The organism is Desulfosporosinus cupriresistens (genome assembly GCF_001707885.1).
Lineage (GTDB): Bacteria > Bacillota > Desulfitobacteriia > Desulfitobacteriales > Desulfitobacteriaceae > Desulfosporosinus.
On the sequence record NZ_MASS01000006.1, the window covers coordinates 57,672 to 115,342 of the forward strand.

Sequence of the window (57,671 nt, forward strand, 5' to 3'; positions counted from 1 at the left end):
GAAATCTATGCTCTTATCTTTGATAAGGCTTTCTAAGATATTAATCCCAGCCAGGAAGGTCAACTCGTATCTCAGGTGAATCTTATGATTAATCATAGAACGAGTCCTTTTAAGCCGATTAATACTATTGATGACTCCTACAACCATGTCTTTATTGCGAACTCCCCATTCATCACTTAGGCTAAGAGAATGGTACATAGTTGTAATACCGCATACAGCAAGCTTTTTTTCCAACTCATAGAAAGCCATATCTATAGGAAATAAGGTATTAGGCCTTGGTTGGATCTCCTTTTCGATAGCGTCACTATGTAGATCGATCATTCCCGGCATAACATAACAACCTTCGGCATCAATCACCGTGAGATCAGGATTGCCTTTAACTTTAGGAAAAATGCTTTCTGCTACCTCTGAAATTCTTTGTCCATCAATCATAATATGACCCTTAACAATTTTTTCAGGCAAAATGATCTGGGCGTTGTGAATGCATACCTTTTTTGTTTTCATTTGTGATTACTCCTTACTTTGAGAATGATCTAACTCATTATCATCTCATCTATTCAGTATCGAAGATTACGTACTTTTTTGAAGTTTCTGCTTGATATTCATTGAAGCCACTTCAAGAACAATCGCAATGGCTATAATAAGATATGTGATAACGCCCACTTCTCGTAGATCGAAATAAAAATTCCCAGCCATAAACAGATCAAATCCGATACCGCCTGCACCGGCTGCAGCACCCATCGCCACGGCGTTAGCAAAATTGATTTCAAACCTCAAAAAAGTCCAGGAAAGCAAATAGGAAACCGAGGAAGGTATAACCGCCTGAAAAATTATCTGCCACCAGTTGGCGCCGCTAGCCATTAAGGCTTCAATGACACTTCTATCCAGGTCTTCAAAAGACTCAGAAAAGGCCTTAGTTAAATAGCTGATTGAATGAAAACTCAAACCGATAATTGCGGCAGCACTGCCAAGTCCAGCGGCTACAGCAAAAATCAAAACCCATAAAATCGTTGGCACAGCTCGAATAAAAGCGACAAAGCCCTTAATGAAATTGGTAACGTGTTTCGGAGCCAAATTTTGAGCAGCCAGCAGTCCCAAAAACAAAGCAATAATACCACCTATCAACGTTGCCAAAAAGGCCAACCCTAAAGTTACCACAACATTTACGAAAGCTTCTCCTAAAGTAAAACGATGGGCATGAGGGTGGAGAAAAATCGTCTTAAAGTTATCGAATGTATCAGCAAATCCCTGAAGAACGTTAATACCTAGATAATCAAGAGAAAAGAAAAAATAAATCGTTAAAGCTAATAATGTCAACAATATAGCCCGCATAGCGAATGACGCTTTATTTAGGGGAAGGTTGATCGATTTCGCGCTAATATTATCCTTTACGGAATCACCTAATTGGGCCCACCCTTTGATTGATTCTTCAAATAGCATCACAAAATCACCCTTCTGATATTATTTGATACAAATTCAATGAGCATAACTGTGATTACGATAAAAATCACAACCAGGCTAGCTGCATGGTAATCAAACCTTTTGTAATACAAATCAAAGGAGAACCCGATACCCGTTCCGGTAAGCACTCCAACCAGGGTAGCGTCACGAATGTTAGTTTCAATCATATACAATAACCAACTGATCATCTGGGGCATGCTGGCTGGTAATACTGCCTGAAAAATGATGTGGAAATAACCAGCCCCCGTCGCTTGCAAGGCCTCAATTGAGTTATTGCCTACTTCATCGATCGTTTCCATAAAGGCACGTGTCAGAAATCCAAGAGAAGCAAAAAACAGGGCGAAGTAACCGGTCAATGGGCTTTGGCTGAAGGCTAACATCAAAACCATGGCCCAAGCCACAAGTGGTATGTTACGAAAGAGAGAGGCAATACCCCTACTGATAACACTAAAGATCCTGTTTATCCTTGTCGTTCTGGACCCAGCCAAGGACAAGAATAGGGCAAAAACCGCAGCTACGGTCGTTGCAGCGATGGACATTAAGACTGTTTCCTGCAACTTGGGCAAGATCTCGGGTAGTATTCTCAATGACTCTGCATCAGGATAAAAATTGCTCCCGCCCCATATTAATGCCTTGCTGATGCTGCTAAAACCTTTCATTACATCATACTTAGTGATGATAATCGAGCCGATAGTAAGAACGATTAGTAACGCAAAAAATCCCAGATTGTCATTCCGACGCTTGGTGAAAATATCATCCAGCATGTCTTTGTCCCAAATCGAAAATCAAATTTTCGGATTCCGAACCATAAATTGCCTGAATCTGCCCAGCTGTTAAATCGCAGGGAGATCCGTCAAAAACAACTTTTCCCTTATTAACGCCGATAATTCTGTCCGAATACTTCAAAGCTATCTCAACCTGATGCAAATTTACTATAACAGTTATTCCCATCACTGTAGAAATGTCTCTTAGATGATCCATGATAATTTTCGATGCATTAGGATCCAACGAGGCGATCGGCTCGTCACATAAAATTATTTTAGGATTTTGAATCAATGCCCTCGCTATGCCCACCCGCTGTTTTTGGCCGCCACTTAACTGATCACACCGCTTATAAACTTGCTCCTCAAGGCCCAAAATCCTGATAATTCGCAAAGCCTGCTTTTTTTCCTCTTGGCTGTATCTACCTAAGACTCCTGCCAGCGTTGATTTATAGCCGAGCCTACCGTGGAGCACATTTTCGATAACTGTCAGACGATCAACCAGATTATAATGCTGAAAGATCATCCCAATCTTTGTCCTTAGCGTTCGCAACTTTTTCTTGGTCAAACTAGAGGAGATTACACCGTCAACGGAGATCTCCCCGCTATTCGCTTCAACCATCCGGTTAATACAGCGCAGAAGGGTCGACTTTCCCGCTCCAGAAGGACCGATGATGGAAACAAACTCTCCTTCATCGACTGAGAAACTAACGTTGTCTAAAGCCGGTATTGCTTGATTATAATATTTTGTGACATTTTTCAACTCTAATAATGCCATAATCTACTTCCTTCCTCTGATTAAATTGAGAGAGGTATTGAAATAACCTTGCCCATTATTTCTCATGGTTATGGTTCATTTCAACACCCCTTCATTTAAGTAATACTATCTACTACTTTCTTTTCCATCTAACCAACTTTACCTAAATATGTTATTTGCTCAGATCGCGGATGGGTTGATACCAAGCATCATCTGTGGTCAAAAAATGCTGTGGTGCGTTAAAAAAGCCTTTAGCTTTAGAATCCTTAGGTATGAAAATCTTTTCGTTCTTGGCAACCTCATCGGAGGTAAGCGCTTTAATCATCGCATCCATAGTCTTCTTACTTAACGCGCCAGAATTTACTGCGATGGGACCGTTCATAACCGGGATGGATTTGATGATTACATATTGCGCGCCGGCCAATTTGCTGAATGGATCAGCAGCGTCCTTTTTAACAGTGTATACTGCTCCCGGTTTGTTAAGTTCTCCTGAAGTAAGATCTACATAACTTACCACGTCAACATCATCGACCGCTGAGATATCAGATTTATCCGTCAACACATTCACTAAAGATAACTGGTGAGAACCTCCGAAAAGCACTTGGCTGAAAAACTTCCCGTTGCCACCTTGCAGCAGATCTTCTGCCTTCAGATTCTTCCATTTGTCTTGCTTGGAGAATTCGGAGACGATAGCTGAAGATGGCACTTTAAATCCGGATGTCGAACTTGTAGAAACAAAAGAGAACTTTTTCCCGGCTATGTTAGCAATGGAGTAATTTGAACCAGATTTGTATTGATCTTCATTGCCTTTTTTAACCAGCATCCGGCTATAATACAAGGCATCTTCCAAGGTACCGGATGCTCCGCTGTTGACCACGAGAGGAACAACCTTAGGATTCTTTTTGTGAGACTCAACATAAGATTCTCCGCCTAAGAAGGCTAGTTGGGCATTACCACTGGCTATGGCTTCAACAGTAATTCCGTAATCCGTGGTTAACTTGTCTTCCACTTTTAAACCAGTGGCCTTTTCTATAACCTGGTCGATCTCAGCTCGGGTATCCTTAAAATCCTCTGCAGCGTTATTAGGCAACCAAGCAATAGTTATGGTACCAGGGTCTTTAACGTCTGAATCTGAGCCTGAAGACGAAGATGAAGTTGTAGATCCGCAACCTGCTAAAAGAGATGACACAAGAATAATGACCAGTGCAAATAAAGGGGCTTTCTTCACGTTTATTCTCCTCTCAAGTTTGAAATATTTACCCTCCCCATTGAAACCTAGTTACACTAAGAACAATGTGGATAACCTTCCATTATTTTATCTGAAATTTATTAAGTCCCCATTAACCTATTGTAATATTTGGGTTAAATTTAATTATCTACCAATTTTCCATCACGCATGATATATTCCCGGCTGCAGAGGTTTTCCATAAATTCAAGGTCATGAAAGATTCCCATCATCGTAGTCCCGTCTCTTTTCAATTGCTCAATAAGTTCTCTCACTTTCAATTTGGAGGTCTGGTCTAAACTTGCTGTCGGTTCATCTAGCAGCAATAGCCTTGGTCGCTTTACCATAGCCCTGGCAATATTCAGACGCAGCTTTTCACCTCCGGAAAAGGTGCCTGGGTAACAATCCCATAGGTCTCTGTCTAAATCAAAATGCTCCAGCATACTATTTGCTTCTCGTTCCGCGTAATCTTCTCCATACCCCATCTCTAAAATTGCATGTTTTACCAGTTCCTGGGCAGTTGTCCTGGGCATGGTACTTAAAAACTGGGACACGTAGCCAATCTCATGTTTCCTAAGATAAATCATCTGTCGTTCCGATAGTTCCGCTAAGTTTACCAAGCCAAACTTTTTAGAGTTATACCATATGCTACCTTTCTGTGGTGCATAAGTTCGATAAATACACTTAAATACGGTTGATTTTCCACTACCACTTTTCCCTGTGATCCCGGCAAATTCGCCTTCTTTCAAGTCGATACAAATATCGTGCAATGCTTGAATGTGCTTGTCTAAATTATGGATGATAAAAGATTTTGATAAATGCTCTATCGCCAGTATCTCTTCCATTTACTCACCTGCTTTATAATACTTGTCTGTGAACTCGTTAATAGAAAGGTAAAAGTCATTAAGCCTTTCTTTAATGATTTCATAAGACCAGTTCCACCACTTGATCTCCTCTAATTTTCTGACGATATCTTCAGAAAACCGTTTCTTAATTGGTTTAGATGGTACTCCGACTACAATGGTGTAGGGATCCACATCTTTCGTCACAATCGCTCCGCTGCCCACTACCGCCCCATTGCCGATCTTTACACCAGGCATAATAATTGCGCCATGTCCTATCCAGGTATCATGACCTATATTAACTATTTGCGCCGTCCGCCATTGGAAGAACAATTCATCGTCCGATTCAGCAAAGCCATATTTCAGGCGACGGTAAGTAAAATGGTGCAAGGTTGGCCTGTCCATCGGGTGATCAGTAGGCCCAATTCTTACCATAGCCGCGACATTGGAAAACTTGCCTATTTCAGAATTTTGCAGTATACAAAACTGTCCTGTATAAGAAAAATCATCAAGTCTTACATTTTCGAAAACATTGCTAATCCCTATCTCCGTATACTGACCCAACTCAACATTATGCAATTGGCAATTCTCATGGATACACGGTTCTTTGCCGAGCTCTTTGAGCATTTTCGCCTTCATCCTACCTTTCAAGCCCCTAACTAAAAACCTAAAACTTACTTAAACTTATATCAACGATTGGACTAACTTCTGGGTGTAGCCATGCTGCGGATCTTCAAGAATCTGATCGGTCAAACCATGTTCAATAATTTTTCCATCCAGCATCACAATTGTTCGATCCGCCAGCATTCTGATAACGCCTAAATCATGGGAGACAATGACCACAGTAATCTTCAACGCTCTCTGTATAGTCTTAATTAAATCAAGGACACTGGCTTGAACGGACAAATCCAGCCCAGTGGTTACTTCATCGAGCAAGAGCAGTGGTGGATTGTTCGATAAAGCCTTGGCAATTTGAACTCTTTGCTGCATTCCACCTGAAAAATTCTTGGGAGCTTCTTTCATCCGATAAACGGGTATGTTTACATGCTCCAGTAGTTCTTCCCCTCGGGCTTCCATCATTGCGACATTCCTGTTTCCAGCTGAAATCAGCTTTTCAGCGATATTGCCAAGCGATGAGAAATTCATCTTTAAACTCAAAAGTGGATTTTGGTAGACTTTTCCCATCATATGATTCCTGATGTATCGTTTTTGTTGGGACGACTCTGCAAACACATTTGTTTTCCCGCCCTTGTAGGAATTGATGTAGGCCTCTCCGCTGCTTACTTCCTGATCAAAATACAGACACTCCATCATGGTCGACTTGCCACTACCGCTTTCCCCGACGACTCCTAATATTTCTCCAGCGTACACTTCGAACGTAATATCCCTGCAGGCATATACCGTCCCACAAATAGGACAATAATTTTTTAGCAAGCCCTCTCTCTCTGACCCTCGGCAGTGTACACACCCATTGCCATATTGCTTATTGATCTTATTGACGGACAAGACAGGTTGTTCAAAATCTTCCATTTTTCAATCCCTCATCCTATTGATTTTCCATTCAAGTTCTGCAGACAATAGCCGGAATCGTTGCATTGATAAAAGGGTTCACCTGTTACATCATCTATTATTTCATCCATAAATACGCCTTGGGCCCCGCACAATCTGCAGCACTTATCCTGAAACGATTCAACTCCGAAAGGGTAGTCTTCAAAATCAAGGGACGCAACCCTAGTAAATGGAGGCACCGCATAGACTTTCTTTTCACGACCTGCCCCTAGAAGAATCAACGCCCGCGAATAATTCAGCTTGGGATTGTCAAATCTCGGGATAGGGCTGGGGGCCATAACATACCTACCATGAACCATAACTGGATGGTCTGCGCCCGTTGACATTGTTCCGTAGTTCATGATCTGCTCAAAGAGCATCAGCCAGGCACCACTGTATTCTTGCTCTGCATGGAGCTTTTTAGTTTCATATTCGCTCGGCTCATAATATCTCAACGGTTCCGGTAAAGGGACCTGAAGAACCAAAATCTGACCTTCTTGGAGAGGAATTTCTGGGATTCTGTGCCTCGATTGAATGATGGTTGCTTCCGCCGTTTCGTCGGATACGGTTACACCCGTTGTTATAGCGATGAGCTTTTTAATATTTACGGCATTTACCGATTCATCTGAGCCTTGGTCAATAACTTTCAGAATATCTGGCTTACCAACCAAGGAAAGTGTCAATTGTAGCCCTCCCGTACCCCAGCCTCTGGCGATCGGCATTTCCCGTGAAGCAAAAGGTACCTGATAGCCAGGAATGGCTATTGCCTTGAGAGTTGCTCTTCTAATCTCTCGTTTAGATCCTTCATCAAAAAATGCAAAATTATACTCAATTCTCATGGATTTAACTCCTCATTATTTTCCGTGTTTTGGCCAACCTGACCTTTTTTCGACTTACGCACACTGTCCAGCTTGGACTGAAATGTCACATAGTGAGGTAATTTGAGATGTGAAATAAACCCTGTGGATTCAACAGAGTCAATATGCAAAAGAACAAACTCTTCATTATGCGTCGGATACTCAGGATTGCCCGTTTCTAGGCAATGGTCTAAGATACTCATGGCAATTGCTTTGGTTTCATTTTGGCCATAACAGATTCCATAGCCAAGGCTGAACTCTATCTCTTTTTGACCCTTGAATTTTTGAATATCTTCTGGAAACAGAGTCTCTACTTCAGTGACTTTAATTTCTCCAATATAATAAGCATCCTCGTCCTCATTTTGTTCGTTGAACGGGTTATCCACATGGAGCGGCAGGTTGCCAATCCGCAATTCTCCCACCGTTGGATGCAACGCCCCATAACTGCGCAGCGCTATATAGCCTAATGATGTAACCGCACCAGTCTGCCCTCTAGTTAAAATCTGCAGCCGTTCACTGCGACTCGTTGGAAACTGAAGGCTCTCTTTGGTAACATCGTCTGGCTCGCGATTATCTCTTTCACAAGATGGCAGCAGACCTGCCTCCCGCAGATAATTCAGAACCTTGGGCAGATTAGCTAAATCTGTCTTGTCTTGATCAACTCCGTTTTCCAGAGCATATTCGCGCACCCAATTAACGACCTCTTCGTCTGTTTCTTCATTGAGGTTAAAGTCAATTAATCGATGAGTGTAATCATTAGCAGCCCCTAAGATCTGTCCACCGGGAATGTCTTTAAAACTGGCCGATATTCGTCGTTCCACCAACATATCCTCGGACTCGACCGTCCGCGAATAGTGTTTGCGCGGCAACGTTGAACGATAAGCTCTCAGTAAAAAAACTGCTTCTTCAGGACTCCCTTCACCCTGCTTGATTGCCATCGCTGCCAAAGTCTCATTATAGAGGCTGCTTTCGGACATAACTTGGTCAATCAGGCAGCGCATTCCGCCTTCAATTCTGTGACAATCCAAAACTACACGCTTTTTCAAGCGTTCATATTTCAGGCGTTTGATTGATTCTTCGATGGCAAGAGTACCGCCTTTTACTGCAACATACCCCATCTATTTAATCACCCGTTTCGCTATCTGAGTTGTCCTTGGCAGACATAAAATGTTGTCATGCCAATCTGTAAAGATAAGATCTATTCCTAAGGGATATTCAGTGTTTTTTTCAGCTCGAAGCTCAACCCAGTGATCATTTGTTTTCACATCTATATAGCATTCCTTTTCAATTCCAGGACCTGTCAGAGTTAAAGTCTGGTCAATGCTCACATAGTCTGTTTCAATGATGATGGTTGCTGCTTTATGTGGGTCCAGCAAATCACCTGGATAGGCCTTTCTAAAGACCTCCTCCAAATCTTCCGGTTTAGCGTCCTTCAGAACAAGAATATAATCCGCGCTCTCGACTTCCGTCTCTTTGGCATATGTTAGCTGGTTAATAAGTTTGGCGGTTTCCGCTTCATGTTCGGAGCATACCTTGAATTTTACTTCTGTATCAAAGAGCATCAACACTAATACTAAGGTTGAGCCAAAACAACTAATCTCCATATTCAGCTTGTCTGCCTGATTGCTGATATTGCTGATCAAGCCTGGTCTTGACATTGAATCAAGCGTTAGTCGATAGGCAGCTTGAATATCATGAACCAAATCAAGTTTCATCTACTTTTTACCCCTTTTATCTAAACATCCATAGTCGCAAAGTTTACTTTTGTCTTTAAGATCTTGTTGTTTAAAGCTTCACATGTTTCCTTGATCTTGACTTCCTCTGACAATAATAGGCTCGCCCATTCTTTTGTCTCCGGCAAATTCGCATTGTAAGCAGCATCGATAATTGCCAGATTGTAAGCCAACACAGGTTCATGGCCCTTGATCAAACCGATTCCTAAAATCCCCTTGATCATAACCTTACATTCTGTAATCAAGACCTCACCCAGATAGAATAAACTTCGTTTGGCGCTTTCCCGTACCTTGACCATCACTAAACTATTATTGGGTTCCTCTATGGTCGTCACATCATGAACCGTTAGTATCTCTTGGGCTAATTTTACGGAAACCTCTGGTGAACCTTTGATTAAGATTTCAGTTCTTTTTTTTCTGATCATCACTTAGCCTTCCTTTGTGTAAGAGTAAAGTCTCCAACTTCATAAACGTAGTACTCTATGTCCACGTGATTATCATAACTTGTTGCCAAGTTGACCGATGTTAAAGCTTTGTAATTACTCCGTTAAATCTTTGTAAAGCCTATTGTTTTCTAATTTCGTGAACAGAGCCTAAATAACGTTCAAAGAGCCTTCCACCACTTTATGGGTGAAAGGCTCTTTTCTAAGGAGAGGACCTAATCTTAAAAATCCTATATTTTGCTTATGTCCACTATCCTAGAACTGTTCAGGTACTATGGTCTATGGGATAACGTAGGAAAAACAATCACTTCTATAAAGAATCTTTATGTGCTCCAATACTGTGCCCGTTTTTTTGTCCATACAACCTGATTCCAAGACTAGAAGAGGAATTAAATATGGGCAATTTAACAATTTCCGTTGGGACTTCGTGGGAAAAGAAACGCTTAAAATGCTGGGTTTTGAGCAGAATTCCGTGTAACCCTTAACATTGTAATATTTGAACATGGATGTAATATCCATTCCCACGCTATCGATATCATTGAACACAGATTTGGCAACATAGGAGATATGCAGGGCGATGGGTTGTTGATCAATATACCTCAGTCTCCCTACCTTAAAAATCCTGTCTTGCTCATCGGTTTCTAAATTGTTAAAAATTTTTTTATTATATTTGATCTCCTGGCAAAATATAGTTTTAGTTTGAAAATCGTAGCCTTTGTCAATCATTTTCTGGCTGAAACTAACATCACCCGACAGAACAAGCTCAATCTGTTTATATCTGTCTTTGACATAGCTGCCTTTACCCTGCTTTTTATAGATATACCCCAACTCTTCAAGTCTTTCGTAAGCTTTCCGGGCAGTAATTCTCGGCACCTTGTATTGTTCTGCAATTTCATTTTCCGAGGGCAGTTTATTATGGGCATGGTATTTTCCTGAGACGATTTGAGACATCAACTTGTCCACGATTTCCATTTCATTTGACATTGCCTTCCACCCACTTCCACTTCCACTTCGACTTCCCTTTATTATACAAAATTACTCACAGTTATAAGTTAAGTCAATGTAAAACCTTGATCAGATAGTGAAGGTGGTATTCCCCGGTCAATAAATTTAACCACGGTATATTACCACAATTATTCAGGCAAACTGCTAAAAACAAGTAAAGATGAGGTCGATCAAAATGAAAAATAAAAAGTCGGGAAATAAAAAGGTTATTATATGGTCGATCATTGGGTTATTAGTCGTGGCCTTAGGTATTGCCGTATATGCTCTACCTAAAAAAACAAGCTATACAGAAGTCAAACCTACAATGGGCAATTTAGTCACCAATTACAGCTTTTCTGGTAGTGTTGAAGCTAAAAACAAACAGACAGTTTTTGCTGATAAGACTATGCAGATTAAAGAATTTAAGGTTCAAGAGGGGGATAAAGTTTCAAAAGATACTGTTTTGATGACAACCGTAATGGGTGAAGACATAAAATCCGAGATTGCCGGAGAAGTTTCCAGTATTTATGCGGATGAAAATGCCCAGCTTATGCCTGGTGCAAAGTTGATTGATATTGTTGATTATTCCGATTTGCAACTGAAAGTACAGGTTGATGAATACGATCTGTCGGCTGTTTCAACGGGCAAGGACGCAACCGTTACCATTCATGCCTTGAATAAAGATGTTAGCGGAAAAATTACGGATGTGTCTAAAGAAGGGGAATATACGAACGGGGTTACCAATTTTACAGCTACAATTTCGCTCCCCAAGGACAGTAACCTGCGCGTAGGGATGTCGGCAGAAGCGAAAGTAATAAATCAGAGTGTTTCTGACGTGGTACTCCTGCCCATGTCAGCAATACAGTTTGACGCTGACAACAACCCGTATGTATTGCTAAAAGACAGTAATAATTCGCCAAAAACTGTTAAGCTAACACTTGGCCTCAATGATGGTGTGCACGCAGAGATTAAAAGTGGTGTGACAGCTAATGACACCGTATTAGTCCCGCCGACAGTTCAGGAGGCCACTGGTTTTGGTTCGAGCGCACAGATGAAGCAAGGTACCAATGAAACTTCCCAAGGAAGTTCTGGGGGTGTTAAGGCACAATGACTGAAATCCTCAATATGCAAGACATAGTCAAGTGCTACTCTTTAGATGCTGAAGAGCTTGTGGTGCTTAATAATATCAATCTAAAAATTAACGAGGGAGAGTTTGTCTCAATTTTAGGGCCCTCGGGTTCTGGCAAGTCAACCCTTATGAATATTCTTGGCTGTCTTGATGTTCCTACTAGCGGAAAATATATTTTAGCCAATAATGATGTTGAAGACTTGGACGAAAGGGAATTAGCACGGATACGTAATAAAGAAATCGGCTTTGTATTTCAGAGTTTTCAGCTCCTCCAAAGATTGAACGCCCTGGAAAACGTAGAATTGCCGATGATATATGCTAGAGTATCTCCCGAAAATCGCCGCAAGAAAGCAATGGCAATCCTCGAACGGGTAGGTCTTGCCGAAAAAATGAATAACTATCCGAACCAGCTTTCAGGCGGACAACAACAACGTGTCGCTATTGCCCGATCTGTTGTGACTGAACCAACGATCCTGCTTGCTGACGAGCCGACAGGTGCACTTGACCAAAAGACCGGACAACAGATTATGCAGCTCTTTAAAGACCTTAATGCCGAAGGAAGAACTATTATCATGATTACACACGATACGAATATCGCACGATATTCTAAAAGAATCGTCAATATCCTTGATGGACGTTTAAGTGAGGGGGCTGGGTCTAATGCTGAAAGAGTGTATGAAAATGGCATGGAGCAATATCATTCATAATAAAATGCGTTCATTTTTAACAGTCCTTGGTGTGCTGATAGGGGTCTCCTCCATCATCGCCCTGATTACCATTGTACAAGGTGCAACGGGAAGCATTACTAGCCAGATATCATCGCTGGGTGCTGATAAAATTACCATTCAGGCAATGGGCACACGCCTAAAACAGGGGCTGAGTGAAAAAGATCTGGAGCAGCTTTCTAGGGTTAATAATGTAAGTGGAGTTTCGCCGACTGTTTCTGGTAAAACCTCCCTCGTTTATAAGCGTAATGTGAAAACAGACGTTTCCGTGCAAGGCAAAAATAATGTTTACTTCAATAAAGAGCTGAATAGTTTGGCCAGAGGCAGAGGGGTAAATATTCTTGATGTTAACAACAAAAATCAAGTTGCAATCCTCGGCAGCGATCTGGCAAAAGAGCTTTTTTGGGGAGATGAGCCTATTGGTCAGCACCTATTGATTAATGGCAACACCGTTACAATTGTTGGCGTTTTAAAGGAAAGCAGCGGCTCAATCATGGGATCGACAAACGATATTGTAATTATGCCCTACACCGCGGCTATGAAAACACTGGGAGTGAGGAACATTACAAATGTTGATGTCTATATGAGCGATGCCAACAAATCCGAAAGTATTATCAATGACGTGACCACCATTTTAAATTCCGCATTTAACTACCGTGAAAATACATTTACTGTGCTTAATATGCAAAATATCATTGATGTTATCGGTAATATAACTGGTATGTTGACGCTTTTGCTCGCCGGTATTGCCTCAATATCTTTGCTGGTAGGTGGAATTGGAATTATGAATATGATGCTTGTATCCGTTACAGAACGCACTACAGAAATAGGACTCAGGAAGGCGTTAGGTGCAGAGCCTGCCCAAATTCAATTACAGTTTCTAATTGAGTCCATCTTTATTTCTCTATTTGGTGGTCTATTAGGATTGATCATAGGGTTATTAATCGCCATAGTCGCATCTATCTTAATGAAATTTTCGTTTACGATTACCGCTTGGACAATAATTCTCGCAGTGGGCTTTTCGGCAGCCGTAGGAATTATCTTTGGCTTAGCTCCTGCAAGGAAAGCGAGCAGATTGAATCCTATAGACGCGCTCAGACATGTTTAGGTCATCGTAAAAGTTGATTATTCAAGCCCTGCAGGAGCTCAACAATACCTCCGACTTAATTTAAGTTCAGCCAACTTGAAATCATAACCTAGAATATCCATACAGAAGTTATTAATTGCTATGGATCAGTCTAAGTTTTTTCTTGTATCTCATAAAACACTTCAACGATCGTTATAAGAATTTCAGATCAAATAAAGGTAAATTATGTATTCATGGCGAACAGTTTTAAATTAAATTTCTTTTTCAATTAAAAGTGCAATTATTATAACTTTACTTATTGTATAACAATAAACAACATCTTATGAGGCATGACGCTTCCTATAGTTCTGAGGACCGTGTTTGAGAAATCAAGCTTACGAAATGAGGTCTGTTCATGTATGATTTCCTATTACTTGTTATTATTCCCAACCTCATAGTGGTTCCCGTTGCGTATTTTGCAGGGTACCAGCTTAGAGATTCCGTACCACTAAAACAAAGGCTTTTTGTTGGATTTGAAGTTGTACTAATAATTTTAACATTTTCATTTGTTTTATCGCGCGAATTCAAAGTTACGCCATTTTCAAGGCTAAATCACTCAGTAACAACTGCAATTGCTACCGGGTTTCCGCTTGGAATAGCGGGTCCTCCATTCAATGATCCCAAAAGAAAGAACATGAGGAAGTAATATTCTAATCTCAAATTTCTGATGGTAGACGCTCTTCACTAATGAATTGCTTTCTTGGTAAATCTTCCCCCCATTACTTCGTGCACACTACTTATTGTAACAAAAGCATTCTTATCTATCTCATTGAGAATAGATTTTAATTTAGCAATTTCTATACGTGTCACAACACAATATAATACAGCCTTGGGATCTCCTGAAAATCCCCCTTTTCCTTGAATTCCTTGGAGCAGAGTAACCCCTCTGCCAAGTCTAGCCATTAGTATTAAAGAAATTTCTTCGTATTTGTCAGATATAATCATTACTTCTTTAGACTCGTCTAAGCCTTCTATCGTAAGATCAATTACTTTAAATGCTATAAAATAGGCAACGAGTGAATACATAGCTCTGTCCCATCCGAAAACCATTCCGGCACTACTTAAGATAAAAAGGTTAAAGAACATAACTATTTCCCCAACAGAAAATACAGTTTTCTTATCTAGAACAATGGCAATAATTTCTGTTCCATCTAAAGAGCCACCATAACGAATGATTAACCCAACCCCAATTCCTAATACAATTCCTCCAAAAACAGTAGCTAAAAATACGTCATGAGTAATTCCAGGTACTGGATGTAAAACACTGACCCACATCGATAACATTGCGACTGAAAATATGGTAGAAAACGTAAACGATTTTCCAATTTGTAAATATCCGAAGATAAAAAACGGAATGTTGAGTACGAATATGAATAAGCCAACTGGCCAACTCGTAAGATACCCTGCCATTATGGATATACCTACTATGCCACCATCGATTACGTTGTTGGGAATTAAAAAAATCTCTAACCCTACCCCTGCTAAGGCTGAACCTAAAATTAGAAATAGAACATTTTTAATTGTTTTCTGAATACTGTTTCTCTTATTGAGCAAATTTCACCTACTCCTCTCACTTACTAGCGCACGCAGAAATGTGCGTAACACCTATCTAAATCTAATCTAACCTGTTCTGTTGCAAATTTTTTCCAAAACCTTAAAAACTTAAACTTCTAATGCAATGTAATTATTCTTTCTTTATTTATAAAAGCTTCTTATTATGTCTTTACGAGCTTTGCATTTTCTTACATATTGCACCATTACTAGATAGTTTATCAAATTGTCATTTATAAATCAAAAGACCCATTCCAAAAATGATTGGAATGGGTCTTTCTGTGAATTTAAGGAATTATTTAAAGTACCTATCAAGAAGTCCTTTAAAGGCTGATCCGTGCCTTGCTTCATCCTTACACATCTCATGAACGGTGTCATGAATGGCATCATAATTTAGCTGCTTGGCTTTGGTGGCCAAGTCCTTTTTACCCTGACAGGCACCAAATTCTGCTTCAACCCTCAACTCCAAATTCTTTTTCGTATCAGCATTGACCACTTCACCCAACAGCTCCGCAAACTTGGCTGCATGATCTGCTTCTTCAAACGCAATCCTTTTATAAGCCTCTGCTATTTCAGGATACCCTTCTCGATCTGCTTGACGGCTCATTGCCAAATACATTCCAACCTCAGTACATTCGCCCATAAAGTTAGCTCTTAATCCTTCAACTATTTCAGGATCAACCCCTTCGGCTACTCCGATTTTATGCTCATCGGCCCACTGCATTACTTCATTTGTTATCTCCAAGAATTTTTCCTTAGGAGAATTACAATGAGGACATTGTTCCGGTGCTTCCTTTCCCTCAAACACATATCCACATACTGAACAAATAAATTTTTTCATAAAATTACTCCTCCTAAAATGTAATGACTTATCTATAGGTTATTTTATAATAATTTTAATATGATGTCAATTACTAATCTAAAATATTTATAAACTTATTTGAGGGGTATTTGCTCTACACTTTACCTGTCCGTGGTGCGGCAACTCAAAAAGCGCTACTTAACAGCATCCATTAAGTAGCGCTATCCAATGTTTGTTTTCAATGGTCCTAGATAATTTGAGGCGTGTTACCTTAATTAAACGTTTTCAGCAATGTAATAAATTAGCTTTTCTGTGTCATCCCATCCAAGACAGGCATCCGTTATTGATTTTCCATAAATATTTTCACCGATACCTTGTCTACCTTCTACAAGATAGCTTTCAATCATCAGACCTTTTATCATCTTCTTAAGCAAAGTATCATATTTTCTACTCATCAACACTTCTCTTGCAATTCTTGGTTGTTCAGAATAGCATTTCATAGAATTTGCATGATTTGTATCAACAATGATTGTGGCGTTGGAAAGTTGCAGTTTTTCATAGTCTTTAGCAATGCGAATTAAATCTTCAAAATGATAATTAGGAATGTTTCTGCCATTAGAATCCACGGCACCTCTTAAAATGGCATGAGTAAGTAGGTTGCCTGTGGTTTCTACCTCCCACCCGGCATATGTAAAAGTATGGCCCTGTTGTGACGCGATGATAGAATTCAGCATTACGGATAGGTCACCACTTGTCGGATTTTTCATTCCTACAGGTGTATCGACTCCACTTACAGCTAGTCTGTGTTGCTGGTTTTCTACTGAACGGGCACCAATTGCAATGTAACCCAAGACGTCTGCGAGATATGTGTAATTTTCCGGATAGAGCATTTCATCCGCTGCAGGCATGTGATATTCACATAGTGCTCTTAAATGCATTTTTCTAATCGCTTTAATACCCTCAAATAAATCTGGTTTCTTACTTGGATCAGGTTGATGGGCCATGCCTTTATAACCTTCGCCGGTAGTCCTAGGCTTATTAGTATAGATTCTTGGCACAATTAGAATTGAATCCTTTACCTGTTCCTGAACCCGGGCAAGCTTCTCTATATATTCGCAAACAGAGTCTTCATTATCAGCAGAACATGGGCCTATTATAAGGATAAATCTATTATCCTTATTTTCAAAAATATTTCTTAGATCATTATCCCTGGTTTCTTTTATATCTCTAATTTGATTAGGTAACGGTATCTGTTCTATTATCTCACCAGCGGTAGGTATTCTTTTGACGAAGTTCATACTCATAGCATTATTCTCCTTTGTTTGTGACTTTGACACTACTTTGTTCAGTATAATTTTTTTCGCGAAGACTAGCAATGTATTTAGCAAAGTATATTGTATTTATTACCAGAAAACAATTATAGGACTTTTTTACTAGATCCTTAGGACTTTAAGTCCATACTTTTTAATTCAAGGCAATGATAAAATTGAAATGAGATTGCTAAACTATGGAGGGATATTTTTGCTTTGGCACAAAATAAACACAAGAAAACAAAATCTTATTATTATAGGTGGAACAATCGTTTTATCGATACTTATTGTAGGTGTTACGAATGTTATTGTACACATAGGCTAAACATTTAAATTTTGAAATTCAAGTCAGCCCCTAAAGTAGATACGGCTATAAAGAGCCTTATTAACTTTAGGGGCTGTTGATTGCTTAAATCGCAGTACCCTGTTATAACTGGTATATAATTTTTACAGATTGTTTTCGTTATCTAAATATCATCCATAAATTGGCGTAATATGACAATTTATGGATTGAAAGACTATTCTTAGGAAGATGGCGCGGAGGTGGAACTATGTGAAGAAGGCTATAGCAGTCCATTTGGGAGACAGCCGTTTATTTGAGCCTAAGAATTTGACGTTGGAGATCGATGAACCACAAAGTTTGTTTCCTTCCTAAAACTAAATCTTCATAAGCTTTTATTAACGTACATAATTGTTAACAAGAAACAGACCCTTGCGTTCTTATGAATAGATCACCTACAAGAGTAAAAGTAATAGATTCACGCCGTTTAGTTGAGCATCCCTTACTTTTATACTTTGCTTTATAAATTTGTTTTGGCTAATTCTATAATACTTTCCATCAAAGCCCCCAGCAGACGGTGAAACCCGAGAGGGTTTTGCGCTGGAACTCTATATTGCTTGTATTTTTTCATTCTTTTTATAGCCCGTAATACTTAATTGTGCAATGTGATCCTTGTTCTCATTAAACACATCAACCGTATAATTAGAAATTTTTTGAGATGTTGCTACTTCCTTTGCTTCAGCTATTAATGTCTTTCCTTTAGACGCTTGAAAATAAGCTATACTAGCATTAATGCCCACGGTTACTTGTCCACAAGCATTCGATGCGGCAGCAAAGGCGAAGTCTGCAAGTGTAAAAATTGCTCCCCCTTGAATGATATTGACGCCATTTAAGTGTTTCTCAGAAATATCCATCTTAGTGACAGCGTAACCTGGCTGTACTTTAACAAGTTCTATACCAACAAAAGCAGCAAATCTATCATTTTCAAGAAGTTTTATTAGTTTATCATTCCTGTGCAATTCTCATTACCCTACTTTCTGCTTTATCTGATTTCTCCTATTTAATATGTACTAACTTTGTACATAGTCTACCAGTCTGATGTTCTGTTACTACCCCGAAAATAATTATTTTACAATCACCATAAGGCAATGTGCCCATCCGCTCTGGGCTCGGTTCCTCCAGCTAATATCCCATCTGAAGTTTTCCAGATTATTTGACCACGTCCAAAGCCACTAGAATCTAAAGCCCATCGAATGTCATGCCCCCTTCGGACCAGAGCTTGGGCAATATGCTCAGGAAAGGAATGCTCAATCTCGATGGTTTTTCCATTGATCCATTGCCATCGGGGCGCATCCAGTGTCGCTTGAGGGTTCAAGCCGAAATCCATCGCGTTCATTACAACTTGGAGATGTCCTTGAGGTTGCATAAAACCGCCCATTACTCCGAAAGGGCCAACAGGACAACTATCCTTGGTTAAGAAACCTGGAATTATGGTATGATAAGGTCGTTTACCGGGCTCCAGACAATTGACATGATTTCGGTTCAAAGAAAAGTTGTTTCCGCGATTATGTAAGCTAATGCCTGTTTCTGGGACAACTAAACCTGAGCCAAAGCCCATATAGTTACTTTGAATATAAGAAACCATGTTTCCCTCTCCATCAGCTGTTGCCAGATAAACGGTTCCCCCTTTAGGTGGATTTCCAGGTTCAGGCATTAGGGCTCTTTCTCCGATCTCTTTCCTCCGTTCTGTAGCGTAGGCATCAGATAGCAGATCTTGAATCCTAAATTGCATCTTGGATTGATCGGCAATGTATTTCTGACCGTCTACAAAAGCTAGTTTTAGGGCTTCGATTTGCCTATGATACGAATCGAGGCTCTCTTTTATTTCGAAATCGAAGCCTTTTAAAATGTTTAAGGCCATAAGCACAACGAGACCGTGTCCATTGGGAGGAATTTCCCAAACGTCATACCCTCGATAATTAATGTTTATGGGGGTTACCCATTCTGGTGTGTAAGCCACTAGATCATCTTTTCTTAGATAGCCTCCATACTTTTTAGAAAACTCATCGATTTTGTCCGCTATGACTCCACAGTAAAAAGAGCGGGCTTTTGTCTCTGCGATAGCTTGTAAAGTACGAGCGTGATCAAGAGATTGCCAAAGTTCACCAATTTTTGGAGCCCGCCCTTGAGGGGCAAAGGTACTAAACCAATACTTGAATTGTTCCTCTTTTAGCTCTAGCGAGTACCTGTTGAAAGCATTCTCCCAACTCCTTCCAACCGTTGGAGAAAGGGGAAAACCCTGTTCGGCATAAGTAATCGCAGGTGCCATCACTTCACTTAGAGAAAGCCTACCGAAGCGAGCGGACAATTCTGCCCAAGCAGCAGGTGCACCAGGAACAGTGACGGGAACCCAGCCGTATATGGGCATTTCCTTATATCCAGCCTTCTCCAAAGCTTGCAGAGTCAGAAGTTGAGGTGCCGGACCGCTGGCATTCAGTCCATAAAGTTGCCCCTTTGTCCAGACTAGCACAAAGGCATCTCCGCCTATTCCATTAGAGGTCGGCTCTACAACTGTCAAACACACAGCTGTTGCTATAGCTGCATCGATTGCATTTCCACCTTTTCTCAGAATAGACAACCCTGCTTCAGCAGCAAGAGGCTGAGCAGAGGCGACCATTCCATTTTTGGCATACACCGTCATTCTACGCGAAACATAGGGATTAAAGAGCGAATCAAAGTTAAGCATTCGGCTTATTCCCCCTTATAATATGTATAGCTTCCTTCAAACTAATAACCGCTTTGTTTGCCCTAACCCTTTTAAATATCTATTTCTTTAGGGTCATCATCAGATAAGATTACTCGCCATTCTTGCTCTTCTTTATTAAAATCCGCTATTTTCTCGATTGGCATCTTAAGATATTTGCCATGAGCACTCACTGCAACTTCCCCATTTCCGAGTATTATCTCCCCTGTACCTTCAAACAACCTACTTGAGTCTTTCGTAATTCTAGCAATAACTCTCAGTTCTTCATTTAACGGAATAGGTTTTTTATATTTTAAGCTTAGCTCAACGGTAACTCCCCATATAGTCTCATCAATGATCATAATTGCTCTGCCAATAGTTTCATCTAATATAGATCCTGCTATCCCGCCATGTAACCTGCCGGGATAGCTCTGGTGTTCTTCGAGCGGCTTAAAAAAAGCAATGATCTCGCCATTTTCTAATTCGTAGAAAGAGGCTCTTAAGCCTAATTCATTTTCCATACCACAAACAATACATTTTTTACTATTGTGCTGTTTTTTCAAGACTCTCTGTTTCATACAATTTTCTCCCTATCATATTTTTTACCGATACCTCAATTATACATTATTTTACTTTCTCCTTCCTTGTTTTCCTAATAATATTGCGATCCCTCTCACATCCCACATAAGTGGCTAACCTAAGTGCTGATAAGGGGCTTAGCTTAACCTCGGTATTATTTTTCTGTTTTCCTAATTTTCGCCGGCTAGTGCAAATATCTGGAACCAAAAATGGTAACCATTTAAGTAAGGAGGATTATAATTATGGATGATAAATTTGTTTCAAGTCTTCAATCGTTTTATAAATTAGAAACATTTCAAGTTGCTTTTTATAAAGCACAAATTTCAACCTCAACGGATGAGTACTATAGGAAAGCATTTGAGAAAATGGTGCAGATTGAAAGTGGTCACGCTGATTTTTTTGCCCAAGTCCTAGACAAAGCACAGCTTGAAATCCCTACCTTTGCTGGTTCCCTATTTCAATTAGCCGGTGGATTTGTTGGAGAAATGGTAGAATCAACTGGTCCTGTTAATACTTGCAAATTAGGTGTAGCTCTTGAAAACAAAGCAATTGAGGCGTATCGCGCTTTTATTACGGAAAGTAAGAATAAGAATTATTCAGTAATCCGAGATACCCTCATGGAATATCTTCTTGATGAAGAATTTCATACCTTATGGCTTAGGGAATATATGAACAACAATCCCCATCATTAACACTCAAAAAGTCTACCTCAAAATGACACACTTCTTAACAAAAATCAACACTGTGGTACGGTTCGTTCTTTAGGAACCTTGCTCCACAGCGTTTAATAAATTACTTCATTCAATTGAAACAACCAACATTTTTTTTACAATGTTTGGTTGGAAATTAGTAAAATAGGTTTACTTTGTTTTGGTACCGGTAATCCCGAGTTTACTGTAACGATAGCTTTTATTGAAAGAAGCCTTTAAAGCTGGTGAGGGCCTAGCGGCAGAAGACTAAACTCCAGTGTTCTCTAAGTTGCTTTCCTCCTCAAAACTTTAAGGAAACCCTCTTAGCTGTAAAATATCCAATCACTAACCCGCTGGGAACCAGCCCTAAAGCCCCTATCCAAGAATGAGTTTGAAGAACCACTACCAAACCCAGTAGCAGTTGGCCCGGCAAAGCCATTAGGAAGATGGCTTTCCTCGCCGCTGCTAGCTTTGTCCCCGGAAGCCAAGGAAAAAGACAGACAAAAGGGGAGTTAATTACTTCAAGCCAAGAGATCCCTACGACATTCGTTAGCATAATTGAAAACACAATCCAGAGAAGCCATTTGAGATCTCCTGGAAAGACCAAGATCATGACAAGATAGACCCCAACAAGTTTAAGGTAGAAACCAACGTCACTTTCATTACGTAACACTGCTTTAAGACACATCTCCACTAATCCATTGACTGGGTTCCGCTTCTTAAACAGTAACCTCGAAGTTCGAAATAATAAGGGGCGTTTCCTAGAGAACCTGGGCTTTTTCACATATGTTCCCACTTGCTGGAGCATAAACTTAGCTAGTCTCAGTCTCGCCTGTCGTTCCCGCAACACATCTTCGAAGAAGCTTCCTGTCACCTTTTCCCTTTGGTATAAGAGAATACCAAGTATTATCAAGAGGATTAACCCCAAAAGACAAAACAAGCCAGTCCGACTCCTCAACAGAACTACACTCGTCCTCACGTATCCGCCAATTATCAAAAACATTACCCACTTCACCATGCGTTGAGGCCAACCCTTAAAGCGAAGCTCAACTAGTTGTTTGGCTAGACCCAGGCAGTTTTTGAGTACAAAGATAAAAAAGACTATCAAAATAATTTCCGCAAGGGAAAAGCTGTAATAACGCCACAAAAACGGCGCTAGAATACTCATCATCAGCGAGGTTGCAAAAAGGTTATAGATCACGGAATAACCTAAGCTGTACCTAATAATCTGACTTATCCAAGCTTTGCGCTGTAATAAGAAGAGCTGATCCGCTTCCTCTAAGAAGATGCGAATCGTTCCTGACCAAGCAAAGACGAGAATAATGCCTAAGAAGGCAGTCAACGGTATATAGTCAAGCCACCCAGGCGCTTTCCTCCACCAGGAAACGTAATAATTTAGGAAAATGGCAAAAAAAGGGATAAGAATATAAAGAGCTACAATCCAATCGACTGCCGTTTTCCATACCTGATACTGATATTTCCATTCAGCAACAAGCCTTTGAAAAAAGAGTTTCGTTACTGTCATCATTGGTTGTTCTCCAGGATTTTGTCAAAACAATCAAATAAGGAGCCTTCAAATAACTGACATTGGGCCCTTACCTCGCTCAGGTTGCCTTGAGCTACGATCGTCCCTGCATTCATCAAAACAAATGTATCACAGATTTTTTCCGCAGTATCCAATACATGCGTCGACATCAATACCCCTGCTCCTTTAGACCGGGCTTGGTTTACAAGAGCCATAAAATCCCGTGTACCTCTTGGGTCCAGACCTATAAAAGGCTCGTCTACCACATAGATTGCTGGTTCGAGTAAAAATCCTAAGATAAGCATGACCTTTTGCTGCATTCCCTTGGAGAAGGTATTAGGCATCTGGTGCTTGACTTCCATTAGGCGGAAAAGCCTCAGAAGATCCTCCGCTCTTGAAACAAATACTTCCCGCTCGATTTCATAGGCGGCTGCAGCGAGTTCTAAATGTTCCCAGAGAGTTAACCCTTCATAAAGTACGGGTTGTTCCGGGATATAGGCATATGATCTGCCTTTCCCTGGGAATTCAACCTTACCGTTCGTCTCTGGCAGCAATCCCATAATCGCTTTCAGTGTTGTGCTTTTTCCTGCTCCGTTAGGACCAATTAGGCCTAATAGTTCGCCTGCTTTTACAGAAAAAGCCACATTTTTGATGACCTCAGCATTATTACCTAAATAGCCTGCGTGCTTAATATTTACGCTAAGTAATTGCATATAATCCTTCGCCTCATTTTTAAAAAGTAAAGAAGGATGTTCAAAATGCTTACACTTTTATCTTGAACATCCTTCTTTTAGTATTAGCCTTTTTCGACATATAACCTATTCATTAGTCAACTCTAGCACACGTTGATTTATATTATTTCTATAGACTCCACCATGATAGCAAATAACTGTTTCAATGTCATACTGAGTTAACTTTTTAAGGGATTTCTTAGCTAAATCAATATCACTGGAAAATTCGGGTTTAGGCCCTTCTAATTGACCATCTACTACGTTAAGAGCGTCTCCAGTAATAAGCGTTTTGCTCTGATTAAGATATAAGCAAATATGTCCCGGTGTATGTCCAGGTGTGAAAATCACTGTAATTCCGCCACAGTAGGGCAATACCTCTCCATCCTCCACTGTTTTATCAACATTAGCTTTTAATCTTTGTGATGCTTCGAAAACCTTTTCCATTTGTTTACGTTGTTCTTCGGGCAGAGATGCCAACCTTTGAGCCATTTTTTCGGGATTGAATTTAATTAATGGTTTATCACCTTGGATATAGGGTTTTTCCTCTTCGTGGGCCAACACTTCAACTTTATGATCAGAAACTCTTAAGATTTCTGGCAAACCACCAATATGATCGAGATCTTGATGAGTGAGAATCACTTTGTTCAGCCTGCTAAATGGGGCACCAACCTGATCCATAACTTTCTGAATTTCTGGTAGTTGAGAAGTCCCCGCATCGACTAAGATAACCGTCGCTTCATCCCAGATGAGTGTTGGATGAATTATACTTGAATTACCCATAGCGTTCATTGCTAATTCTAACATTTCTACACCGTTAGCTATGTTCATTTTATTCCCAAGCTCAAGATAAGCTTTGGTTCACCTCCTTCTAACAAATGGCTACTCATTTCGACCTAATTTATTTAATTATACCGTTGTTTCCTGAAAAGTGTAACCTTCAGTACTCATATCAATGCCTACCTCGCATAATATTCCTTCTATTTCGTTGAAAATTTTCTCTACTTTATAAACTTTTTAATATTTCTTACGAATCCGCCCCATTCCTGCAAGCGATCCTGTTTAATATCTTTAGGACTGTGGCATCTAGATCAGACGTTTGTTTGTTAAGCCGTGTAGAGGGTATCCAAAAACTCATGATCCTTTTCCTATTCTTTTTCAAATATGAGTAAATGATTTGGGCTTCATCAATATCATGCTGTGTTAATCTACAAATATTACTTTTTTCTGTCACAAACTTTTCTGTGATAATCCGTTTTAGATACTCCCTAAATTCCGGACTATCTGCAGCCATTACATAATTAAAAGCTTTTCTATAAAGAAGCTTATTTCCTTTAATTAGAAATAACTTAGCAAGCGTATCGTCAATAAATTCAACCGCTAAGATATTCCTATTTTTACTTGAGGAGTGAACTAAGCGCTGCTTTCCGATTACATGTCGAAGTCCTAAACTATACTCCTTATACTTGGCAGCCTTCTCAAACTGTAGATTCTCAATAGCCGTATCCACCCTTTTATGAAGTTCTTGAACAGCTGCCATATCATTCCCGTTCAAAAGCTGCTGGATTTTTTTTATGTAAACTCCGTATTCTTCAGGGCTTACCTGCCCAGTACAAACTCCCAAACAGGTGTCTAATTGTTGAAACAGACAACCATTAGCCCTCTTTACTAGTCCCGGGCTAGTACATTTTCGGATTGGATAGAAATCCTTCAAAAATTCTATTGTAGTCTCTACTCGATGGGGACTAGTAAAAGGGCCAAAATATAAGGCCCCATCGTCAGCTTTTTCATTCACTTTAGTAACCTTGGGGTATAGTTCAGGCGGTATTTTAATATAAAAATAATTTCTATCATTCTTCATTTGCTTGTTATACCTAGGCTTTATCTCCTTAATAAGGCGACATTCTTCAATAAATGCATCTAATTCTGTGTCTGTAACTAGATAATTGAAGGTATAAATATTGTGGATCATTTCATGGACCTTAGGAGCTCTATTATTTGGGTTTTGAAAATATTGGGACACCCTGTTTTTTAAGTTTTTGGCCTTTCCGACATAGATAATATTCTCTGATGAATCGCGCATCATATAGACACCCGGGCTTTGGGGTAGTTGCTTAAGTAATTCACTAAAATCCATAGCATTCTCCATAATATTAGTTCTTTTGTACTAATATTATAGCATAGGCTATTTCATAACTTCGACAAATTGTAATTAAACATGTTCATCAAGTTCCCAAGAAGAATTCATCTTGAAAAATCAACAAGTAGGGTATAAACGTTTTGACCATTCTAAACTAAGCCCTATAAAAAAGATGTTCAAAGAACCTTCGAGTATATCTTTGGACATCTTTTTTATCATTTTTTTCAGATCTTTGCAATGATTCGTTACTTAGTTAATGAAGGATTTGGGGTACATTGATAGGAATCTGGTGAATGGAATTGTTCCCGTACCCTTTTGCATTCCAAGGAGCAACTTTAGGTTGCACGTTACCGTTGCTATCTTGAGCTCGAACCTGTAAGAAGTAATGGCCCGGTGCCGTAATATTCAACGAGTATTCCCAGAATGTCCATGTGTAAGGTTCATGTTCAGGACTGGTCAACCGAGCGGCATTCCAGGTCATACCACTGTCTATACTCACTTCCACTCCACTTATTGTACCTTTTCCGGTCCATGCCAGACCACGAATTGTATGTGAACCCAGGTGGAGTTTTTCCTCTTGGGATGGCCAAGTGATAATTGAATTAACTTTCATTTCAGTAACTGGTGCAGCGTTAAGAGAATCTCCGTCATTGGTTATATAGAGATAGTCAATTGCCTGGAACGGACCTTTAAAGGGGGTAGCGGTTGCTGTAATTTGCGAGACCCATTTTACATGAGCCATACCGTACCAACCCGGAACTATTAAGCGTAAAGGAAACCCGTGTTTATGGGGAATCGGTTCGTCATTCATTTTTAGTGCTAAAATGCATTCTGCCATTAAAGTTTTATCTAGAGGTAAACTTCGCTCAAAGTTCACAACAGTATCCATATCAGGACGAATACCTGAATCGACTCCTGTAAAGATTAGTTCTTTAGCTGTTTCCTTAACTTTAGTCTGGTCAAGAATATAGGCTAAAGGGACTCCTGTCCATTTCGCGTTACCCACTGCTCCAATCTGCCATTGTTCCCCAGGTGTTGAAGGTTCCATCAAAGCTCGTTTATTACCTGAGCATTCAATCGTTACAAATCTATCCACCTGAGGCATTTGCTTCAGTTGATCATAAGTAAGGTTTATGGGGTTGTCTACTTCTCCGCCTAAGAACAAGGCCCAGGATTCAAGCTGTATAGTAGGATAGACCAGATGGTTTCGAGTATAAAATAGTTCATTCGGAGTAATCCACGATAGCAGAGTGTTAATGGGCGATTCCATATTCTCGGGCATCAATTGGAGAGGAATTAGCCCTGGCATGTCATGAATGCTTTTCGGTAAGTCATGATTTGTCATTTGTTACTCCTTTTCTTTTTTCACTAGTTAACATGTAACTAAACCTACAAATTCGACTTGAGGGCTTCAGGTGTGCTACGGCTTCAAAACAACTTTAATACAATTATCAAGTTTCTGGTCGAATAGTTCATAAGCCTTCTTTCCGTCAGCAAGTGACATTCTATGCGTGATAATGTCCGTAGCATCAAACTTATTCTCTTTTAATAAATTTAGAATACGGTCTATATACGTATGGGCTGGACACTGGCCCATTTTCAAAGTAATGTTTCTAGAAAAAAAGTCCCCGAACGGGAAATTGTTATATCTCGAGCCATAAACACCCACTACGGATACTGTTCCACCTTTACGTACCGCCTGCGAGGCAATCTCAATCGCAGACTTAGAGCCCCCCTGCAACTTTAATGCAGTCTCAACTTTTTCCATTGCTGACATTTCACCATCCATCCCAACACAATCGATGACAACATCTGCCCCACCCTGAGTTATCTCTTTAATATATTCTCCGGTATTATCATAATCCTTGAAATTTAACGCTTCCACTTTATTGAACGTCTGGGCATGTGCAATCCTGTAATCAATATTATCTACTGCGATGATTCTACTTGCGCCCATATAGGCTGCCCATTTTTGCGCCAGTAGCCCAACTGGACCACAACCTAATACCACCACAGTGTCACCGCTCTTTACACCACCATTTTCTACTCCCCAATAAGAGGTTGGAAGGATATCGGTTAAAAAAAGCGCCTGTTCGTCTGTAAGCTCTTCAGGAATTATTCTAGGTCCTATATTAGCGTACGGTACCCTCAGGTATTCGGCCTGACCACCATCATATCCACCAAAAAGTTCACTATATCCAAAAACTCCACCTACTTCACCATGCTCATTTGAATTGTCACATTGACTCCATAAATCATGATTACAATACCAACAGTGACCACAAGCTATTGGAAAAGGGACAACCACTCGATCGCCTTTCTTAACCTTATTAACTTCTTTGCCAATTTCCTCGACAATCCCCATAGCCTCATGTCCAATAATAAACCCCTTAGGCATTTTAGGCATTCTTCCGCGTATTAGGTGTAAATCCGAACCGCAAATGGTAGTGGAAGTTACTTTAACTATTATGTCATCATCTTTTACAATTTTAGGATCTTCTACATTTTTAACCTCAACATTTTTAACACCTTGGAATGTTATAGCTTTCATTCGACAACTTCCTTTCTGTGAATGTGAACGTCCATATCTATTTTGTCAGTTATATGAAATTTTCATGCTCCAGTATTATAATTGTCCCTCTTTAGTCGCTTTTGAAACAAGCATCCACTTGCCAACTTACATAAAGAAAACTTGGCTGGCGCCCGGAGACTCTGTCTTCACAGGTATTAGCTTTCTTGCAGCCTTAGCGAAGGCGACCACCCTAGTTGCATTTATACCTTCTAAGCAGAAGTACAAAAATGAAAGCCTTCTATTAATTATCTAATCAATAGAAAGCTTTTTTCTCTTTAGGGGGTAGAACATGAATGATCTGGGTGCGTCACCTACTTTTTATTAATATATTAAAAGATAACGCCTAGTGCAATTAAAATAAGGATAGCAATAGCAATAATGCCAACCCCTAAGCATGGGGCAACAGGTGGGCAAGCCGGTACAAGCGGTGGACAACACTTTACGATAGGTCCAATGTGTGGCGGAGCACCAACCGGCGAAATGTTTGGAAAATGACCTACTCCTTGTCCGTACATAATATTTCCTCCTATTCTTATTTTGAGATAATTTCAAAGCAGAAGCTATATTCTGTTTCTTACTACCAATTAGTGACTAAGAGCACGGTTAAAACATCTAATCTAACTATGACAGATGGTGAAATATTACTTCCTGAGGTGAAATCTGATATCTTAAAGTAAAAAACTCTTTAGAACACAATACCCATTGCAATTAACAGAAGAATAATCACAACGACGACCGCAATACCCGACAAAAAATTTGGTCCACATCCAACACCGTCAACAACTCCTGCGCCAAATGCCATAAAGCACTCCTCCTTCCACGAAAGTAATTCATTGTACAATATAAGATATTCAGTGATTAGGCAAATTGCTATTAATTTCCATATACTTATTTATCTTATTTCATTTTCTGATCGCTTTAGCCCAGAGTGCGCGAGCACAACGCTTTTCCAAAAAGCACTTAATATCTAACCAATAATACATAACCAAATAGACAGCGAAACCCCACTCCAAAAAGAGTGGGGTTTTGTTAGAAATAAATCTAATTTTCAGGGAATTACGGAAATTGAGAATTCATGAACTCCCTAGTAGTTGACCACACATTTAGCTATGAGCACTAGGGACTAAATATTAAGTTCATAGCCATTGTCTGATTGTTAATCCCTCTTAGCCTGATTTTTTATTGAGCGAATGGCGGAACGATAGGCAGTGTCATTTAGCATATTTTGGGGAGCTGTGATAGGCTCTTCTCTTTGACTTGCCTGAAATTGTCGCAAGGCTCGTCTGTATTGCTCATCTGACATTTGGGGTACCCTCTTGTTACTTTCGTTAGTGCTATTCGAAAGTTGTTTGTTCTCTAACTCTTCTGCTTCTGGAACAGAGGGATTGTTTAGTACAGACATTTCACTGGGCTTGTTTATTGGAAGCGCTACTTTTTCAGCCTTAGACATTATCTTAACATTAAAACTGAGGAGAAACACGATTACAATCAAGGCAATAATGCCAAATACAATTAAAGAAACCATTAAATTGTCTCCTCCAAATTTCTAGTAGGGATTTCTTAAAGATTCAGTGCAATTTTTGAATAGTTTCTGCCACCCGTTTACCTAATGCCTTGCCTAGGGCCAGGTCAGACTCGGTAGGCATATTGGGTGGATCATCCGGTGAGCTCTCTATTGGACAGGTTATTCCTACTCCGTAGAAAGAACCATAAGGTGCGTTCTCTGGAATATTTCCTGGTAAACCAACTATGATCATCCCTTGGTGTAACATGGGAGTCATTAGGTTAAGTAGCGTTAACTCAACTCCTCCATGTACTGTCGCAGTAGTACAGAAAACAGCTCCGACTTTATTAATCAATTTACCCTCAGCCCATAGGACGCCTAAATCGTCTATCCATTTTTTGAGGTTAGCACTAATGGTTCCGAAATATCCCGGACATCCCCAGATAATCGCGTCCATATTTACCAAATCATTGGGATTGCTATCCCGGATATGGTTAAGCTGCACTTGTGTTTGTTCGATATTACGAGCTCCCTCGGCAATTGCTTTAGCCAAGAGTTCTGTATGACCATTTTCACTATCATAGGCTACATAAATTTTCTTCAATTATTATTAACACCTCCACCTTAACACAGATAGAACGCTAGTTATAAATTACCTATTTAATTAAAAGATTATACCAAACAAACAGTGTAATCATTACCACATGACTTCTGTATAGTTTTTCCGATGTAGCAAAAGCTAATTATGATTCTGTAGATAGAAATAAAAAGATTAATGTCGAGGAGGTCTAAGTCTTTGAATAATAGTCGGTTAATTTTAATCAATGCTGTTGTTTTGCTTCTTCTCATCGGTGGTGGTTTTGCCGCTTATTATTACTATAATCAATCGTATCACTATATCACAACGGATAATGCCAGGATTGACGGTCAACTTATTACCATCAATGCCCTCGGAACTGGTAAGATTTCAGATTGGAATGCAAATGTTGGCAGTAAATTAAGCGCTGGACAAAGTTTAGGTACGATTCAATTAGTAGGCACCGGAACAACAACAACGACTTCACCTTCAACGACACCTTCAACAACTATGACCATGAACATTACAACTCCCGCCAATGGAACGATTGTCCAGCAAAACGTTATTCCAAACAGTTTTGTAGCTACCGGAACAACTTTGGCCCGAGCTTATGACATGGATAATTTATGGGTCAGTGCCAATATTAATGAAACGGATATGAGTAATATTAAACAAAACGAAACAGTCGATGTGTCCATCGATACCTATCCAGGTACAACGTTAACAGGGAAAATAACACAAATCGGATTGACAACGGCTGCTCAGTTTTCTCTCTTACCACAGCAAAATACAAACGCTAATTTTACAAAAGTAATTCAAGTCGTTCCAATAGTCATTACACTTGATGGATATAAAGGGTTGAATTTAATTCCTGGTATGAGTGTTACAGCCCAAATCCATATAAGGGAGTAGCGTAAATGAATATGCTTTCGTTCGGATACATTCTACTTAGTTTTGCTATACTTATTTTTGTTAATCTATCGCTGATAAAAAAGAGAGATCCTGACAAAAGTACAAAGACTAACAAGAAACAACCTGTATTGAATGAACCAGTTCTTCTCGATTCGTCTTTAACAACACCCTCTAGCAGTGTTGTTCCAACAAAGCCAACTACCACTGAGGAATTTAACAAATTTAGAATTCTCACTGTTCTCATGCTGGGGGCTTTTGTTTCAATTCTCAATCAAACACTAGATAACGTTGCTATTCCCCACATGATGTTAGATTTTAATGTCTCTGCCAATACTATTCAGTGGATAGTAACTGGCTACATGCTCGTCAATGGAGTTTTTATTCCGATCACAGCTTTTCTGATGGAAACGTTCGGAAGCCGCAAACTCGTATTAGTAGCCATGAGTTCCTTTACAATTGGTTCTTTGATCTGCTCCATCGCCCCTTCTTTTGCTGTTTTCATGATTGGAAGGATCATACAAGGGTTAGGGGCAGGCATTTTAATGCCACTCTTAACCAATGTTTTTCTCAGTATTTTCCCCCCGTATCAAAGAGGCAAAGCTATGGGGACTATGGGCATTGTCATGGTATTCGCACCCGCTATTGGTCCGACGCTAGGTGGGTGGGTTGTACAAACTTATTCCTGGCGACTCCTTTTCTCGAGTCTTGTACCTATAGGAATACTAGATCTAATTTTAGCGGTGGCATGGATGAAAGATGTGCTGGAACTAACCTTTCCTAAATTCGATTTATGGGGAGCAATATTTTCCACTATCGGATTAAGCAGCCTGCTTTACGGAGTAAGTGAGGCCGGTAACATTGGCTGGGGAAGTACAGAAGTTATCATCTTTTTGGCTGTCGGGATACTGTCAATTCTTCTCTTTGTGCGTAGAGAACTAACAGTAGACATGCCGCTGTTGGAGCTAAAAGTCTACAAATATAAGATTTATTCATTAACGATAATCATTAATGCCGTTGTCACAACGGTTATGTACGCCGCTATGATGTTGCTTCCTATCTATTTGCAGAGCATTCGCGGCTTCACCCCTTTGCAGTCCGGCTTTCTTCTACTGCCCGGAGCACTACTTATGGGGATCATGGGCCCCATAGCCGGTGCCATTTTTGATCGCATTGGATTAAGGGTATTAGCCGTTGTTGGGCTAATGATTACTGCTGCAGCCTCCTGGGAATTTACTAAGCTGACAGCGGATACTATGTATAGCGATATCCTGATGATGTATACCATTCGTTCGTTAGGCGTATCTTTAATTATGATGCCCCTCATGACAGCAGGGCTCAATCAACTGCCTAGAAAATTAAACAGTCATGGAACGGCAATGTTTAATACCATGCGTCAAGTGGCTGGTTCATTGGGAACTGCTATGTTGGTCACCATCATGTCGACAAGAACGAACGTACATCTAGCAACTTATACCAGTGTCATAACAGCGTCGAATCCGACGATGTTAGACCAGTTTGGCGCTTTGGTTCAAGGTTTGGCTCTCCCTGCTCAAACAGGCCAGGTTGTTGCCTTACAAGAAGTTTACGGACTTGCTTCTCAACAGGCTTTTATAAACGGCATCAATGATTCTTTCATCGTTGCAACAGGCTTAGCCATTCTAGGCCTGATCCCCGCCCTGTTCATTAGGCGAGTTATTCCACCTAAATCAAATTCAGTGCCTTAAAAAAGCGATTAACTGCTTCAACTTGTTCTTATAATAAAAAGCCACCTCGTTCAAAGATCATCGAACGAGGTGGCCTTGTTTTTATACCCTACTCTATTTGATGCTTATGATTCATAACATACAGACACTCCAGTCTCCAACACACTTGCAATGTATGAGACTAGGCGTGATCAAATGCTTCCTCCAAAAGATGGAGTTTTAATACCATAAAAGCAACTTCGCACCCGTTGACTAACAAGACAACCCGGTGCTCACCCGGATAATGGCGGCGGGTTGTCTTGTTTGACCAGCTGTGTGTTCGTCTGCCAGCAAGTCGTGTACCGCCGGTTACTATTTTATCAGACAGCAGGAATAATTTACGAGATGTGTGACCTCCTCTGGCCTTCACGAAGTCAATCCCGTATTCGATGCGGATGCGCACCGACTCTCCTTCACGAATACAAAGTTCATATTGCAGTTCGCAACTCTCGCCAATCGCTAACCTGGACGGCAGCACTGACAATGAGGCAAACGTCGTAAGCGACACCACATCCTCAGGGTTCGCATAGCCGAATAATTCCATAGTTCCAGGATCGGCTTTGCGGATCAACGTTCGACAACCCTGCCGTACGATCCAATCCGTGTGTGGACACACATCTTTCCAGCGACGGGCTGTTTCGAGCACTAGCAAAGGATGATCCTTAGCAATGTCGTTTAAATTATTGGCAACACTTTTGCGCACATAAAGGGATGAGTCCGCCTTCAACTGTTCCAGCACAGAAAGCACCAGAGTTGGGTCTCTCTTGAATATCGGTAAGCCTACTCCCCAAGGTAAGCGGGGACGACAGCCCTCACTCGCCAGCCGTCGGACATGCTCACTTTGATGCTTTGACCAGAGCATCATCTGTCCGATCACCCGCCCCGGATCACGTAGCAAAAATGGTCTTATAGCAAACTCCGCGGATGATCTTTGAGTGAATCGTTCTAGTGCTTTCATAGACAGCTCCCAGTGTTCCTCTTCTTGGCCGTACATCGCCACGAAATCCGGAAAGAACAAGTATGGAAACCCTATACAAGTTTCATCTATTGCAAATAACACGTCCAACGCTTCTTCATACCGGATCGGCAGATGTGTCCTTAGCGTCTCTGTGATTCGGCGCATCCGAGCTTTCAGCTCAAGCCCTGCCCATGCTTCATCTATTGTAGCTGAGACGAAGCTCTCAATATCGAAAGTGCTGTACACGGCGTGCAGGTTCTCACCAAAGCGGCAGAGAAACTCTTTATTATACATAGCTTTCAAAGCTTCTGCCATGTCCTCACCTCCTTCAGCTTAAGAGATAGATAAATAACTTCGGAAAAATACATCATACCACACTCACCAAAGGATTTCGAGTTTGCTGTTCTATAACATTTGATTTTATGAAATATGGCCCCTTTCAAAAGCCATTCTATAGCTGTTGAAAGGGGCCATTTACCTAAAGCAACTTATAGTTTAAACCTTGTTACACTGCTCTGAAAGTCTGTTGCTATTTGAGCCAGAGACTTCTACGTATTCTTCATTTTAATACTACATTTTTTCCTTGTAACCACTATACAGTAGCATTAATAATTCATATTAGACCGAACAATGACAGATGTTCGCTTAGAATTTCAATCGGTGAGTAGTCATATCTAATAATTTACGAATACATATACCTACGAGTCATAGGCCACGAGTTATTAACTCCCTTGGTGAACAAGAACTGATGGAGATCAATGTTACCGGTATGGAAAGAGGCAGCGCAGGAATTAAGATAGAGACGCCACATCCGGATAAAAGTTTCATCTTTCATTTTCTGGATTAACGGGAGAGCTTGCTCGAAGTTCTGGGCCCAGTCCTCTAAGGTTCTAGTATAATGTTCACGCAGGCTTTCCAGGTCGATTAAATGGAACGAGTTTACAGCCATTTGTGTAACTAATTCCTGAACCATAGGAATATACCCTCCTGGGAAAATGTACTTATTAATCCAGCTATTTGTCCCTCCCTCTTCATATCCAGTAATACAATGTAAAAGGGATACTCCACCTTCATTTAAAAGAGATTTAACTGTAGAGAAGTATTCGTTCAAATGTTCCTTTCCGACGTGCTCAAGCATTCCAACGCTTACCACTCGATCAAAAGTTCTGCCCTTTAATTCCCTGTAGTCAACGATCTGGACTTCAACCAGATCCTGCAATCCTTCGTTACGAATCCGCTCGAGGACCTGGATATATTGCTCTGAACTTAGTGTGATCCCAAGAGCTTTAACTTGATGAGTTTTCGCCGCGGTAAGAATAAGTTCTCCCCATCCACACCCAATATCGAGTAAGGTTTGCCCGGGCTTTAAGTTGATTTTACTCAGGATATGATCAACTTTGTTATATTGGGCTTGAGTCAAGCTATCTTCAGGCGATTTAAAATAAGCACACGAATAGGTCATAGTTTCATCTAACCATAAACGGTAAAAATCATTTCCGATATCATAGTGATATTGAACATTCTCTTTGCTCTTACGAACATTGTTACCGGAGAGGATTTTGGCAAATTTTGCGTAAGAATTTTTAGCTAGAAGAGGGCTATCTTGTTTGTTGAAGAGTGATTCAACGACTTTTTGAACACTTCCTTCGATGTCAATTTTCTTTTGCATATACCCTTCACCAAAGGCCAAGGAAAGGTCATTTATAATTTCTCTTTTGGCAATTGGTTCGTTGAAATCAATTCGAAACTGCGCCTCTCCTCCTCCATAATTCACTACCTCCCCATCCCAAAACTTAACTTCACAAGGATCGGCAAAAAGATTTCTCATGAAGTTCTGGTAAAATACTTTGTCGAGATTCATTGCTATGCCTCCAAAAAAATTGATACCCATAAAATGCACAAAAATTACATTTTTAATTCTCTTTTTCTTTAGGAGTCCTTCGATTATCTTAACTATGTTTTTACTTATTCTTTCCTGCTTGACTCAAAAACAAATTCTGCCGAGGCATTATGGGGAAGGAAGGAATTATTAATTATGGTTTTAGTTTTAATTGCAGATCATGCTTAAATATTGTGTCCGTGTATCCCAGATAATCCTGATAGATCTTAGCGATAGATGGGCGCCAGGGGACAGATTGTCCAGAATTAAGGTCATAGGCTTTTTGATTGATTACATTATAAAGGCAATTCCAAGAAACGAGAACCCCATTTCGTGATATAGCGATACCGTCTGCAGGAGAGTGTAATAGATCATGACCTAACAAGGGATAGTTGCTGGCATCTTTACCTAGAAGACCCAAAAGTGTCGGAAAAAGGTCGATTTGCCCACTGACAATATTTTGAACCCCGTTGAGCGTTGAACCTGGAACATAAATAAAAAGAGGTACTTTTTGCATCGCTAACCAAGGAAACTCATCAATCTCTTTTCCTCCAAAACCAAGGAATTCGCTTAATTGAGGATCATTGCGATTAAACGGTGCCGGATGATCTCCATATATGACAACCATAGAGTTATTCAATAGTCCATCAGACTGGAGACGATTAAGAAAATCTCCAATCGCTTGATCTGTATAATTAACTGCCTCCAAGTAGTGACCGAAGACAGTATTCTGATAAGACCCTACATTTATCGTTTTATATTGGGCGGGAATCTCAAAAGGATAATGGCTGGAAAGCGTAACCAAAAAGGAATAAAAGGGTTGTTGGGAATTCTCCAGGTAATTGGCCCCTTGGGCAAACATAGAACCATCCGCAAGCCCCATACCCATGTCAAGATCATGGACGAAATTATCGTCATCAACAACCTGCTGAAATCCTTCCGCCCGGGACATTAAATCCATATCCCAAAATCCAGGCTTATTGGCCTCGATAGCAATAGTGCTGTATCCTTCCTTACTTAAAGTGTTTGCGATTGTAACATAGTGATTCATTGGATAATCAATATAGGCGCTTCCTTTGGATACTGGATAAAGAGAGGTATTGGACAGAAATTCGGCGTCCGACGTTCCGCCGTTCCAGGTTTCGCCATAGTAATTGTTAAAATAGAGGCCTTGCTTAAGTAATCTATTGAGATTTGGAGTAATTTCCTGGCCATTTACTTTTTTCTCAATCACAAATTGTTGCAAGGATTCAACCTGAATAACAATTATGTTTTTATCTTTGGCTATTCCAAAAGAGGGCTTATTCGTTGTATCTGAACTGGGATGAGTTGATTTAAACCAATCTTGCAAGGCGATCATGCTTGGTTGAGGGGAATCAAGAGTAATCTGGGAAGAACGAAGGATATCTAAGGCATGGAATTCAAGTGCACCAAGGCTTTGAGCAATGTACACTTTTGAGTAAAAAGTCTTGGTGATATTTGGTTGATTTTCCTCGAGAAGCCCGAATGCCTTACAGGATGCCCCTAGACCAAGAGCAAGCATCATCATAAATGGGATTAAGTGAAAGATGAAGGTCTTTGTTGCCCAACGAATATTAAGGGATTGTTGAAAAATCCTTTTACTTTTTACCTGAGTGACAGGCGTAAGCTTGTTAACTGTTCTATGTTTGTTCTTCTGGATATAGTTATAAAGCTTTAATACTATTAAAAACATAAAATCCGCGACCATGAAAATATCCTGTGTTTTGAGCAATTTCCACCAGGAACTCTCAATTTCAAGATAATGCCAAGCAGCCGCAAAAGTCCGAAAGATGACAAGGTCTTGAAAATGCCTAAGGAAGATCATATCTAAAAAGAATACGCTGCTGATAATTAAGTTAGCTAAAAGAATGTACAACTTACGAAGTTTAATGGGTAATAAAAAGGCAACAGAAAAAATAATCAACAATGTTCCAACTGTACCCATGACTTGACTCTTTTGTTGGATCGAATAGGTAAGGCCTAAGGTTTTGGTGAAAATAAGTACTTTAAGTAAAAATAATGCAAAAAAGACAATAGTCTGGGTTTTGTACCAGGGTCTCTTTATAATATTACGTAAAAGTTTCTGAAGCAAAGCTTGTCCCTCGATTCCTTTTGACATTAATTATTGAAGCTCTTTAACGTTTATTGCATCCGCTCTCAGGAATTCTTTCTCATGATTTTCTGTACTGAGTTTATGAATCAGAGCTTCCACCTTCGAAATCAGCATTTCACCTTGCTTTGGGTTATTTTCTATTTCCATGGCCTATCACCCCCATCAACCTGTCTGTTGCTTATTGAAAACAACACTCTTATTATACAACTTTTCATGTATTTAGTAAGAAATTAGTAACAAGGCTAGATTTATGAAATTAGGTTATAGTAATAAAGTAAGCAAAGAATCGAACACTTCTTATAATATCAACCAATGAAGAGATCGCGATTAAACTCATAGCTTCGTTAAAACTAAAAGGAGATATTTTATGAGACTTAAAAGAAAAGGGATGCTTGGAAGATCAAAGACCCCTATCAGTACAATTATCATGTATACATGCTCTACGGTAGTTACCCTCATAGCAGTAGCATTTTTACTAAATAATATTTTTTTATTCAAAGATACAGTTACGCAGTATGTTGCTCAGGGTTATTCCGCAGATGAAGTTGTTAAACAATTAGTGCCCAGCCAATTGCTTCCCGGAATATTTGAACCAATCGCTATATATGGTGGCATTGCTCTTATCTTATTCAGCGCAGGACTAATCAATCATAAAATTTCCTATTCGCTAAAATCCTTAGATGACGTCGAAATTGAAGCTGGGGATACTGATATTAGCAAACAAGATGATAGCGAAAATGAAAATGCAAAAGATGTTGAAGATGCTATCGAAATTGCCAAGGAAACAGACACTTGATAGATGAAGATGCACAAAAGAGGCCGAAGCACTGCTCCGACCTCTATCATTTTCATAGCCTACTTGGTAACCAGCTCTAATTCAACGGGGATGTTCGCGTTAACCTTCTCCCCTTTAGCCACTTTCAGTGCGGTATCCAGGGCTGTTTTGCCAATCAGATCTGGTTTCTGCGCGACAGTAGCAGCCATTTTTCCGTCCTTGACGGCTTTCACGGCATCATCTGTGGCATCAAAGCCGACTACCAGAATGTTGCTCTTGCCCGCTGCTTGGATGGCACTAAGAGCACCTAAGGCCATTTCGTCATTGTGGGCAAAAACTGCTTGGATGTCTTTATTTCCTTGGAGAATATTTTCCATAACGGTTAACCCTTTGGCACGATCGAAATCAGCGGGTTGAGAAGCTACAACTTTCACTCCATTTTTGCCATCGACAACATTATGGAAACCTTGACCTCGATCACGTGCTGCGGATGTTCCAGCTATTCCTTGCAACTCGACGATATTCCCTTTATCACCTAAGGTTTTCATAATATATTCCGCGGCCATGCTGCCGCCTTTTACGTTATCGGATGCGATATGCGAAACTACTTTACCCCCGTTGGAAGCCCGGTCAACCGTAATGACTGGAATATTTGCTTTGTTAGCTGCTTCCACAGCCGCGACTACCGCATCACTGTCCGTTGGGTTAACTAGAATCACACTGACTTTCTTCTGAATCAAGTCTTCAATATCGCTAATTTGCTTCGCAGTATTATCCCCAGCGTCTACGACCATTAAATCAGCACCGGCGTCTTTCGCTGCTTTTTCAGCGCCTTCTTTGAGGGTTACAAAGAAGGGGTTATTCAAGGTTGAGATTGAAAAACCAATCGTGACTTTAGCCGCCTGTTTAGCAGTATCATTGTTTTCTACCTTAGATTGGGTTGTGCCACAACCAATAAGACTAATCGCGATGAGCACTACGAGGATCATCATCCATACACTATGTTTTCTTTTCACTCTTTCTCTTCCTTCCTTTTTAGGTGGTACGAGCCACCAAGTATTCATTTTTGATGAGCACCAGCAAACTTATGACTCTACAATCGTCACTGAAGTCATCGCATCCTCCCCTCTTAGCGAGCCTATATGCCCACAACTAATTAGAACCATTATTCTATTTAGTTGGAGAACAACTAATTACCCTTTTTCTTGGGGATTGACTAATTGCTTAACTCTCCCTCGTGAGTGAGGTTCTTGCAAGTCTTAGGTTGGATAGCATCTATTGCTTTCCTTTTGAGCGATCTAATAAGACCGCCAGCAGAATGACCCCGCCTTTGACCACCTGTTGATAGAAAGACGAGACATTCAACAGATTCAATCCATTGTCCAGAATTCCAATGATCATAGCACCAACTAAGGTTCCCGCAATCCAACCTTTTCCTCCCGAAAGACTCGTGCCCCCTAAGACTACAGCCGCAATCGCATCGAGTTCATAGGACGTCCCTGCAGTTGGTTGAGCAGAATTTAAACGCGAAGTTAATATAATCCCACTCAAAGAAGCCAGTAAACCACTGAGACTATAAACAAGTACTTTGATACGATTCGTATTAACTCCAGAAAGTCGGGTTGCTTCCTCGTTTCCTCCCAAAGCAAAAACGTGGCGACCGAAGGATGTGAATTTCAAAATAACATAAAGTACTCCAAAGGCCACCAGCATCCAAATCACGGGCATTGGTATATCGAAGAGATACCCTCGTCCGATCTGGCCAAAAGTATCTGGAAACCCGGTGATCGGTTTCCCTTCGGTGTATACCAAGGTTAAGCCCCGGAATATTGTCATAGTGGCTAACGTGGCAATAAACGGTGCAACTTTTCCTCGAGCAATGACAACCCCGTTTATTGTCCCCATCAAAGTCCCTGACAGCACGCCCACCCCGATTGCGAGCATAGAGCCTGAACCTGCGGCCATCATCCCTGCAGCAAAGGCACTAGAAAGGGCAATGATCGAACCGACAGATAGGTCGATTCCTCCCGTCAGGATGACAAAGGTCATCCCAAAGGCTATCAAAGCGTTAATTGAAACCTGCCGGAAAACGTTAAAGATATTGCCCACGGTCAGAAAGTCCGAATTGAAGATTGTTAAGATGACGATGATAAGAATTAAACCCACAAGGGGTCCCAAGCGCTGCAGAATTCCACTTTTCCCCTGCACTTTAGCCATGACTTTTCCCTCCTGTAGCGGCTCTCATAATCGTTTCCTGGGTGGCGTTTTCACGTAAGAATTCCCCAGTGATTCGTCCTTCCTGCATGACCAGTACACGATCGCTCATTCCGAGCACCTCCGGTAGTTCCGAGGAAATCATAACGATAGCAACCCCTTTTTGAACAAGTTGATTCATTAAGTCATAAATCTCCCGTTTCGCCCCGATATCCACACCCCGTGTTGGTTCATCGAGGATTAAAACATTAGGCTGAGTCGCCAGCCACTTACCAATCACAACCTTCTGTTGATTTCCACCACTTAAAGAGCTTACCCATTGCCCAGGATGATGGGCTTTGACGTTCAGCTTCTTAATACTATCTTCCACAAATTTCTGTTCCATCCGGTGGCTGATGAATCCAAAGCGCGATAGGGAGCGCAAATTAGGCAATGCTAAGTTCTCTGAAACAGAGAGATCAGAGACAAGACCCTCTCCTTTTCGATCTTCCGTAATCAACGCCAGACCAGCCTTAATGGCCTCTTGAGGATTCTTAATAGAGACAGCTCTTCCATTCACGAAAATCTTCCCTTGATATTTTCCGACACCAAACAGAGCTTTGGCTAACTCCGACCGACCTGCTCCCATTAAACCTGCAATTCCTAGAATTTCCCCAGCTCGCACACTAAAGTTAATATCATAGAGCTTTCCTTCTTGTTCCAGACCTTCTGCTCGAAGACACTCAGCCCCGATCTCCTTTTCTACCTTGGGAAAACGTTCTTTGATCTCTCGACCAACCATCATTTGGACTAACTCATCCATCGTCGTAACGTCCGTATCTCTAGTGCCAATATAACGCCCATCTCGCAACACCGTAATCCGATCACTTATCTGGAAGATTTCCTCCATACGATGAGAAATGTAGATCATTCCCACCCCTTGAGTTTTTAAGTTGGCGATGAGCTGAAAGAGTTTCTCGATTTCTCGTTTAGTCAAAGCCGCCGTCGGCTCGTCGAGCACCAGAATTTTCGCCTGCATAGAAAGTGCTTTGGCAATCTCGACCATCTGCTGCTGTCCAACAGAAAGCTCACCCGCTCGAATATCAGGGTTCAGCTCCATTCCAAGTTGCTGTAAAAAATTCTTCGCTTCGGAACGCATTCTTGGCCAATTAACGAAACCCGTCCGCCCCCATTTAAACTCGCGTCCTAAAAACATATTTTCTATGATGGACAGATCGGGAATCATATTAAGCTCCTGATGAATAATTGCCACACCCAAAGCTTGGGCAGTTTTAGGCGAAGAAGCTACAGACTCTTTGCCATGTATCTGAATAGAACCAGTATCTTTACTGTAAATTCCAGAAAGGATTTTCATCAGGGTTGATTTACCCGCTCCATTCTCTCCCATCAAAGCATGGACTTCCCCTTGGCGGAGCGAAAATTGAACATCTTCTAATACCTTGACTCCACTGAAGCTCTTGTTGATGCCTTTCATCGTCAAGAGATCTGTCATACCGGAATCCCTCCTTTATTTTTAGAAGATTACGCCCGCTTCGAGCACTACATTAGCATAAGGAGTGAACTCGCCCGTGCGAATCACAGCCTTAGCATGATGAGTTAAAGCCTTCAACTCTTCATGCGATAGGGCCTTAATCTGAATACTAGGTAGTTTTGCAACCAGTTCTGCCTTTTTATTAGCGCTTGACAATCCCATTTCTCTCGCCACATAAGCTTTTTCCACACACATTTCTTGGAGAACGACCTCAACCGTCTCTATGAACGACGGGACCCCTTCCTTTAAAGCCAAATCAATTCTTTTAACATGAGGAGGAATCGGTAAACCTGCATCCGCTATCACAATGGTATCCATGTGCCCCAGCTCACTAATCACTCGGGAAATTTCACTGTTTATGATGCCGACTTTCTTCATTTTCATCCCTCCTGAAATACTTTTCTACCTCAACCAGCGTTGGCATCCCGCCTTGAGCTCCAAATTTAGTAACAGCTAGAGCCGAAACCTGCACTGCAAATTCTGCCGCTTCTTGAATGGATTTCTTCTGGGCTAGAGCATAGGCCAAACCGGCATTAAAAGCATCTCCCGCTCCGGTAGTATCCACGACAGGGACCCTGAAGCCCGGAATTATAACCAAGCTGCCCCCTATCTCCCTAAGAGCAACTCCCTCAGCTCCTAGAGTCGTGACGCAACAAGGAACTCCAACAGTCAATAATTGTTCCATTCCTTGAGCTATCGTAGACTCTTCGGGCATTCTTGTAAGCAAGGCGAGTTCTGAACGATTGGGAGTCAAATAATCCACCTTGCTAAGTAGCTCCTCAGAAAGGCTTTGAGCTGGGGCTGGATTGAGCATCACAATCTTCCCATGCTTACGGGCCAGCTTGACCGCATACTCCACTGTCACCAGCGGAATCTCTAATTGCAGGAGAACTAGATCGGCTGCGGCAATTTCTCTCTCAGCCCGGTCCAAATCCTCAGGTAAACACTGTGCATTCGCCCCTGGAACCACTACGATACTGTTATCCCCTTCAGCCAGGAGAATCGAGGCCACACCTGTGGCTTCTGAAGTTACCTTAACGTTCGAAGTATTTATTCCATCCCTCTGCAAGGCTTTCTTGAGTTCCACTCCAAAGGCATCTGATCCAACCGCTCCGATCATTGTGGTCTCAGCACCTAAACGAGCTAACCCGACCGCTTGGTTTGCACCTTTGCCACCGGGAATGAAATGAATTTCTTCGCCTAGCACCGTTTCTCCACGTCTAGGAGCACGTAATGCCTTGACGACCAAATCCATATTTAAACTACCTATGACAACGATCTTGGGCCGCTGGTCCATCTAAGATTCCTCCTATTGGGTCGATTTTCTGGGAATTAAAGTGACATCCAGTTCAATGATTGTATTCTCACGGACCCCGCCTTCTATTTCATTGAGCAAAATTCGAGCAGCTAATCCTCCCATCTCATAAATGGGCTGGGCCACAGTTGTCAATTCCGGTTCGGTAATCTCTGTTAAACTAATCCCATCAAACCCGCAGACTTTGACCTGTTCTGGGACGAGGATTCCTCGCTCGCGCAAGGCTTTGAGAGCCCCTATCGCCATCAGATCATTTCCGGCGAAAATTCCATCGACTTGAGGATGACGTTTCAAAAGATGTTCTACACCCTGCCTTCCACTCTCGATATCAAATTTCCCCGAGACCATTAAGCTAGGCGAATAACCCTCTAACTCTCCAACAACTTCTTCATAACCTAGTAATCGGTCTCGAGCTGTAATGAATTCTTGGGGTCCATAAATATGAGCGATTTTCTGACAACCGCGCTCGATCAGATGCTGCACTGCTAGTTTTGCCCCGGCTCGATTGTTCGAACGAATAACTGGGCAGGATGCAGTATTCAGACCTCTATCTAACAAGACAATCGGAATTCCTTCTTTTCTTAGAGATTCGACATCCTCTTCACGGATAGTATTCGAGGCGAAAATGAAACCATCCACATACTTTTTCTTAAGATCCTTAATGTAAGTACTTTCCTTTAGGCCCAGATCATCCGAGTTACCCAAGATAACTGTCAGGCCTTTTTTCTGAGCTACATCTTCGACGCCACGAGCCAAAGCAGGAAAAAACGGATTTAATATATCAGGTAGGATTAAGGCAATGATCCCCATCTTCTTTCCCGCCAAGCCTCGAGCTACAGCATTTGGCTCGTATTGAAGCTGCTCAATCGCCTTCAATACTTGTGCAGCGGTCTCGGGATTCACAGAGTCTGTTTTGTTAATTACTCGGGAGACAGTAGCAACGGACACTCCCGCTAAACGAGCAACATCTCTAATCGTCGCCAATAAAATTACACCCTCAATTCATTCTCTGTAATCGGTTACATAACTTTCATGACATGTGTTATATATTTCTCCAGCCCTATATCCTACTGTGTGAATTTTAGTCGATATTCTGTCTGATCTTGGGCTATATAGGGTGTTACAAGCTGAATCCATTAGAATTCTTGCAACTTTTTATTAGGAAATGAAAGTAATGTAAACGGTTACATCCGCGACTCAATTTTAGCTTTTTCAGAATCAACTGTCAATCCTTATTTCAGATTTAATTTTGCTTTTCAATAATCTAAAATAATTAAATTTAAGTCCTACATCAAAAATCGGTTTGCATAAATAGCGCCAATCTAATACTATTAGTTAACTTTACTATATTAAACAAATGTTAATAAGAAAGAAGTTGTCCAAGAAGGGTAGTAATTATGGATAAACAAGTTGACGATCACTATCACTCAGATAAGAGAAAGTATCTTCATTTTGCCGCTGCTTTAATGTTTATTGTCTATTTTTCTTATCTTCTATATAGACTTTTCTTTTTTGCTTATGGAGACTATTATAGAGTTACTAGTAACGGGATTAGGTATAACATAATTCCGTTTAAAACTATAATTAGCTACTTGGTGGGTATTAACAAATATAGATTTGATGTATGGTTCTTTAATCTATTTGGCAACATATTAGCTTTTATGCCAATGGGTTTTCTTTTGCCATACATATTCAAAAAAATAGATGTTAAAAAGATCTTTGTTCTTACATTCTCAATTAGTCTTACCGTCGAAATTATTCAGTTATGGCTTAAACTTGGAATATCCGATATCGATGACGTAATTTTGAATACCTTGGGAGGTCTTCTGGGCTATTACCTTTTAACGATCCAAAAATTATTCCTACAAAACAAAGATAACAAATAACGCAAATAGAAGTTGAACCATCTTAATATACCCTTCGTTGATATTGATTATTCGGGCACCATGAAGGGACCGTTAAGCCCGAAATCATATCAAGCATGATTTTGGGCTTAACGGTCCCTTTGATAAAAGAAGTCATGGCACCTTCATTATAGAAAGGACTTTAAAGATAGCACTTGTCACTTCAAAAAGGTTTATGTTTAAGAATGCATATACGTACGGGTTAGGGGCAAAGTATTGTTAACTCCCTTAGTAAATAGAAACTGATGCAGATCGATATTGCCACAATGGAAAGACGCTGCACAAGAGTTAAGATAGAGCCGCCACATCCGTATAAAGGTTTCATCTTTCATCTTCATGATTATCGAGAGAGCATTCTCAAAATTCTGGGCCCAGTGTTCTAGGGTTCGAGTGTAGTGTTCACGCAGGCTCTCTAGGTCAATGAGGTAGAACTTATTAACGGCCATAAGCGAAACCAGTTCTTGCACTGAAGGAATATACCCGCCAGGGAAAATGTACTTATTGATCCAGCTATTTGTCCCCGATTCTTCATATCCTGTAATACAGTGTAAAAGAGATACCCCTGCTTCATTTAACAGGGATTTTACGGCTGAGAAATAAGCCTTAAGTTGGTCCTTTCCTACATGTTCAACCATCCCAACGCTAACCACCCGGTCAAATGTTCTCCCCTTTAATTCTCGGTAGTCAATAAGTTGGACCTCCGCTAACTCCTGTAACCCCTCGTTTTTAATTCTTTCTGCGGTCTTGTAATATTGTTCTGAACTAAGAGTAATACCGAGCGCTTTGACTTGATAGGTTTTAGCTGCAGTAAGAATCAGCTCTCCCCACCCACAACCAATATCGAGTAAGGTTTGTCCGGGATGTAAATTCAGTTTGCGCAGTATATGGGCAACTTTGTTCTTTTGAGCTTGCAGTAAACTATCTTCGTGCGACTTAAAATAAGCACAGGAATAGGTCATCGTTTCATCCAACCATAAACTATAAAAATCATTTCCGAGGTCATAGTGAAATTGAATATTCTCTTTGCTTTTTTGAATACTGCTGGAAAGAATTTTGAAAAATTTGTCATACGAGTTATTTTGGTGAAGAAAACTGTCTTGATTCTTATACAGAGATTCAATAACCTTTTGGACACTTCCCACAATATCAATCTTCTTAAACATATACCCTTCCCCAAAGGCCAAGGACGGATCATTGATTAGTTCCGCTTTAGCAATTGGTTCGTTAAAATCTATCCTGAACTGTGGCATTCCCTGTCCATAATTAATTACTTCTCCATCCCAAAACTTTACTTCACAAGGATCGGCAAATAGGTTCTTCATCAGACTCCGATAAAATGCTTTGTCAATATCCATTTTAACGCCTCCATCATAAAAGACTACCTGTTCCTCTTTGAAATTCATGAGCTTTCCAAGGAACTCCACATTTGCCTATTCGATAAACAAATTGTATTATGAAAGTATATAGTTGTATTCTACAAGTAGTTTATAATCCTGTCAAGCCATGAGCTTTTATTAATGTGCTTTCTATTTCCAAACCAACTGCGTTTCTGTTAAAATAGGCCATGGTAAGATATAAAGCGAGGTAATCAAATACATGAATGAACCTTCCTTAGAAACCATTGAACTTGAATTAGCGATCCTCATTCGCCGTGTCTCCTTAATTACAACCTGTTGTAAATTTGGCAATCTCGATCGATCAGCTTATCTCTTGTTACACCAAATAACTGCTCATGGATCCGCCGGAGTAAAAACGCTGGCCAATGAATCCCATTTGGATATTTCTACTGTAAGTAGACAAGCGGCAACTCTGGAACAAAAAGGATATGTCTACAGAATTCCTGATCCATTGGATGGCAGAGCTTGCTCCTTTCAGATAACGGAATTGGGAGCAAAAGAATATAACGAGCACAAACAAGCACGTTTGGCTAAAATTGCTGACAATCTTAAGACTTGGTCTGATGAAGAATGTGAAGTGTTCGGACAACTTTTGCGAAAATATAATAACTCAATCATTAATATTTAATAAAACAGCCCCAACATGATTGCAACAACTAGACTCTTTGGAATTTGCACATCTTGTCTTTAATTCTTCGACAAGATTCTAAAACAATCTTAATGCCAATCAAATATAGCGAGACTGTTAACGTACCCTAATCTTCTTTCATAGAGCCTACCTATTACACATGCCTCGGCAGAGTCAAATAACCGCTTTTAGACTATACCTTTGTGAACAAAGGTATAGTATCTTTACAAGGGCTTTTTTCGAACATCCATATTCGCATAGCATTTTGCGATTTAGGTCATTATAAAAAGGCAGCGCTGAGTTAATAGGAGGGATTTACGTTGGCCAAAACGGATAATCAAACAGAATATGAGACTCACCTACAAGAACATATCGACCACACTGTAGCAAATTTGCACGAAGCAGAGGATTACCTCAATGAGCATGCCGGTGAGATTACAGCAGGCAAGAAACGAGTCATTGAAGCTAAAAATGATCGGCGTAAAGAAAGTATTGAAGGTTTCATTGCCGGAAAAAATGACGAAACTCAATAAATGATACAAAATACCCCATAAATTACCGGGATCTATAGAGTGCTAAAAGCAATACTATGATCATAAGGGTACGTAATGGTTGAGCCAAGATTTATATATGCTCTTAATTGGGGTGTATATGGGTCGGCCAAAGATTATATACAGGTGGTTAAAACGCTTGTATATAGTCGGAGGGAAGATCTTTTATGGTGGGGAAAAGCTTTTCTACAGTCTTGCTCGATTGTTTTAAGGTTCTACCCAGCGTAAAGGGTCGAGCTAAGATTTTGCTGGGTGTTGAGTTTTCTTACGCAACCATATATCGAAAGATATATGAATGTGTAAGAATGTCGGTTATATTTAGCCGAGAGGTTGTCTATAGCTGGGTAGATATCTTGTAGGGTCGAACGAATCATTTGTATAGGTGGTAACTGCTTGATTATGGTCGGAAGATCCTAGTTAGGTAATTAGCTATCTATATTGGTGTTAGATAGATCATTACGTGCTCTTATCTAACTCTTTAAATTCTCAATTCTCAATTCTCAATTCTCAATATAGCATGCTATAAAATACCTGACAAGAATTGCCTTAAGAGGTAAATTACTGTCAGTTTTTCGTTAAGCAGTTAACATGAACATCTTTCATATTATAAATGGCTGCGGAGGGCGAAGGCATGAATGAGATGAATGAGTCCTTAGTATGATAAATCAAATTGACAAAAAAAACCTTCCTGACACTCAGTGTCAACGGAAGGTTTTTTTATTGGATCAAGTTACCTACAAGTAATTCATTACTCATTCACAGCATAATCAAATTGGCCCTGCAAAACACTTTTGATTCCACCCATACTGGATTAAATAAACTGGCGATGAATCATGGGTAACCTATTAGATGCTGGTTTAGGAAACCCTATAAATTTTTTGCTATATTACTTAGTTCTGATGACATCGAAGTTATTTCCTCAATACTCGCGGAAACCTCCTCTGCTGCAGCCGCTTGTCCCTGACTGGCATCCAGAGATACATTGCTTTTACGGCTTGCCTCATCAACTTTTCGTTTTATTGTATCCGTCAACTCTTTAATCTTTGGAACTGTACTCTTTGATTGAGCCGACAGGTTTCGGATTTCTTCCGCAACGACACCGAAACCTCGCCCTGCATCACCTGCTCTTGCTGCTTCGATGGCAGCATTTAAACCCAGCATTTTAGTCTCATCAGCTATTTCTTTTATGAACGCGGAAACCTCGTTAATTTTTTCAGAAATATTAATAATCTCATTTATATCAGTATTTAAAGCACCTTCATTCGAGTGGATCTCAGTAGCAGATGCCGAAAGTTGCTCTATAGCCGCTGCAATGCCTTCTAAACTACTCTCAAGGTTATCAGACATTTCACGCAACGCGACAGCCGTTTTTTTGGGTGTAACGATCCCTAACGTAGCAACGATGTTTTCATTTTCATCATCATATAATGGGTAATTGGCTATAGAAAGTGGGTCTCCGTACTTTGAAGCATCAATCTCTTCGATAATCGGTTGTTTTGAGTGTATAACCCGATAAGCAATGTCCGCTTCTCTTAATTCGTAGCCCACTGGGATTGACGGCATATCAAATTTTTGTGATGGCTGAGTATAAGCAATTTTGGTTAAATCCGACATATATAAAAATGAACCCTCATGAAACATTTCCGCTAGAATCGGTGCAAAGTTTCCAAAAGCTGCAGCGACCGGGTGTAATTTTGGAAAGGCCATAGAAAAAGCACCCACAGCATCACCGTTGTCATCGATTACAGGTATTGAGACCATTGATACTCTCATTCCGTAGACCGTACGAGGAATATTTTTAATTAAGACCTTCTTTTCACGTATTGCTTCCATTGTTGTTGTATCATCGCTCAGCTTGTTGCCAACTTTAATAAAGTCTAATGTAAATGAATCCGACGATTTCACCCACACAAACGTGTCTTTTTCGACTAATCCAAACACAACTCCACCGGGTATTAAATTTGCTAAGAATTCAGCCAATGTCTTGCACGACTCTATACCTGCTAACGCTATCATAATTAATTTCTCCTATTCGCAGCTAATTTTTTAAAACTTCAGTTTTTAAATTTGAGCCATTTAATATAAGGATTAAGCGTTCATCAATGTGCGCAATTCCCTGTATACGGTTACCGCCCAAACTGGATATCTCAGTACTAAGCTTTTCAATCGCTTGCTCCTCGATCTTGATGACTTCCGAGACATCGTCGACAATAATCCCCAGCAAATCACTCTCGAAATCCAGAATAAGTAATCGGCTATCCATACTTCGCTCTGTTTTCTCGTAGCCGAACCTTTTCTTCAAGTCAATGATTGGAATCACCTTGCCTCTTATATCGATCAACCCTTCTACGTATAGAGGCATATCCGGTATTTTAGTTATCAGTTCTGGAATCCTGATTATTTCTTGAGCAAAACCTATTTCCATGCCGTACTCTTCATCTCCCAATCTAAAGACGACCAATTGCCTAATACTCACCTAAAATTACCTCCCGGTTTATCACCTATCGCTAGACATTTCCATCTATACTGGAGAAAGGATTAAAACCTAATTACTAACCCTCCCTTCAAAAATAAAAGTCGCCAAGTTAAAAAGACTTGACGACAAAGACATGTTGTAATTACTTTTACGGTAACCCGGCTATCTTCAGCTTACGGAAGACCCGTGGCTTTGCGTCCTTGATTTACACCAAGTTTGCCTTTGTCGTTATATGTCGATACTATATTTTAACATAATAATCACAAAGAATGGTGTCAATAATTAAAATTTTTTGTAATATTGAAACTTTCATAACACTATATCTCAACATAACCATCTGCATTATCCCCCATGGTTATCAAGAATATAAAAAGAGCACTCTTGCGAATGCTCTTACTTATAGTTCTATTTCCATAAACCTTTTCAAGAGAGACTAATAATTTTTTTCGAGAACCTCAAAATATGCATTAGGATGCTCACATACTGGACACACTTCAGGTGCTTCAGTTCCTTCATGAATGTGGCCACAGTTCCTGCATTTCCAATAGACTTTGCCATCCTTTTTAAAAACCTTACCCTGTTCCAAATTTTCCAAGAGTTGTTTATAGCGTTCTTCATGCTCTTTTTCTATTCTTGCCACACCTTCAAATAATAGGGCAATAGCCTCGAACCCTTCCGCTCGGGCGTCAGCAGCCATTTTGGGATACATATCAGTCCATTCACTATTTTCCCCTGAAGCAGCTGCTTTTAAATTATCAAGGGTATTTGCGATACCGCTAAGTTTTTTAAACCATATCTTGGCGTGTTCTTTCTCATTCTCTGCCGTCTCCAGGAAAAGGGACGCAATTTGTTCATAACCTTCTTTTTTAGCAACCGATGCAAAATAGGTATATTTGTTACGGGCTTGTGACTCCCCTGCAAAAGCATCCTTTAAGTTCTGTTCCGTTTTCGTACCCTTTAATTCTTTCATCCATAATCCTCCAATCGCTTATTAAGTTTCCACAGGTCATGCAGCTTGCAATACTCTCTGACTTTTAATTTTCAATTGGTTCAAATTGATCTTTAGAAGCACCACATGTGGGACAAACCCAATCTTCCGGGATATCTTCAAAAGCAGTACCTGCTGCAATCCCAGAATCCGGATCACCAACAGTCGGATCATAAATATATCCACATAATGAACATTCATACTTTTTCATTTTCTTTCCTCCCTCATATTGTTTCCAAAACATCACTGGATGACTGGATGTTCCTCTGGCCATATTTTATAATTATTTTAATTATAAGTCAAGAAAAATTTTCTTTACTATGTGACATAAATAATTTCTCCTAGCTTCCCCCTAATCCATCCCCACGCTTCTATTCCTCAGCATCCAATCGCTCTGCTAATTGCTTGGCAAAATGCCCCAGATCATTCTCCACACAGGAGCGCATAGTTCCTGCGCATACCGTATAGATTACGATGTCCTCCCAGTTTTTAGGGATATTGTATTGTTTCAGTAACTTTCGTATGGTAATTGCTGCTCGGATACCCTCCGATGACCCGATTTTCGCGATATCAGGTATAATATCCGCATCGCCCATCAAAACCTTTTTAAAGCCAGGCAAAATAGTTTGGATCTTTTTCAGAAGCACCTGATCCTCAGTTTTTACGACCACATAAGCAGGCGCCCCCTGTTCCATAGACTTTGCATGACCAATAATTTTGGTGTCTACTATATGTATTCTATTATTTTTCTCAATTATTTTCGGATTCACGGTACCGCTGGTAGCCATGTTCATTATAATGGCATCATCCTTAGCAATCCAGACAAGTTGGTCCATCACTGGATCAATTCCCGCAGTTGGCAACACTACCGCTATAATATCACTAACCTTTGCGGCATCTAGTGTTGTGGCAAAGTCTCCGTTAATTTCTTCGGCCAAAACCTTCGCCTTTACGTCATCTATGTCGATAATCAGCTTTTTCACATCATCAGGCAGTTGCCTGCCTACCACGCTTCCCATTCTTCCAGCACCGATCACTGCAACCTTTAACATAATCTTACCCTCCGCTAAAAGTATTTAAATGAGACCGCCGGACCGCCTTATTAAGTCACATCCGGTGTAAAAATGATAGCTTGGTATGGACTGAATATCAAGTAATTTTTTAGGTATAGGCTCTTTTTTCACAATGACCAAGATTATCAGTGTATTAATTCTTGACGAGTAGCAGTTTCCTGCACTCTTTCTAACCAACCATTTTCAATCAATAAGTCAACCCCATCCTTACTAAATTCTATAATTTCCACCATAAGACGACTGAGAGCTAAGACCACATCTTTCCTTGCGCTGTTAGTTAGACCAAGACCGCAAACCAAAATATTTCGCACCATATCGATAGTAGTTTGAAATAACATTAACCTGTCACGATGTTTGTTGTAAATTTACCGTCATAGTATCTATTACCACAGAAATTTAAAAAAGCCTCTCTTATTCAAAAGCAAGGAAAGGCTTTTAGGAGTATAATTATTTGTTTAGACTTATCTCCTACCACTATAATATGCGTTAATTAAATAAATCCTATACGATTCCACTTACATGTATAGGCAACACCCAAGTTTCATTTTATTGTTCAGCAATTTTACAGTTTTATAGAAGTCGTTTCTTCAACATACGTAATTTCTTTTGACCTAACCTTAAACCAAGCTGCATACATAGTCGGCAAAACCAACAGCGTCAAAACCGTTGCACCAAACAAGCCACTGGAAATAGCTACCGCCATTGGTCCCCAAAAGTTGCTTTTCATAAGCGGAACCATTCCTAGAATCGCAGCCAAAGCCGTAAGCATAATCGGACGCAACCTCATAACCGCAGAATCAATAATTGCCTCCCAAGGGGTTTTTCCGGCAGCAATATGTTTTTCAATCTGGACAATTAAAATAACTGAATTTCGAATAATCATCCCGCTCAGAGCCAGAATCCCTACTTCGGCAACAAATCCCAATGAACGCTGCGTTATGAGCATTCCCAAACTTACCCCGATGATTCCCAACGGAGCCGTAAGTAAGGTTAGTAACATCAAGGACATTTTTTGAAGTTGGAACATAAGTAAGGTAATGATAATAATGAGCATTACAGGTACTGGCTGAAGTAAATACCCTAGAGTAATTCTACTATTTTCAGTAGATCCTCCTATATCAATGCTATATCCATCAGGCAAGCTATCCCTTATGGATTTTAAGTTGTCATAAACGCGTACCGTGGCATCATTCCCGGTAATTTGGCCAACTGTTTCGGCTTGGACAGTAATAGTAGGCTTGAGGTCACGACGCCAAATCGAACCGCTTTCTGCTTCGTAACTGAAGCTGGCAATTTGATTTAAGGGAACATATTTTCCATTACCAATATGAACATTGAGATTATTAAGCTCCGACAGATTGTTCCTCTCTTGGGGATCAAGCCTAAACACAATTCCTACAGTCCTATCTTGCTCCCTGAATTCAGAAATAGTTGCGCCAGAAATCTGCATTTGCAAACTGGTAGCCAAGGTCTGCCTATCAATTCCCAACATTCGAATCTTATCCGGATCGATTGTTACCTGCAAAACTTTATTTTTTTCATTCCAGTCGAAATTAACGTCTTTAAGGTTGGGATCTTTGGCTATAACAGTCTGCATTTTTCCAGCAATTTCTCTAACCTTATCATCATCGGTACCGTTCACCCGCAGCATGACCGAATAAAGCGAGGGCGAACCTGTCAGCAGAACCCGGGTATGGCCGCGCACATTGGCAAAATCCTTAGCAAAGATAGAATCTACTTTTTCCTGTAATGCGTCTCTGGCTTCAAGGTTCTTGGCAACAATCTTGAATTGGGCATAATTAGATGCTGGAAGAACGGGATCCATGGTCAGTACATATCTTGGGGCTCCCTCTCCCACATAATAACTGTAATTTTCAATATTGGGATCGTCTATAATTTTTTGAGCAAATCTATTGGCTTCTTCTTGTGTAGCTTGGATCGAGGCGCCTTCCGGCAAAGTCATTTCAACAATCAACTCCGGTCTTGTCGATGGCGGAAAGAATTCCTGTTTCACAAATTTCAGCAGATATAAAGAACCAGCAAAACAAAGGATTGTAATTGCTAAAATAAATTTACGATGGATCAAAAACCAGGAAAGAATCTTTTTGAATAAATGGTAAAATTTCTTATTGTAGGGATCATGTTTTTCATTGTTTGTTGTCTTTATCTTAATCATTTTATAGCTTATTAAAGGAGCTACAAAAACGGAAACCACCCAGGAGATAAGAAGCGCAATGGTGACAACGTCAAATATAGTATGGGTATATTCATGAGCACTTCCTTGGGAAAACCCAACGGGAATAAATCCGGCACAAGTAATTAAAGTACCTGTCAACATAGGCAAGGATGTCTCCGTATAGGCATAGCAAGCAGCCTTATAGCGGTCCCAGCCTTCCTCCAATTTTACAGTCATCATTTCTACAGCTATGATTTCATCATCTACAAGTAAGCCTAAAGCAACAATCAAAGCACCCAGAGAAACTTTGTGCAAATCAATGCCAACTATATTCATACAAACAAAGACTCCGGCAATAACCAGTGGAATACAGAGTGCAATAACACCTCCAGAACGTAACCCTAGACTTAGAAAACAAACAACGAGTACAATGACAATGGCTTCAGCTAAGGATTCAATAAAATCATTAATGGAACTTTCCACAACCTGGGACTGATTTGCTACTTGACTTAACTCAAAACCAACAGGCAATTTATTGCTTACCTGTTGAATTGTTTTACCCAAATTTTCACCTAAGGTTAGAATATTCCCTCCCTTTTCCATAGATACTGCAATTCCAATGGCCGGCTGTCCGTTAAAATACATTTGTGGCGCCATCGGATCAACATAACTTTGTTTAACATTGGCAATATCCCCCAAGCGAAACGTTCGACCTGCCACTCGAATCGGTATCTGGCGGATATTTTCCACACTATCCGACGTTCCCGTGACACGCAGGTATATGTTGTCGGACGATGTTTCAACCATTCCAGCTGGGGTCATTGCTTCCTGAGTTCTTATAGTATTAATTATGATATTTGGATCTATCCCCAATTGGGCTAATTTACTACTTTCTAATTCTATATAAATCTTTTCATCCTGAACGCCAATGAGCTCTACCTTTTTTACACTTTCAACGCTAATAATAGTCCTCCGGATAGTTTCTGCTTTTTGCCGCATTTCTTCATAATTATAGCCATCACCTGTCAAAGCATAAATCGAGCCATAGACATCATCAAAATTATCATTGAACGTTGGACCAATAACCCCTTGAGGCAGCGTACCTTTTATATCATTAACCATGTTTCGGACATTCAGCCAAGTTGTATGAATGTCTTTTTCTTGGACTGAATCCTTTAAAGTTACATAGATCACTGCCTTTCCGGGCTTGGAATTACTCTTCAGATAGTCCAATCCCGGGAGATCCTGCAATTTCTTTTCGATTTTATCCGTTACTTGCTCCTCGACTTGCTTAGCGCTGGCCCCTGGCCAGGCAGCCGACACTACCATCTGACGAATAACAAAATCAGGATCTTCCATTCTTCCCATACGTATATAGGAAAAAGCTCCAGCAATTAAGGTTACTATCATGAAATAATAGATTAGCGACTTGTGCTTTAGTGCCCATTCCGTTAAATTGATCTGCTTCATTGTTGATCACCGGCCTTATTGACCTTTTGCCCTTTTTGGAGTTTATGTACTCCTGCAGTGACAATAATGTCCCCTTCTTTCAGTCCATCCAATACTTCAACGGTGTTGTCTCCAAAACTGCCCAGTTTAATTGGACGCAAGGTCACAACATCGTTTTGAAGAACCCATACACTAGGCGTATCTCCCGTTTGATAAATCGCTGATAATGGAATATAAATCGACTTATCACTCTTTGCACCAACTACATCAACTGTTGCAGTCATACCCAGCTTCACACTTGACGGCGGATTGACAAAGCTAACCCTTACTTCATAGGTCCTAGTTATTGGGTCGGCCGCAGGTGATACCTCCCTTATTTTTCCATTAACAATCACCTTCGGAAGTGCCCAAAAACTGACTTTAAATGATTTTGCTTGCTTAATTGCTCCCACCTGGTTTTCCGGTACACTTATTACAACTTCCTGATCACCTGACATCATCACGGCGGGCGCTCCAGCCACAACCACCTGACCTACTTCAATGTTTACCACTGTTATCACCCCATCACGGTCAGCATGCAAAGAACAGTACTTTAACTGGTTTAAGCTTTGATTATATTGCGCCGACGCCATCCGAACCGTAGCTTGAGTACTATCATAGTTTTTTTTGGCACAGATCATATGCTTCTTGACTGATTGCACCAGCTTTAAGTAGCTCACGATTACGATTGAGCGTAATTTCGGCAAGGTTCAGCTTGGAATTGCCAGTGTCCAGCTGGACTGAAGCAATATTTACAGTTTGTTCAATATCTTTCGTGTCAATAGCAAGTAGCACATCACCGCTATGTACAATACTTCCGGGATCGACATTGCGCTTGATGACCTTGCCGCTTACTTGAAAGGATAATGGACTTTCGTATATTCCCCGTACCTCTCCGGAATATGAATTCTTGACAGTCGTTGTGCCAGATTGAACTGT

59 protein-coding genes and 1 riboswitch (2 of these 60 cut by a window edge) are annotated in these 57,671 nt (G+C 40.4%); of the genes, 11 read left to right on the forward strand and 48 right to left on the reverse strand.

Annotation, left to right across the window (positions count from 1 at the left end; translation table 11 throughout):
* The 13 genes from DSBG_RS03830 to DSBG_RS03890 form a co-directional block, all read right to left on the reverse strand.
* A protein-coding gene (locus DSBG_RS03830) for an alpha-D-ribose 1-methylphosphonate 5-triphosphate diphosphatase (RefSeq protein ID WP_068962893.1) crosses the window boundary here: on the reverse strand, positions 1-504 show its 5' portion. It extends 702 nt beyond the left edge of the window; 504 of the gene's 1,206 nt are visible here — the first part of the coding sequence; the start codon lies at positions 502-504; the stop codon falls past the left edge of the window.
* A gap of 66 nt (positions 505-570) precedes the next feature.
* On the reverse strand, positions 571-1,440 hold the full coding sequence (locus DSBG_RS03835) for a PhnE/PtxC family ABC transporter permease (protein ID WP_068962894.1): 870 nt from the start codon (positions 1,438-1,440) through the stop codon (positions 571-573).
* Positions 1,440-2,225, reverse strand: coding sequence for a PhnE/PtxC family ABC transporter permease (locus DSBG_RS03840; RefSeq protein ID WP_068962895.1), 786 nt, complete (start codon positions 2,223-2,225; stop codon positions 1,440-1,442). The genes DSBG_RS03835 and DSBG_RS03840 overlap by 1 nt, the downstream gene beginning before the upstream one ends.
* A complete protein-coding gene (gene phnC / locus DSBG_RS03845; protein WP_176716162.1) occupies positions 2,215-3,000 on the reverse strand; it encodes a phosphonate ABC transporter ATP-binding protein in 786 nt (261 codons plus the stop codon). Before phnC ends, DSBG_RS03840 begins: the two co-directional genes overlap by 11 nt.
* 151 nt (positions 3,001-3,151) lie before the next feature.
* The gene (locus tag DSBG_RS03850; protein WP_068962897.1) at positions 3,152-4,207 is read right to left on the reverse strand and encodes a PhnD/SsuA/transferrin family substrate-binding protein; all 1,056 of its coding nucleotides are present in this window, start codon (positions 4,205-4,207) and stop codon (positions 3,152-3,154) included.
* Positions 4,208-4,347: 140 nt separating this feature from the next.
* The gene (locus tag DSBG_RS03855) at positions 4,348-5,049 is read right to left on the reverse strand and encodes a phosphonate C-P lyase system protein PhnL (protein ID WP_068962898.1); all 702 of its coding nucleotides are present in this window, start codon (positions 5,047-5,049) and stop codon (positions 4,348-4,350) included.
* Complete coding sequence (locus DSBG_RS03860) at positions 5,050-5,673, reverse strand: DapH/DapD/GlmU-related protein (RefSeq protein WP_083236721.1); 624 nt, start codon at positions 5,671-5,673, stop codon at positions 5,050-5,052.
* Positions 5,674-5,730: 57 nt separating this feature from the next.
* Positions 5,731-6,576, reverse strand: a complete 846-nt coding sequence (locus tag DSBG_RS03865; RefSeq protein WP_068962900.1) for an ATP-binding cassette domain-containing protein — start codon at positions 6,574-6,576, stop codon at positions 5,731-5,733.
* 11 nt (positions 6,577-6,587) lie between these two features.
* Complete coding sequence (locus tag DSBG_RS03870) at positions 6,588-7,433, reverse strand: alpha-D-ribose 1-methylphosphonate 5-phosphate C-P-lyase PhnJ (RefSeq protein WP_068962901.1); 846 nt, start codon at positions 7,431-7,433, stop codon at positions 6,588-6,590.
* A complete protein-coding gene (locus DSBG_RS03875; RefSeq protein ID WP_068962902.1) occupies positions 7,430-8,569 on the reverse strand; it encodes a carbon-phosphorus lyase complex subunit PhnI in 1,140 nt (379 codons plus the stop codon). The genes DSBG_RS03870 and DSBG_RS03875 overlap by 4 nt, the downstream gene beginning before the upstream one ends.
* On the reverse strand, positions 8,570-9,166 hold the full coding sequence (gene phnH / locus DSBG_RS03880; protein WP_068962903.1) for a phosphonate C-P lyase system protein PhnH: 597 nt from the start codon (positions 9,164-9,166) through the stop codon (positions 8,570-8,572).
* A gap of 20 nt (positions 9,167-9,186) precedes the next feature.
* Positions 9,187-9,609, reverse strand: a complete 423-nt coding sequence (gene phnG, locus DSBG_RS03885; RefSeq protein WP_068962904.1) for a phosphonate C-P lyase system protein PhnG — start codon at positions 9,607-9,609, stop codon at positions 9,187-9,189.
* A gap of 297 nt (positions 9,610-9,906) precedes the next feature.
* The gene (locus DSBG_RS03890) at positions 9,907-10,611 is read right to left on the reverse strand and encodes a GntR family transcriptional regulator (protein WP_068962905.1); all 705 of its coding nucleotides are present in this window, start codon (positions 10,609-10,611) and stop codon (positions 9,907-9,909) included.
* Positions 10,612-10,807: 196 nt separating this feature from the next.
* On the opposite strand from DSBG_RS03890, the gene DSBG_RS03895 reads away from it, so the two are divergent.
* The 4 genes from DSBG_RS03895 (at position 10,808) to DSBG_RS03910 (ending at position 14,237) form a co-directional block, all read left to right on the forward strand.
* Positions 10,808-11,722 carry an efflux RND transporter periplasmic adaptor subunit gene (locus DSBG_RS03895; RefSeq protein WP_068962906.1) on the forward strand — a complete coding sequence of 305 codons (915 nt, stop codon included), beginning with the start codon at positions 10,808-10,810 and terminating at the stop codon, positions 11,720-11,722.
* Positions 11,719-12,447, forward strand: coding sequence for an ABC transporter ATP-binding protein (locus tag DSBG_RS03900; protein ID WP_068962907.1), 729 nt, complete (start codon positions 11,719-11,721; stop codon positions 12,445-12,447). The genes DSBG_RS03895 and DSBG_RS03900 overlap by 4 nt, the downstream gene beginning before the upstream one ends.
* Positions 12,401-13,573, forward strand: a complete 1,173-nt coding sequence (locus DSBG_RS03905; RefSeq protein ID WP_068962908.1) for an ABC transporter permease — start codon at positions 12,401-12,403, stop codon at positions 13,571-13,573. The genes DSBG_RS03900 and DSBG_RS03905 overlap by 47 nt, the downstream gene beginning before the upstream one ends.
* Before the next feature lie 373 nt (positions 13,574-13,946).
* Complete coding sequence (locus DSBG_RS03910; RefSeq protein WP_068962909.1) at positions 13,947-14,237, forward strand: hypothetical protein; 291 nt, start codon at positions 13,947-13,949, stop codon at positions 14,235-14,237.
* Positions 14,238-14,275: 38 nt separating this feature from the next.
* Here the strand turns inward: DSBG_RS03910 and DSBG_RS03915 are convergent, their stop codons facing one another.
* The 6 genes from DSBG_RS03915 to DSBG_RS03940 form a co-directional block, all read right to left on the reverse strand.
* Entirely contained in the window at positions 14,276-15,145 is an 870-nt protein-coding gene (locus DSBG_RS03915) for a YitT family protein (RefSeq protein WP_068962910.1), read from the reverse strand.
* A 292-nt stretch (positions 15,146-15,437) separates the two neighbouring features.
* Positions 15,438-15,983, reverse strand: coding sequence for an NADH peroxidase (locus tag DSBG_RS03920; RefSeq protein WP_068962911.1), 546 nt, complete (start codon positions 15,981-15,983; stop codon positions 15,438-15,440).
* A gap of 236 nt (positions 15,984-16,219) precedes the next feature.
* Entirely contained in the window at positions 16,220-17,281 is a 1,062-nt protein-coding gene (locus DSBG_RS03925; protein ID WP_282434192.1) for a 3-deoxy-7-phosphoheptulonate synthase, read from the reverse strand.
* Between the two features lie 861 nt (positions 17,282-18,142).
* Positions 18,143-18,553 carry a PaaI family thioesterase gene (locus DSBG_RS03930; RefSeq protein ID WP_068962913.1) on the reverse strand — a complete coding sequence of 137 codons (411 nt, stop codon included), beginning with the start codon at positions 18,551-18,553 and terminating at the stop codon, positions 18,143-18,145.
* 116 nt (positions 18,554-18,669) lie between these two features.
* Complete coding sequence (locus tag DSBG_RS03935) at positions 18,670-20,280, reverse strand: gamma-glutamyltransferase family protein (protein ID WP_068962914.1); 1,611 nt, start codon at positions 20,278-20,280, stop codon at positions 18,670-18,672.
* A 71-nt stretch (positions 20,281-20,351) separates the two neighbouring features.
* The gene (locus DSBG_RS03940) at positions 20,352-20,855 is read right to left on the reverse strand and encodes a PaaI family thioesterase (RefSeq protein WP_068962915.1); all 504 of its coding nucleotides are present in this window, start codon (positions 20,853-20,855) and stop codon (positions 20,352-20,354) included.
* 243 nt (positions 20,856-21,098) lie between these two features.
* Here DSBG_RS03940 and DSBG_RS03945 point away from each other — a divergent pair, with 243 nt between their 5' ends.
* Positions 21,099-21,548: a demethoxyubiquinone hydroxylase family protein gene (locus DSBG_RS03945; RefSeq protein WP_068962916.1), complete on the forward strand. Its 450-nt coding sequence runs from the start codon at positions 21,099-21,101 to the stop codon at positions 21,546-21,548.
* A 298-nt stretch (positions 21,549-21,846) separates the two neighbouring features.
* Here DSBG_RS03945 and DSBG_RS03950 read toward each other — a convergent pair whose 3' ends face one another.
* The 9 genes from DSBG_RS03950 to DSBG_RS03990 all read right to left on the reverse strand — a co-directional run bounded on the left by DSBG_RS03950 (position 21,847) and on the right by DSBG_RS03990 (position 30,618).
* On the reverse strand, positions 21,847-23,073 hold the full coding sequence (locus DSBG_RS03950) for an ABC transporter permease (protein ID WP_068962917.1): 1,227 nt from the start codon (positions 23,071-23,073) through the stop codon (positions 21,847-21,849).
* Positions 23,070-23,783: an ABC transporter ATP-binding protein gene (locus DSBG_RS03955; RefSeq protein WP_068962918.1), complete on the reverse strand. Its 714-nt coding sequence runs from the start codon at positions 23,781-23,783 to the stop codon at positions 23,070-23,072. The genes DSBG_RS03950 and DSBG_RS03955 overlap by 4 nt, the downstream gene beginning before the upstream one ends.
* A gap of 105 nt (positions 23,784-23,888) precedes the next feature.
* Positions 23,889-24,629, reverse strand: a complete 741-nt coding sequence (locus DSBG_RS03960; protein ID WP_068962919.1) for an MBL fold metallo-hydrolase — start codon at positions 24,627-24,629, stop codon at positions 23,889-23,891.
* A 196-nt stretch (positions 24,630-24,825) separates the two neighbouring features.
* Positions 24,826-25,935, reverse strand: coding sequence for a GIY-YIG nuclease family protein (locus DSBG_RS03965; protein ID WP_068962920.1), 1,110 nt, complete (start codon positions 25,933-25,935; stop codon positions 24,826-24,828).
* 256 nt (positions 25,936-26,191) lie between these two features.
* Positions 26,192-27,283, reverse strand: a complete 1,092-nt coding sequence (locus tag DSBG_RS03970) for a sulfite oxidase (RefSeq protein ID WP_068962921.1) — start codon at positions 27,281-27,283, stop codon at positions 26,192-26,194.
* A 75-nt stretch (positions 27,284-27,358) separates the two neighbouring features.
* Positions 27,359-28,489 carry a zinc-dependent alcohol dehydrogenase gene (locus DSBG_RS03975; protein ID WP_068962922.1) on the reverse strand — a complete coding sequence of 377 codons (1,131 nt, stop codon included), beginning with the start codon at positions 28,487-28,489 and terminating at the stop codon, positions 27,359-27,361.
* Positions 28,490-28,839: 350 nt separating this feature from the next.
* The gene (locus tag DSBG_RS03980; RefSeq protein ID WP_068962923.1) at positions 28,840-29,025 is read right to left on the reverse strand and encodes a hypothetical protein; all 186 of its coding nucleotides are present in this window, start codon (positions 29,023-29,025) and stop codon (positions 28,840-28,842) included.
* A gap of 641 nt (positions 29,026-29,666) precedes the next feature.
* Positions 29,667-30,035 carry a hypothetical protein gene (locus DSBG_RS03985; protein WP_068962924.1) on the reverse strand — a complete coding sequence of 123 codons (369 nt, stop codon included), beginning with the start codon at positions 30,033-30,035 and terminating at the stop codon, positions 29,667-29,669.
* Positions 30,036-30,078: 43 nt separating this feature from the next.
* Positions 30,079-30,618, reverse strand: a complete 540-nt coding sequence (locus tag DSBG_RS03990; protein ID WP_068962925.1) for an NAD(P)H-dependent oxidoreductase — start codon at positions 30,616-30,618, stop codon at positions 30,079-30,081.
* A gap of 192 nt (positions 30,619-30,810) precedes the next feature.
* Here DSBG_RS03990 and DSBG_RS03995 point away from each other — a divergent pair, with 192 nt between their 5' ends.
* Together DSBG_RS03995 and DSBG_RS04000 are read left to right on the forward strand one after the other, a co-directional pair.
* Positions 30,811-31,503 carry an HlyD family secretion protein gene (locus DSBG_RS03995; RefSeq protein ID WP_068962926.1) on the forward strand — a complete coding sequence of 231 codons (693 nt, stop codon included), beginning with the start codon at positions 30,811-30,813 and terminating at the stop codon, positions 31,501-31,503.
* Positions 31,504-31,508: 5 nt separating this feature from the next.
* Positions 31,509-33,227 (forward strand): DHA2 family efflux MFS transporter permease subunit, encoded by a 1,719-nt coding sequence (locus DSBG_RS04000; protein ID WP_083236718.1) that lies wholly within the window; start codon positions 31,509-31,511, stop codon positions 33,225-33,227.
* 160 nt (positions 33,228-33,387) lie between these two features.
* On the opposite strand, the gene DSBG_RS04005 is transcribed toward DSBG_RS04000, so the two are convergent.
* From DSBG_RS04005 to DSBG_RS22855, 4 genes are all read right to left on the reverse strand, one after another.
* Complete coding sequence (locus DSBG_RS04005) at positions 33,388-34,518, reverse strand: DNA alkylation repair protein (protein ID WP_068962927.1); 1,131 nt, start codon at positions 34,516-34,518, stop codon at positions 33,388-33,390.
* Between the two features lie 367 nt (positions 34,519-34,885).
* A complete protein-coding gene (locus DSBG_RS04010) occupies positions 34,886-36,064 on the reverse strand; it encodes an SAM-dependent methyltransferase (RefSeq protein WP_068962928.1) in 1,179 nt (392 codons plus the stop codon).
* A gap of 172 nt (positions 36,065-36,236) precedes the next feature.
* Positions 36,237-38,222, reverse strand: a complete 1,986-nt coding sequence (locus tag DSBG_RS04015; RefSeq protein WP_068962929.1) for an LTA synthase family protein — start codon at positions 38,220-38,222, stop codon at positions 36,237-36,239.
* A 3-nt stretch (positions 38,223-38,225) separates the two neighbouring features.
* Positions 38,226-38,363: a hypothetical protein gene (locus DSBG_RS22855; RefSeq protein WP_176716163.1), complete on the reverse strand. Its 138-nt coding sequence runs from the start codon at positions 38,361-38,363 to the stop codon at positions 38,226-38,228.
* Between the two features lie 220 nt (positions 38,364-38,583).
* Here DSBG_RS22855 and DSBG_RS04020 point away from each other — a divergent pair, with 220 nt between their 5' ends.
* A complete protein-coding gene (locus DSBG_RS04020) occupies positions 38,584-39,012 on the forward strand; it encodes a hypothetical protein (protein WP_068962930.1) in 429 nt (142 codons plus the stop codon).
* Between the two features lie 59 nt (positions 39,013-39,071).
* Here the strand turns inward: DSBG_RS04020 and rbsB are convergent, their stop codons facing one another.
* The 6 genes from rbsB to DSBG_RS04050 all read right to left on the reverse strand — a co-directional run bounded on the left by rbsB (position 39,072) and on the right by DSBG_RS04050 (position 45,035).
* Positions 39,072-40,007, reverse strand: coding sequence for a ribose ABC transporter substrate-binding protein RbsB (gene rbsB / locus DSBG_RS04025; RefSeq protein ID WP_141694233.1), 936 nt, complete (start codon positions 40,005-40,007; stop codon positions 39,072-39,074).
* Between the two features lie 259 nt (positions 40,008-40,266).
* Entirely contained in the window at positions 40,267-41,208 is a 942-nt protein-coding gene (locus tag DSBG_RS04030; RefSeq protein ID WP_068962931.1) for an ABC transporter permease subunit, read from the reverse strand.
* Positions 41,201-42,697, reverse strand: a complete 1,497-nt coding sequence (locus DSBG_RS04035; RefSeq protein WP_068962932.1) for a sugar ABC transporter ATP-binding protein — start codon at positions 42,695-42,697, stop codon at positions 41,201-41,203. The genes DSBG_RS04030 and DSBG_RS04035 overlap by 8 nt, the downstream gene beginning before the upstream one ends.
* A 21-nt stretch (positions 42,698-42,718) precedes the next feature.
* On the reverse strand, positions 42,719-43,114 hold the full coding sequence (gene rbsD, locus DSBG_RS04040; protein WP_068962933.1) for a D-ribose pyranase: 396 nt from the start codon (positions 43,112-43,114) through the stop codon (positions 42,719-42,721).
* Positions 43,086-44,033: a ribokinase gene (rbsK, locus tag DSBG_RS04045; RefSeq protein WP_068962934.1), complete on the reverse strand. Its 948-nt coding sequence runs from the start codon at positions 44,031-44,033 to the stop codon at positions 43,086-43,088. Before rbsK ends, rbsD begins: the two co-directional genes overlap by 29 nt.
* A gap of 12 nt (positions 44,034-44,045) precedes the next feature.
* The gene (locus DSBG_RS04050; protein ID WP_068962935.1) at positions 44,046-45,035 is read right to left on the reverse strand and encodes a LacI family DNA-binding transcriptional regulator; all 990 of its coding nucleotides are present in this window, start codon (positions 45,033-45,035) and stop codon (positions 44,046-44,048) included.
* A gap of 413 nt (positions 45,036-45,448) precedes the next feature.
* On the opposite strand from DSBG_RS04050, the gene DSBG_RS04055 reads away from it, so the two are divergent.
* Positions 45,449-45,937: a VanZ family protein gene (locus DSBG_RS04055; protein WP_068962936.1), complete on the forward strand. Its 489-nt coding sequence runs from the start codon at positions 45,449-45,451 to the stop codon at positions 45,935-45,937.
* A 197-nt stretch (positions 45,938-46,134) separates the two neighbouring features.
* On the opposite strand, the gene DSBG_RS04060 is transcribed toward DSBG_RS04055, so the two are convergent.
* Positions 46,135-47,310, reverse strand: coding sequence for an SAM-dependent methyltransferase (locus tag DSBG_RS04060; RefSeq protein ID WP_068962959.1), 1,176 nt, complete (start codon positions 47,308-47,310; stop codon positions 46,135-46,137).
* Positions 47,311-47,551: 241 nt separating this feature from the next.
* Here DSBG_RS04060 and DSBG_RS04065 point away from each other — a divergent pair, with 241 nt between their 5' ends.
* Positions 47,552-47,980 carry a MarR family winged helix-turn-helix transcriptional regulator gene (locus DSBG_RS04065; protein ID WP_068962937.1) on the forward strand — a complete coding sequence of 143 codons (429 nt, stop codon included), beginning with the start codon at positions 47,552-47,554 and terminating at the stop codon, positions 47,978-47,980.
* Between the two features lie 320 nt (positions 47,981-48,300).
* Positions 48,301-48,513 (forward strand): small acid-soluble spore protein Tlp, encoded by a 213-nt coding sequence (locus DSBG_RS04070; protein ID WP_068962938.1) that lies wholly within the window; start codon positions 48,301-48,303, stop codon positions 48,511-48,513.
* A gap of 885 nt (positions 48,514-49,398) precedes the next feature.
* Here DSBG_RS04070 and DSBG_RS04080 read toward each other — a convergent pair.
* The 9 genes from DSBG_RS04080 to DSBG_RS04120 all read right to left on the reverse strand — a co-directional run.
* A complete protein-coding gene (locus tag DSBG_RS04080; protein WP_068962940.1) occupies positions 49,399-50,547 on the reverse strand; it encodes a methyl-accepting chemotaxis protein in 1,149 nt (382 codons plus the stop codon).
* 22 nt (positions 50,548-50,569) lie between these two features.
* Complete coding sequence (locus DSBG_RS04085) at positions 50,570-51,007, reverse strand: chemotaxis protein CheW (RefSeq protein ID WP_068962941.1); 438 nt, start codon at positions 51,005-51,007, stop codon at positions 50,570-50,572.
* Between the two features lie 149 nt (positions 51,008-51,156).
* Positions 51,157-51,238: riboswitch (cyclic di-GMP riboswitch) on the reverse strand.
* 202 nt (positions 51,239-51,440) lie between these two features.
* Positions 51,441-51,977 carry a rubrerythrin gene (gene rbr / locus DSBG_RS04090; RefSeq protein WP_068962942.1) on the reverse strand — a complete coding sequence of 179 codons (537 nt, stop codon included), beginning with the start codon at positions 51,975-51,977 and terminating at the stop codon, positions 51,441-51,443.
* A 64-nt stretch (positions 51,978-52,041) separates the two neighbouring features.
* Positions 52,042-52,206: a rubredoxin gene (gene rd, locus DSBG_RS04095; protein WP_068962943.1), complete on the reverse strand. Its 165-nt coding sequence runs from the start codon at positions 52,204-52,206 to the stop codon at positions 52,042-52,044.
* A 160-nt stretch (positions 52,207-52,366) separates the two neighbouring features.
* On the reverse strand, positions 52,367-53,047 hold the full coding sequence (locus DSBG_RS04100; RefSeq protein ID WP_068962944.1) for an NAD(P)-binding domain-containing protein: 681 nt from the start codon (positions 53,045-53,047) through the stop codon (positions 52,367-52,369).
* Between the two features lie 146 nt (positions 53,048-53,193).
* The gene (locus tag DSBG_RS04105) at positions 53,194-53,406 is read right to left on the reverse strand and encodes a DUF3231 family protein (RefSeq protein WP_068962945.1); all 213 of its coding nucleotides are present in this window, start codon (positions 53,404-53,406) and stop codon (positions 53,194-53,196) included.
* A gap of 224 nt (positions 53,407-53,630) precedes the next feature.
* Complete coding sequence (locus tag DSBG_RS04110; RefSeq protein ID WP_068962946.1) at positions 53,631-56,714, reverse strand: efflux RND transporter permease subunit; 3,084 nt, start codon at positions 56,712-56,714, stop codon at positions 53,631-53,633.
* Complete coding sequence (locus DSBG_RS04115) at positions 56,711-57,373, reverse strand: efflux RND transporter periplasmic adaptor subunit (RefSeq protein WP_068962947.1); 663 nt, start codon at positions 57,371-57,373, stop codon at positions 56,711-56,713. Before DSBG_RS04115 ends, DSBG_RS04110 begins: the two co-directional genes overlap by 4 nt.
* Positions 57,348-57,671 carry part of the coding region annotated (locus DSBG_RS04120) for an efflux RND transporter periplasmic adaptor subunit (RefSeq protein WP_141694234.1) on the reverse strand (this coding region is incomplete at its 5' end). 62 nt of the annotated region lie beyond the right edge of the window, so 324 of the 386 annotated nt are shown. The genes DSBG_RS04120 and DSBG_RS04115, both read right to left, overlap by 26 nt.

Excerpts from the sequence above, each read along its gene's own strand:
- DSBG_RS03895 (WP_068962906.1), top strand. The coding sequence starts at position 10,808 with ATGAAAAATAAAAAGTCGGGAAATAAAAAGGTTATTATATGGTCGATC.
- DSBG_RS04055 (WP_068962936.1), top strand. The coding sequence starts at position 45,449 with ATGGATAAACAAGTTGACGATCACTATCACTCAGATAAGAGAAAGTAT.
- rd (WP_068962943.1), bottom strand. The coding sequence starts at position 52,206 with ATGAAAAAGTATGAATGTTCATTATGTGGATATATTTATGATCCGACT.
- DSBG_RS04065 (WP_068962937.1), top strand. The coding sequence starts at position 47,552 with ATGAATGAACCTTCCTTAGAAACCATTGAACTTGAATTAGCGATCCTC.
- DSBG_RS03935 (WP_068962914.1), bottom strand. The coding sequence starts at position 20,280 with ATGCTTAACTTTGATTCGCTCTTTAATCCCTATGTTTCGCGTAGAATG.
- DSBG_RS03960 (WP_068962919.1), bottom strand. The coding sequence starts at position 24,629 with ATGAACATAGCTAACGGTGTAGAAATGTTAGAATTAGCAATGAACGCT.
- DSBG_RS03975 (WP_068962922.1), bottom strand. The coding sequence starts at position 28,489 with ATGAAAGCTATAACATTCCAAGGTGTTAAAAATGTTGAGGTTAAAAAT.
- phnG (WP_068962904.1), bottom strand. The coding sequence starts at position 9,609 with ATGATCAGAAAAAAAAGAACTGAAATCTTAATCAAAGGTTCACCAGAG.
- rbsK (WP_068962934.1), bottom strand. The coding sequence starts at position 44,033 with ATGGACCAGCGGCCCAAGATCGTTGTCATAGGTAGTTTAAATATGGAT.
- DSBG_RS03855 (WP_068962898.1), bottom strand. The coding sequence starts at position 5,049 with ATGGAAGAGATACTGGCGATAGAGCATTTATCAAAATCTTTTATCATC.
- DSBG_RS04010 (WP_068962928.1), bottom strand. The coding sequence starts at position 36,064 with ATGAATCTCGACAAAGTATTTTACCAGAACTTCATGAGAAATCTTTTT.
- DSBG_RS03875 (WP_068962902.1), bottom strand. The coding sequence starts at position 8,569 with ATGGGGTATGTTGCAGTAAAAGGCGGTACTCTTGCCATCGAAGAATCA.
- DSBG_RS04110 (WP_068962946.1), bottom strand. The coding sequence starts at position 56,714 with ATGAAGCAGATCAATTTAACGGAATGGGCACTAAAGCACAAGTCGCTA.
- DSBG_RS04115 (WP_068962947.1), bottom strand. The coding sequence starts at position 57,373 with ATGATCTGTGCCAAAAAAAACTATGATAGTACTCAAGCTACGGTTCGG.
- DSBG_RS03920 (WP_068962911.1), bottom strand. The coding sequence starts at position 15,983 with ATGAAAAAATTTATTTGTTCAGTATGTGGATATGTGTTTGAGGGAAAG.
- DSBG_RS03965 (WP_068962920.1), bottom strand. The coding sequence starts at position 25,935 with ATGGATTTTAGTGAATTACTTAAGCAACTACCCCAAAGCCCGGGTGTC.
- DSBG_RS03905 (WP_068962908.1), top strand. The coding sequence starts at position 12,401 with ATGCTGAAAGAGTGTATGAAAATGGCATGGAGCAATATCATTCATAAT.
- DSBG_RS04035 (WP_068962932.1), bottom strand. The coding sequence starts at position 42,697 with ATGACAGATCTCTTGACGATGAAAGGCATCAACAAGAGCTTCAGTGGA.
- DSBG_RS03900 (WP_068962907.1), top strand. The coding sequence starts at position 11,719 with ATGACTGAAATCCTCAATATGCAAGACATAGTCAAGTGCTACTCTTTA.
- DSBG_RS03890 (WP_068962905.1), bottom strand. The coding sequence starts at position 10,611 with ATGTCAAATGAAATGGAAATCGTGGACAAGTTGATGTCTCAAATCGTC.
- DSBG_RS04105 (WP_068962945.1), bottom strand. The coding sequence starts at position 53,406 with ATGTTATTTCAAACTACTATCGATATGGTGCGAAATATTTTGGTTTGC.
- DSBG_RS04030 (WP_068962931.1), bottom strand. The coding sequence starts at position 41,208 with ATGGCTAAAGTGCAGGGGAAAAGTGGAATTCTGCAGCGCTTGGGACCC.
- phnH (WP_068962903.1), bottom strand. The coding sequence starts at position 9,166 with ATGAAACTTGATTTGGTTCATGATATTCAAGCTGCCTATCGACTAACG.
- DSBG_RS03970 (WP_068962921.1), bottom strand. The coding sequence starts at position 27,283 with ATGACAAATCATGACTTACCGAAAAGCATTCATGACATGCCAGGGCTA.
- DSBG_RS04100 (WP_068962944.1), bottom strand. The coding sequence starts at position 53,047 with ATGTTAAAGGTTGCAGTGATCGGTGCTGGAAGAATGGGAAGCGTGGTA.
- DSBG_RS03940 (WP_068962915.1), bottom strand. The coding sequence starts at position 20,855 with ATGAAACAGAGAGTCTTGAAAAAACAGCACAATAGTAAAAAATGTATT.
- DSBG_RS03955 (WP_068962918.1), bottom strand. The coding sequence starts at position 23,783 with ATGCAATTACTTAGCGTAAATATTAAGCACGCAGGCTATTTAGGTAAT.
- DSBG_RS04015 (WP_068962929.1), bottom strand. The coding sequence starts at position 38,222 with ATGTCAAAAGGAATCGAGGGACAAGCTTTGCTTCAGAAACTTTTACGT.
- DSBG_RS03865 (WP_068962900.1), bottom strand. The coding sequence starts at position 6,576 with ATGGAAGATTTTGAACAACCTGTCTTGTCCGTCAATAAGATCAATAAG.
- rbr (WP_068962942.1), bottom strand. The coding sequence starts at position 51,977 with ATGAAAGAATTAAAGGGTACGAAAACGGAACAGAACTTAAAGGATGCT.
- DSBG_RS03840 (WP_068962895.1), bottom strand. The coding sequence starts at position 2,225 with ATGCTGGATGATATTTTCACCAAGCGTCGGAATGACAATCTGGGATTT.
- DSBG_RS03860 (WP_083236721.1), bottom strand. The coding sequence starts at position 5,673 with ATGCTCAAAGAGCTCGGCAAAGAACCGTGTATCCATGAGAATTGCCAA.
- DSBG_RS03980 (WP_068962923.1), bottom strand. The coding sequence starts at position 29,025 with ATGTACGGACAAGGAGTAGGTCATTTTCCAAACATTTCGCCGGTTGGT.
- DSBG_RS04000 (WP_083236718.1), top strand. The coding sequence starts at position 31,509 with ATGAATATGCTTTCGTTCGGATACATTCTACTTAGTTTTGCTATACTT.
- DSBG_RS03910 (WP_068962909.1), top strand. The coding sequence starts at position 13,947 with ATGTATGATTTCCTATTACTTGTTATTATTCCCAACCTCATAGTGGTT.
- DSBG_RS04080 (WP_068962940.1), bottom strand. The coding sequence starts at position 50,547 with ATGATAGCGTTAGCAGGTATAGAGTCGTGCAAGACATTGGCTGAATTC.
- DSBG_RS22855 (WP_176716163.1), bottom strand. The coding sequence starts at position 38,363 with ATGGAAATAGAAAATAACCCAAAGCAAGGTGAAATGCTGATTTCGAAG.
- DSBG_RS03835 (WP_068962894.1), bottom strand. The coding sequence starts at position 1,440 with ATGCTATTTGAAGAATCAATCAAAGGGTGGGCCCAATTAGGTGATTCC.
- rbsD (WP_068962933.1), bottom strand. The coding sequence starts at position 43,114 with ATGAAGAAAGTCGGCATCATAAACAGTGAAATTTCCCGAGTGATTAGT.
- DSBG_RS03870 (WP_068962901.1), bottom strand. The coding sequence starts at position 7,433 with ATGAGAATTGAGTATAATTTTGCATTTTTTGATGAAGGATCTAAACGA.
- DSBG_RS04020 (WP_068962930.1), top strand. The coding sequence starts at position 38,584 with ATGAGACTTAAAAGAAAAGGGATGCTTGGAAGATCAAAGACCCCTATC.
- DSBG_RS03950 (WP_068962917.1), bottom strand. The coding sequence starts at position 23,073 with ATGATGACAGTAACGAAACTCTTTTTTCAAAGGCTTGTTGCTGAATGG.
- DSBG_RS04060 (WP_068962959.1), bottom strand. The coding sequence starts at position 47,310 with ATGGATATTGACAAAGCATTTTATCGGAGTCTGATGAAGAACCTATTT.
- phnC (WP_176716162.1), bottom strand. The coding sequence starts at position 3,000 with ATGGCATTATTAGAGTTGAAAAATGTCACAAAATATTATAATCAAGCA.
- DSBG_RS03985 (WP_068962924.1), bottom strand. The coding sequence starts at position 30,035 with ATGGTTTCTTTAATTGTATTTGGCATTATTGCCTTGATTGTAATCGTG.
- DSBG_RS04005 (WP_068962927.1), bottom strand. The coding sequence starts at position 34,518 with ATGGCAGAAGCTTTGAAAGCTATGTATAATAAAGAGTTTCTCTGCCGC.
- DSBG_RS03945 (WP_068962916.1), top strand. The coding sequence starts at position 21,099 with ATGGATGATAAATTTGTTTCAAGTCTTCAATCGTTTTATAAATTAGAA.